Source organism: Scandinavium sp., assembly GCF_051650185.1.
In the GTDB taxonomy this organism is placed as follows: Bacteria; Pseudomonadota; Gammaproteobacteria; order Enterobacterales; family Enterobacteriaceae; genus Scandinavium.
Window position 1 is genome coordinate 1 of sequence record NZ_JBOFIN010000054.1, and the last position, 50,806, is coordinate 50,806.

Consider the following 50,806-nt stretch of genomic DNA (forward strand, 5'->3'; position numbering starts at 1 on the left):
AAGCGGGTTCGGCCCAGGTTTGGGTATCGTCGAGCCAGGAAGAAAGCATAAAAAAGCCCCATCAGAAAATTGATGAGGCTATTGTCGTCTACCCGCCGGATCGTTCAACCGATCATTCTGCTTAACCGATCGGTGTTACTCAGCAGAGGGGAATTTCTATTTCAGGCGTTCGGCCAGATAGCGCGGGTAGTCCGGGATTTGGATCTCAACCGGTGCGTTAAACGTCGGCGACTGGATGATGAAGTCCGCCGTGGCGACGTTAGTGGCAACAGGAATGTTCCAGACGGTTGCCAGGCGAAGCAACGCTTTGACATCCGGGTCGTGCGGTACGGCATTCAGCGGGTCCCAGAAGAAAATCAGCACATCAATTTTGCCTTCGGCAATCATTGCGCCGACCTGCTGATCGCCGCCCATCGGGCCGCTCAGCATGGCATTCACCTCCAGACAGGTGGCTCGCTGTACCAGATTGCCGGTGGTGCCAGTGCCATACAGAACATGCTGTGCCAGCAGCGGCTGATGGCGTTCGACCCAGGCTTTCAGCATCTGTTTGCAGTGATCGTGTGCGACCAGCGCAATGTGCTTGCGACCTGGTATTGTACGGGTAGTCAGTTCCATAATCAGTATCCCTTAATCAACATGCAGACAGATTACTGGAAGAGACTGAGGCTGCAAGAGACAACAGGCAAAAAGATCCTGCGCTATATCATGGCATCACGAAGAAGGCTGCGATTTTGCCCACTCCAGAAAGCGGTGGCGGGTTGCCGGGTCGGCCAGTTGAAACCAATATTTCAGACGCTGCTCGGTCAGGGTTTGCGACTGATAGGCCGGATTATCCAGTTCATTGGTTTTCGATAACAGCGTACTGTCGTCGGGCAAAGGCATGCTGAACTGAGTATCGGAGGCCTGTTTGTTGGCGAGGTTATAGGCCTCAACGGCCTTTTCGTAATCAATATTATCGCCCACCTGGGTGATCGCCAGAATATCGAGTTTGACCGGGATCGGCATTGCATTGCCATCCAGCAGACTGACATGCGGCGTCGAGGTAAATGCCTGGGTTTCTTGCAGCGTTTCAAGCCGCGGCAGGCTGAAGTTCACCTGGCCTATCAGCTGTGAATTGAAATTGGCGATAAGGGGAGGGGAAACATAAAGCTGGCGATTCTGATCGGGCAAGATCACCATCTTTTCCACGCGGAATACGACCTGATGAGGGCCATTATCCAGTTCAATACTTTCAGCGCCGCGCAGCAGCAGGCTGGACACTTTTTTTCCGTCGAGCACCAGCAAATTGATATCGCCTGAAAGCCGCAGCGTTGTGGCATGCGCGCTGACAGGAAGCATAAGCAGTAGCCAGAGTATGGCAATTCCCGTTCTCATCGGACTCTCCTGAAAAATAGCGCACCTTTAGAGTGTATCAAAATTTTACGAAAGTGATTTTTATTAACATATAGACACGATCCACGATTCCGCCCTCATACTCTGGTATGACTGAATGGCTGGCGTTTAAGGATTGTCGTACACTTGGCATAATTGCCCGGAGGACAGAATGAAAGAGAACGATATTGCAGGCATCCTGAAACAGACTCACACCATTGCGCTGGTGGGCGCGAGCGATAAACCTGATCGCCCGAGCTATCGCGTGATGAAGTATCTGCTGGATCAGGGATATCACGTTATCCCGGTGTCACCGAAGGTGGCAGGCAAAACGCTGTTAGGCCAACAGGGATATGGCACGCTAGCGGAAGTGCCGGAAAAAGTGGATATGGTGGATGTATTCCGCAATTCAGAAGCGGCATGGGGTGTGGCTCAGGAAGCGATTGCCATCGGCGCGAAAACGCTGTGGATGCAGCTTGGTGTGATTAATGAACAAGCTGCGGTGCTGGCGCAGGATGCCGGGCTGAATGTGGTGATGGATAAGTGCCCGGCGATTGAAATCCCTCGATTAGGGCTCGCCAGATAAAGAAAACCCCGCTGAACTGAGCGGGGTTTTTTGCTAGTTGCGCAGTCGGGGCGCCTGAAGCTGTTGGCGGATGGTTCGCGCCAGTTCGTCCATCGTCGGCTGTTCCGGATGCTCATCGCTGGCTTCGCTTTTCAGCTGGGCTTCCGCAAGATAGGTATGCACGGGCTGGCCCTCGTCATCTTCCATCACCACGTGATACCACGGCGAAGCGCGAAGCTCATCGTTCACTGCGACCTCATCTTCAGAGGGCTCATCAAGTGAATATTCCGGGTCGATATCGACAATCACGCCCAGATAGCCCAACAGCGAATGCCGGACCTGCTGGCCGATACCGAATTTGCTGGCAATCATCATAGTCACCTCCCGGGAAACATTACTCATAATGAATATGTGGGCAATGTTTCACTTTTCAACTTACATGACGCGACAGGCAAACCCTTTCAGATACAGCCCTTCCGGGTAGGTTGCGATCACCGGGTGATCGGCTGCCTGACGGAACTGCTCTATAAATTGTACATCACGCCCGGCATCCACAGCGGCGTCGGCGACGATTTTCTGAAATAAATCTGTGGTCATCAGGCCGGAACAGGAGAACGTCAGCAGCACGCCACCAGGGTTCAGCAACTGGATAGCCAGCATGTTGATGTCTTTATACCCGCGGCAGGCGCCCATCAGCTGGTTCTTGTTTTCGACGAATTTCGGCGGGTCCATCACGATCACGTCAAATTTCTCGCCTTCATCGCGGTATTTGCGCAGCAGCTTAAACACGTCGTCACGGACAAACTTCGCTTTGCTCAGGTCGAGTTTGTTCAGCTCAACGTTTTGCTTTGCAATATCCAGCGCTTCCTGAGAGGTATCGACGCTCGTGACTTCGCGGCAACCTCCCATCAGCGCAGACACGGCAAATCCGCCCGTGTAGGAGAAGCAGTTCAAAACGCGCTTGTCCTCGACGTAGCGACGCGTCGCCAGGCGGCTGTCACGCTGATCGAGGTAGTAACCGGTTTTGTGGCCGCCCTGAATATCAACCAGCAGTTTCATGCCGTGTTCTTCAATAGGCAGCAGGGCAGGCGGCAATTCGCCAGTGACCGGGCCCTGAGTCAGTTCCATGCCTTCTTTTTTACGTACGGCAACATCGCTGCGGTCGTAAATAGCGCATTCCGGGAACTGGGTTTGCAGGGCGCTAATCAATGCTGCTCGCTGGTACTCAGCACCTGCGCTCAGCAGTTGCAGCACCAGGAAGTTGCCAAAGCGGTCGATAGTCACGCCAGGTAACCCGTCAGATTCGCCAGCAATCAGGCGATAGCTGTCGAGGCCATCTTTTTTCGCCAGCCACTCACGCCAGGTTTGTGCCTGTGCCAGACGGCGTTCGAAAAAGGCGATATCAATGGATTCGTTTTTGTCGAACGTCCAGACACGTGCACGAATCTGCGAAGCCGGGGAATAAGCGCCGCGTGCCAGCCATTTGCCCTGATGGTCAACAATATCAATGGTCTCGCCGAGGGAGGCTTTGCCTTCCATGCGCGCAACCGCGCCGGAGAAGACCCATGGGTGACGGCGAAGTAAGGACTTTTCGCGGCCTTTGGCTAACACTAAACGTACGCTCATAATTTGCTATTCTGTTGGTTCAAAGAGATGGGAGACTGATGACAAAGTGTTGCCATCGCAGAACTGATACTGGATGTCAAAAAAATAAGGAAAATCAATTTATTGATTTTCGACTGCTAACCACAAGGAAGGAAAACCACGTTTTTTCCTTCCTTGTCAGACATCTAATGGGTGCCATTTTCCCATGTCAGGTGGGAAAAGCAATGAATAACGGGGATTGCCCTCGGCTGTTACGCAGGCTACTCTATTTTGCTCGCTGTATGTATCAACCGAAGCTGGCCGTTTTCCATATGAAAAACCCGGTCCGCCGACGCGAGGGTTTCTGGCCTGTGGGCGATAAGCAGGACAGGTATGCCTGTCTGACGCAGGGTCTGGCTGATAACAATTTCGCTTTCGACATCCAGATGACTGGTTGCTTCATCAAGAAGCAAAAACCCAGGGCTTTTATACAAAGCCCTCGCCAGGAGAATACGTTGCTTTTGCCCTCCGGATAAGCCTCCGCCCGTTTCACCGAGCAAAGTCTGGTATCCCATCGGCATTGCCATTATTTCAGGATCAATAAGCGCTAATTTCGCGCACCGCACCATTCGTTCATGATTACGCTCATCGTTGAAAAAAATAATATTATCGGCGATGGATCCTCGAAATAAATGATCGTCCTGAAGTACCGTGCCAATTCTCTGGCGGACCTGAAAATAGTCGGGGTGAGAATGGGGGATGCCAAATGCCGTAATTGCGCCTTGCTCAGGAGCGCTAATGCCCAAAATAAGCTTAACCAGTGTTGACTTTCCACAACCTGATTTACCTGTAATAGCAACGACTTCACCAGGATGGAGGGTAAGGCTCACATTTTCTATTACCCGGATATTGCTGCCCTTGTGGCTGAAGGCTATTTGTTGAAGAGATAAGGGCGGGTAGCCCCCTGCCGGAAATTGCCCTGGCATTATCACAACGCTCTTTTCTGCTATGTCATCTGACCAGGGATCGGCATGAATGTGATGGCCTTCGGTGGGATTAAGGACGATATCAGCCAGGCGCTCATTGTAGATATCTAACATCCGCCATGAAAAAAATTTGTCTGTCAGGCTGCTGATGCTGGACGAAAATCGCCCCTGATAAGACAGAAAGGCTATCAGCATTCCGACGGTGAAGGTGCCGTTAAGGACTTCGCCTGCCCCTTTCCACAACACGACGGCAGAGACAACGCTGCCGGTCAACGTATGTGCGATGTCGTAGCACATGAGCAGCCGGCTCTGGCGTAATTCTGTATTTCGCCGAATGACATTCAGGTTTAACCAGGCCGCCTCGCGATGGGTGGAAACACCGTTAATCCTGAGACTCAGCATTCCATTCAGCGTTTCCAGAAAATGCCCGGATTCTCTGGTACCTGCGTCCCACGCATCTTCTGCCGATTGACGCAGTGACGGATACCATACTGCACGCAGTACGCCATAAATAACGGCAGCAAGCACAGCGATAAGCGCCATATCTGGGCTGTAGAGCAACATCATCCCGAAAGAAGTGATGACCAGAAGGACGTCAAGAATGCCTTCGAGCACCTGGGTGGTTAAGGCTTCCTGAATAGTATCGATGGCGCTAAATCGGGCGTTAATGCTTCCTTTGCTCCTCGCGTCGTACCATGAGAGCGGAAGCCGGATAAGATGGTGGAACACCCGTGCAGTCCACTGCATATTAAAATTGACGGATAACGTAATACTTGCCCACTGGCGGGCCAGCGATAACAGCATTTGCGTCAAAGATAAAAGCAAGAGGGCAATAATAATGATGGTCAACAGGCTTTGATCTGCGGCGACCAGAACTTCATCAATGACTATTTGATTCAGCAACGGGCTTCCCAGAGCCAGAATTTCTAGCGCCAGTGCAAAAATAATAATTTTTAGCATGGCGGAGAAAAGCCCCGGCGTTTTGCCGGTTAGCTGGCGTAGCCTGATTTTCTTTCTCTCATCTCTTTGAATAAAGTCACTCGCAGGGGATAGCTCCAGCGCGATGCCGGTAAAATACTTGTTGGCCTCTTTTAGCGAAATAAGGACTTTTCCTCTGCCCGGATCATGAATAATCAGACTGCTACTCCGAACCTTATGCAGGACGACAAAATGATTCATATTCCAGTGAAGAATGCAGGGGAGAGTCAGGGATTTTAGTTCGTTAAGTTCTAACCTGAGCGCTCTTGAGGAGAGCTGTAGTCCAGCAGCACATTCGATGAGTCTTTTAAGCGTCATCCCCTGAGTGCTTATTGCAAAGCGCTCCCGCAGGGTGGGGAGATCGGTTCGGAGGCCATGCCAACAGCTTATCATCGCAAGGCAGGCTAGCCCGCATTCCGCGGATTCGGTTTGGCGAATTGCAGGAAGGTGCTTTCTGCAGGTCCATTTGAGTGATTCCATCACAATTTTCCTTTGAGGCTCCAGAGAGGTTCGGTTAACCATTCCCACAAATGCCGGGTATCAAGACTGACGTCTCCTTCAAGGGTCATTCCCGGGCGTAAGGGCTCATTTCTGCCATAGGCCACGATAAAGGTATGGTCGGGATCGACGATCACGCGGTAGTGGCCCTCATTTTCTTTCCAGGCTACCGGCGAGATTGAAAGTAAATCTGCGGGGGTGAGAGTCGTACGGCTGATTTCACGAATTTTTCCATACTGCACGCCAAATTTCTGATAAGGAAAGGCGGCAAACCTGAGCGCGACTTTTTGGCCTGGCTGAATAAAACCTGCGTTCTGGCTTGCCGCATAGAGTTCAATCTGTAAGCGGGCATTATCCGGCACCAGCGTCATCACAGGCTCTGCTGCTTTTACGGATTGCCCTTGTCGGATAAGAACAGCGGCAACCGTGCCAGGCACAGGGGATGTCAGCGTGAAATTTTCCTGTCCTTCAAGCTCAACGAGCTGGTGGCTGATACCCTGAAGCTGCCTGTCCAGCTCGGTTTTTCGGCTGCCGCCCAGCGCAATAAGATGGTTAAGTTCATCCTGTGCCGTCTCCAGCGCGGTACGAAGCTGGAGCAAGATCTGCCGCTTATCTTCGACGTTTTCTTCGGCGGAAGAGACCTCTATTTGTTTCTGCTGGAATTCGATAGCGGAAACGTAATGGCTGGCAACGAGTTTGCGATAGCGGTTCATCACCGAGGCTGACAGCTCCGCCTGATGCTCTGCCAGCTTCAGGCGTTGTTCAGCACTTTTCATCTGGGGCTGTAATGAATCAATCCGCTGTCGGGCCGCAAGCTGTTGCTGATTATTATCGCGTGATTCCTGCGCTTGCTGAGAGGCAAGCATGGCGTATTGGGTTTTTAGCGACATGCTCATGGCTGCAAGGGTGCCTGCGCCTTGACCGTTGTAGCGTTCTCCGCTTATTCGATAGAGGGTTTCTCCGGCATTGACGTGTTGACCTTCCGTAACGGTTAATGCCGTGACATAGCCTGAATAGTGGGGAGTGATTTTTATTAGCCCTGATGAGGGCATGACAATGCCGGACAGGTGAGCTTTTCGCGTATATTCACCTGAATAAATGAAAGCAAAAATTAAAAAGAGCAGAGCGAGAGTGGAGATGGCACTAAAAAACAGGCCAAATGATGAAGGAATAATAATCTCTCCATACTCTGTTTCAGTCTGATGGTTTACAGCTTCCTTTCTGAATAAATTCATTTATCTTAAAATGCTTTCTCTATTTAGAATAAGTGTGAATGCTTTGCCTGAAAAGAGTATTCCCTGATTGATCTCTTACTTTTGGGCCTGACTCTGCCATATGAATTAACTACTCGACTTATTATAGCGATTACTTTCATCAGCACCCACGGGGGATCTGCCGGGGTAACCCATATTCCGCCACTGACTAACACGATCTCATAAAAACGTAATCCGCTGAGGGCTGGCATACAATCTCTTTATAAGAACTTATTTGAACTTCTCGACTGTTACACAGTGAAACTATTTATGCAATGTGAACAGATAAAAATATTGGTAATAACCTAAAACGAACTAAGCTGATAGTGCTTTCCCGCATCAGTGGGATAGGGCAAAGAATAACGGGGGAACAGCTATGGCACAGGTGTGCACAATCGCATGGGTTCACGGTCTGGTTCAGGGCGTAGGATTTCGTTACAGCACCCAGCGCGAGGCATTAAAACTGGGTCTTACAGGTTACGCGCGTAATCTGGATGATGGCAGCGTGGAAGTGTTAGCGTGTGGCGAAGCAAGTCATGTGGAACAACTTGTCGCCTGGCTCAAGGCTGGTGGACCGCGCAGTGCCCGGGTGGACAAGGTTCTGACCGAACCTCATCAGCCCGGGAAAGAATGGCATGATTTCGGGATTCGCTATTAAATGCACTTCACCGGTTTTGGCAGGCCAGCAATTTTCGTAGCCTGCTTAGCCGGGCCTTTCGGGAACAGGCGATACAGATAGCGACTGTTACCTTTTTCTTCGCCGAACTTTTTCGCCATTGCCTTAACCAGCATGCGGATCGCGGGAGAAGTATTAAACTCCAGGTAAAACTCACGAACGAAGCGCACGACTTCCCAGTGCTCAGGCGTGAGCGCTATCTCTTCTTTCTGAGCAATCACTTCGGCAAGCCCTTCGCTCCACAGATTGCTTTCTTTCAGATAACCATCGCTGTCTGTCTCGATTTCCTGGCCTTCAAAATTCAACATAATCACTCTAACCGTTTGCAGAAAACCGCCGCAGTGTAGCAAAAAACAAAACCCCGCATAAGCGGGGTTTGGGGTGAAGCTCAGGTTCAGTCTTAGTCGCGGCTGGCGAAACCAAGGATGCTCAACAGGCTCACGAAGATGTTGTACAGCGATACATACAGGCTGACGGTAGCGCGAATATAGTTCGTTTCACCGCCGCGGATGATGTTGCTGGTCTCAAACAGGATGGCGCCAGAAGAGATCAGAATAAACACCGCACTGATAGCCAGATGCAGGGCCGGCAGCTGAAGGAAGATGTTCGCAACCATCCCAATCAGCACTACCACGATCCCGGCCATCAGCATGCCGCCGAGGAAGGACATATCTTTGCGAGTGGTCAGCACATAAGCCGAGCAGGCGAAGAACACCAGCGCTGTACCGCCGAGCGCCATACCGATGACATCACCCATGCCCGCAGAGATATAGGCATTCAGCATTGGGCCGAGGATGTAACCCAGGAAGCCGGTAAAGGCAAACGCAGACAAAATGCCGACCGGTTTATCAGCCGTTTTATAAGTCAGGAACATCAGGCCGTACATGCCGACCAGCGTCAGGATCAGACCCGGGGACGGCAGCATCAGCACGGTACTTGCCGTCGCTGTAATGGCCGAAAACGCCAGCGTCAGGCTCAGCAGAAAATAGGTATTACGCAGGACTTTGTGTGTGCTCAGAAGCGATGAACGATCGCGCGACGAGGTAATAATACGATCCATAGTGTCACTCTCTTTTAAAGACAGTTGTAATAACTGCTGAGAATATGGAAACAAAGTCCAAAGCTCTAGTGGTTTTACCCATCTTTACTGACCCGTTAGCCCCTTAAATCAGAGCATTATGCCAGCAACGCATACCCCGGCAGAATGTTTGGTGTTTTTCCGATTTCAATCAGATCGACCTCTTATAGGTTGCTGAAAAATATTGCGTTATTGCCAAAGCACCGCTAACACTGAAGGCGGAACAGGCAAAAATGAAATCAATAAGGCAAAGGATATGAAACCACAAAAACACAATTATATTACGCTGGCATTCATGGCTGCAGGACTGCTGAGTACAGCCTCAATGAGTTGGGCGGCGCAGGTCCCAGCCGGAACGCAGTTAGCAGAGAAGCAGGAACTGGTCAGAAATAACGGCAATGAGCCTGCCACGCTTGACCCGCACAGAGTAGAAAGTGACGTTGAAGGCAATATTATCAGGGATATCTTCGAGGGATTGGTTTCGGTTAATCAGGATGGTTCGATTGCTCCTCGGCTGGCGGATAAGTGGGAGCAGAAGGACAACACGGTCTGGACATTCCATTTGCGTCCTGGCATCACCTGGTCTGACGGCACAGCGATCACTGCACACGATGTGGTCTGGAGCTGGCAGCGTCTGGTTGATCCCAAAACATCGTCACCGTACGCCAGTTACCCGGGCAGTATGCATATTGTGAATGCTGAAGAGATTGCCTCGGGTAAAAAATCACCAGACACGTTGGGGGTTAAAGCGCTGGATGATAATACCCTGCAGGTGACGCTGACTCAGCCCAACGCGGTGTTTCTCTCCATGCTTGATCACTATGTGATGGTGCCGGTTGACCCGGTGCTGGTTAAGCGTTTTGGCGATAAGTGGACCCAACCGCAGCATATCGTTACCAGTGGGGCCTATACGCCGACGGAATGGGTGGTAAATGAACGCATCGTTGCAAAGCGAAATCCCAAATATTGGGATAACGAACATACCGTCATCAACAAAGTGACCTATCTGCCGATTAATTCAGAAGCATCCGACGTCAACCGTTATAAGGCGGGTGAGATCGACATCGTTTATACCCTGCCAATCAACCAGTTTACCCAGCTGAAGAAAACTCTGGGCAGCGAGGTGAATGTCGCCCCTCAACTGGCAACGGCTTACTATCAGTTCAACACCACTAAAGCCCCTTTTAACGATCCGCGCGTTCGTCTGGCGCTGAATATGGGGCTCGACAAAGACATCATCGCCGAGAAAGTGTTAGGGCAGGGGCAACGCGCGGCATGGCTTGTCAGTCAGCCCGAAATTGGTGGCGTCACGCTGAAAAATCCGGATTACGCGAGCTGGCCGCGTGAAAAGCGAATTGCCGAGGCGAAAAAACTGCTGGCAGAAGCTGGATTCGGTGAAAACCATCCGCTGTCCTTCAACTTGCTGTACAACACCAGTGAGTCGCTGCAACGTCTTGCGATTGCGGCAAGCTCGATGTGGAAGAAAAATCTCGGCGTTGAGGCGAAATTGCAAAACCAGGAATGGAAAACGATGCTGGACGCCATGCATACCGGCAGTTATGACGTTGTACGCTACGCCTGGATTGCGGATTACGACGATGCCTCTTCTTTCCTCAATAACTTCCGCACGGGCGACAGTCAGAACACGACTAAATACAGCAACGCGGACTTTGATCAGGCGCTGACAGAAGCCTCTAAAGCGACCGATGTGGCAAAACGCCGTGACTACTATCAAAAGGCAGAAGATATTCTGGCGAAAGACGTGCCAGCCATCCCGGTTTACCACTATGTCCGCACACATTTGATGAAACCGTGGGTAGGTGGGTTCACGCCGGATAAGCTGGGCTTCTACTTCACCAAAGATATGTACATCATTAAGCACTAAAAAAAGCGGGAAAAGATGCTGATAATCTGCACGATATGCCGATATTTCAGGCGATTAAATGCATTTTGACTGTTTTTCAGGCAAACGAACAAAGTGGGGGTTTACAGGATGCCTTCTGATGTTTAAAGTACGCCTCACTTAGGAAGCGTGGCCGAGCGGTTGAAGGCACCGGTCTTGAAAACCGGCGACCCGAAAGGGTTCTAGAGTTCGAATCTCTACGCTTCCGCCAAATTAAACAAGGGGTTACCGAAAGGTAACCCCTTGTTTAATTTGGCTGTTGGTATATTCACTTGGTCTATTTTCACTACCGATCACTTCCTATGAACAACATTTTGGCTTTAGGCTGGCGCAGCCAGGCTTTTTTGGCATTGTTCCACCATGTATTAAACGTCTTTTTGTTCATCCTCCCGCCGGTCGGTGAAGGGATCACATATCCTACCGCTGACTTGTGGGCAAAATGTTTGCTTGCAAGGGCGATGGCGGTCTTCAGTTTTGGCGTCCATTTTTTGAACTGCTTTTTGCCAGTTTTATTCTGCTCAATGAAAATGCCACCTGCTCGCAGATCTGGAACCTGCAAATCGAAGATGTCACCCTCTCGCGCCGCGCACAGATAAGATACTTCCATCACCACTTGTAGCTCTGGTTGTTGTGGTCTGAAGCTTACGTAACCTGTCACAGGCACCCATTCGTTCTTCAGACTCCGGAAGAAGCTTTCCATTGGGCTATTATCCCAACAGTTTCCACGCCCACTCATACTCTGCCGGCTTGTACTGCTCTGAGCGCTGTGGAACATCACTCCCGCGGGCTTGTCGCGCGTATCCCATGCCATTCCCTGCGCTTCAAATGGTGTAAGAATGAACTGAATATCGCTCGGAGCCAGTTTCCGCTGACATGTAGATCGAGAACAGCCGGTTTCTGCCTTAATCCATGTTTGGTGCAAGAATTTTCCGGTTAATATGCTTGTAGCTCAACCTTTTGTTAGCTGTCAGTCACTGATGTCACTTGTCTGAGGTGCCCCAGAAAATTCGAGATTAGTGGTTTTTGGATTAGGCATGCATATAATTCATTGTGATTATTGTTTTTATTTAAATTTATAACAAATTGTTTACCCATTCGTTATCAGATGGACTGATTTGACGTTTTTTATTCTGTTAAAACTTAATGGCCAAAGCAATGAAGTAGTTATGTTTGAGGCAATTGGAATGAGAAATTTTACTATGTGAATGATAAACAAAAAAATAAAAGGTGTTGGTTATGAATTTAAAATCTACAATCTCTTGCTGTATTACAGCGGCTTTGCTTCCCGTATTCTCTGCACACGCAGTCGTTGTGGCCCGTGGACAGGAAGGTATTCCCCTTGAAGAAGGGCGGACAGCACCTCCCTCGATTTTCCCGGATGAGCATGTTATAACTGCGCAGCCATCCCCCTCTGAAATTAATCCTTCTTTTCTTGGGCCGGTGTTATTGATGAAATCAGGGCAAGTGGATTTAGTTAAAGGCACGGTCACGCTCCCTTTATATGAAGGTAAACTGGAATCTGGGGAAACGGTATGGTCAATTATTACCGATGTTTCCGATCAGCAACTGGCGCAGCTTCATGGTGCTGTATTTTCGGCGAAAATGGCTTACGGTATCACAGACGACAACGCCCGAATGGCGAGAGTTGAACAGTCTGGTGCATTTATTTTTAATAAAGGCAAAGTCGATTTCTCACCAGGATTAAGTATCACGCCAGGAAATAAGCCTGATTACTTTCCTCCTAAACATGCGCAAGCAGGTTCTGTGGGTGATGCCGATTATACTCCAATGGTGAAAATTGCAGGCGGCAGTGCGGTATATAATATGCCAACCGTTGCTGAGAATGTGTCAGCAGAAAAGCTGAATACGATGTGCGATGGTAACGTCGATCATACGCTCGTGCACGATAAAGTGGTACGTATTTGCCCGAAAACGAAATCAGTGACGCTGAATATGACGCTTGGTTATACTTTTGGCAAACCTGTTTTTTATATCTCAACGGATTCGAATGATAAAACCATCGCTGCCCTTGAAACTTCTACTTATACCCCTGCGTTAAGCAAATTACCATTTTCACTTGAAGATGCTTCGCCAGGCGAGTTTGCAGAACGTATTTATGCGTTTGCCAACGGCCCGGTCGGTATTAACAACCCGTTTCGTCAGGGTGTCAACAGCGCGCTTTCTGATAAAGGCTCCCATGGACCTTTAAATGTGCTGGGGGGTATTCCAACCATTAACCTTGATTACTCCCCAATGTGGCGTCTGTTCCCGGTTAAATGGACTAAAGAAGCCATTGCAAAAGGCTATCGAACAAAACTGACTAACGCATTTGATATCGAGAATGCCGCAGAGAAAGGATTGGTGGTGAGCCTGGTTGATGGTAAAGCACCAAAAGCCGCGGGGATCATCATCAACTGCCCGGTCGTTTATCGCATCAACTGATAACGAATGAATGTCGTCGTACCCAGAGCAGTTTGATTCTGTTCAGCGTAAATCCTGGTGATTTACGCTGCGCGTTTTTTCACGTCAGCAATAAAGAAAAACACCCCAGCAGCTTATTTCCAAATGAGAGCTGTTGTCGAGATATCGCCAGTCGTTACATTGCATATCGCTTAGGGAAACTATTATGACTGATAATACATCTGTGCCATCACTTTCCAAAGACACGCAACCCCTCAAAGGATCGCTCAGTTTTATTGAAGGAGTGGCGATGATCGTAGGCACCAATGTGGGGGCCGGGGTGTTGTCGATTGCCTATGCCTCTCGAAAAGCCGGCTTCTTTCCTTTGTTATTCTGGTTAACTGTGGTGGGCATTCTGACCACCATCACAATGCTGTATGTGGCGGAGGCCACGTTACGAACCAATTCGCATCTTCAGTTAAGTGGTTTGGCGCAGCGCTATGTCGGGAAAACCGGCTCGTGGTTGATATTTTTATCTGTTTGTATCAACAGCGTTGGCGCGTTAACGGCGTATATGACGGGGAGTGGGAAATTAATCAATGCACTGTTGGGTGTGTCACCGGCCATTGGCAGTATTTTATTTTTTATTCCTGCCACCGGGGTGTTATATCTTGGGCTAAAAGCCATTGGTCGGGGGGAGAAGTTCATCAGCATCGGGATGCTGGTGATGATAGCCCTGTTGATTAGCGGAACTTTTCTCAGTCACTCCACCCACCTGAGTTATTTGACCGAAGGGGACTGGCGTTATATGGTGCCCATTTTTAATGTCGTGGTTTTTTCATTCTCTGCACAATATATCGTCCCGGAAATGGCCAGAGGTTTTGGCGATAAAGCGGATCAGCTACCAAAGGCTATTATCGTCGGGATGAGTATTACCTTTCTGTTATTAGCTTTCGTTCCGCTGTCGGTCATCGTGCTGAACGGTCTGAGTAATATTACGGATGTGGCCACGATTGCATGGGGAAAAGCCCTGGGCGAATGGGCATTTTTTGCTGCCAACCTCTTTGCGCTGTGCGCGATGCTGACATCCTATTGGGGGTTGGGTGGCAGTTTCTTGAGCAACATCTTTGATAAGTTTCGGCTTGGGGACGATGGCATTGGCTTTCGTCGTTTTGTCGTGCTGCTTATTGTTGTACTGCCTCCGTTTATTCTCGCCTACAGCGGGTTCGTTTCCTTTGTTAACGCACTCTATTTCGCCGGGGTATTTAGCGGATTAGTCCTGTCAATTATGCCGATACTGATCCTCGCCGGGGCAAGGAAAAAGGGAGATGTGACTCCCCTCTGGGTGTGCAATATGCGAATAACCTCGCTTTTGATGTACACAATCATTGTTGCGCTGTATGCCGCAAGTGCCGTTTACGCCGTGCTGGCTTTGTTGGGCTATCTTCCCGCAGGATGGTGAGCCGTAAAACCCTCTCCGAACGAACTCCGGGGAGGGTATTTACAGCTCAGAGCATATTCTGGTTAAAGACGATCATCTTACTTTCTGTCATCTCTTCCATCGTTAAGGGTATTCCTCCGCAGCGATAACCTGATTGCTGCCTTCCACTAAAGGGCATCCAGTCGGCACGAAAAGCGCTGTGATCGTTGATGAGCACCGTTGAGGCATTGAGCCTTTCTGCGCAGGCCAGGGCAAGGCTGAGATCTTCGGTGAAAATACTTCCCTGAAACGCAACGGGAAGGGCATTCGCGGAGTGAATGGCCTGATAAACATCCTGGTAGCTGTAAATGCAGGTCACCGGACCAAATACTTCCTGGGCGGAAACTTTACTGTGCGATGTGGGGTTAAGCAGAATGGCGGGTAACAACGTGGTCTGGCTAAGGCGGCCGCCGCCCAACAGCGTTGCGCCGGTATCTACCGCCTCCTGAATCCAGGTTTCTACGCGCGCTGTTTCTTTTGGCGTAATCAGCGGCCCGACTTCGGTTTCGGGGCGTTCAGGATCGCCCACTTTCAATGCCTGCACGCGTTGGCTAAATCGTTCAACAAACTCGGCCTGAATGGCGGAATGGACGAAAATACGTTGGACAGACACGCAGACTTGCCCGGCATGATAGTAACCTCCCTTCACCAGGCGCTCCACCGCGATATCCAGATTGGCCGTTTTATCGACAATCACCGGCGCGGCACCGCCATGCTCCAGCGCACAGCGTGTTCCCGCTGGCAGGCGTGAGCGCAGGTACCAGCCGACTTTTGCCGATCCGATAAAGCTCAAAAACGCCACACGGTTGTCGGTTGCAAGCGCTTCGGCCCCCTCATTGCTCGCCGGTAAAAAGCTTTGCACCCATCCCTCCGGCATCCCCGCTTCCGCCAGCAGTTCCAGTAACCGGAGACAGGACAGCGGGGTGACAAGTGCGGGTTTAACGATAACCGGGCACCCCACGGCGATGGCCGGGATCACCTGATGCACCACCAGGTTTAAGGGGTGATTGAAGGCGGAGATCGCCGCCACGACGCCAATAGGCTCTTTGACGGTAAACGCCCTGCGTTGCGAGGTCGCCTGGGTGAGCCCCATTGGGATCTCTTTGCCAGCGAAATTCAACATGCTGTCGATGGCGTTGTTGACGCCATCGATGGCTCGCATCGTTTCTGTCATCGCATCGGCATAAGGCTTTCCGCCTTCACGAGCAATCAGCATGGCAAAGGCTTCACGTTCAGCCAGCATCAACGACGCCAGTTTGCGCAAGATCTGAATACGCTGATACGGAAGAAGCCAGTTCTCTCGTTGTCGGAACCTGTTGTGGGCGATCTCCAGTTTGAGGTTGAGATCGTCGGATGAGTCGGGCGTCAGGATTTTTAATGGGGTACGATCATAAGCATGAACAACTTCTATCATAATGGCTCTAAAAGCTTTCCCGCATCGTTGCCGGAGCACGCTGCTTTCCGCTTTTTCCTTAGATGTGTGAATTCGTTGGGACTGGGTAACCGTTCTGCATCTTTCGCCGATCATGCGATGCGGCGTTATTGCCTGTCCGCTAACGTGGTCGGAAAGTGGTGAATATCCGAGGGGCGCTGGTAAATTTTTAGATGGAAGTAATGAGAGACGGACACGACAAACTCAAAAATCTCTGCCTGAGTTTCTTCGTAGGCCTCCCATCCCACCTGCGAGGTAAAACAGTAAATTTCGACCGGTAATCCTTCGGGGCCTGCGGGCATTTGCCGGATCATGCAGAGCATATCCATGCGGATATCCCCTCTGCTCATCAGGTAATGTTTAATGTATTTGCGGAACAGGGCCAGGTTGCTGTTCAGTGATTCCTCTGCCCGTGGCAAAAGCAGGGGCTGGGCTATCTCTGTCATCACGGGCAATTTTTTCAGCGAGGCAACAATCTCATCATTAATAAAACGAATGGTTTTCTGGTCGATATAAAAAGCCCGTTTGATGCGCCGCCCTCCTGAAGAGAACATTGGCTGCCAGTTGGTGTAATGCTCAGTGATAAAGTACTTTGTTGGCAGTCGTGACAGGGTGTTATCCCAGTTTTTAATCGTGGTCGTGTGTAAGGCTAAATCGGTGACGACACCATTAATGTCCAGATGGGGAATTTCAACCCAGTCACCGAGCTGGATGGCATCAGAAGAAGAGACCTGAATATTTGCGACCAGCGATATGAGCGTATGCTGAAATAATAACAGAATGACCGCCGCGGCCGCACCCAGGCTTGAGAGAATAATCAGTGGTGATTTATCGGCGAGGGTGGCGACAATCAGAATCAGCGCAGCGAGGAAAACAATAATCTTACCTATCTGCACGTAGCCTTTGATCGAGTGGTTGCCATTTTCCTGACGAGTGTTGTAGCGGTTGTTGAGTAAATCAAGCAGATCAGAACAAAACCAGGAGACAAACGCGATGAGCAGGCTCGTGGAACTTAGCACGCTGACTTTCGAGATTAGCGGTGGAATATTGGGCAAATAAAGGGCGAGGAGAATTATCACCAATAAGGAAAAGATCAGCGCAATTTTGTAATAGGCGCGGGTTTTTTTATTGATGTCATCGCTCTGACAGTCTTCGCATCCCACCAGTCGCCGGATAATGATTCGGGAGATAAAGAAATTAAACCCCAGGAAGGTCAGGCCACCGCCAATAATCATTCCTGCCACCGCCATGCCTTCGGCGACGCCCATGCTGTGGCTTAACCATTCCTGTAGCATAGTAACACTCCGTAACGTTATGCTCTTATCCCGTTTTGCGCAGAACCACCTTCACCCGCTAGTCAAAGGTGTTCAGGGGCCTGCACGACGTTTTTGGCCGACACGGGGATTACTGCACCACTTCCCTGCCGGTGATTTGGGCGATGAGCTGGTCACCCCGCTCAACGGTCACAAGGTCCGCGACCTGGCCTGCGTCATCAAAGGTGAAAATCTCGATCCCCTCAACTTTGATTTTTTGCCCCTTAGCCTTTACGACGCCGTCAGGGGTGGAGAAATCTCCTTTTTGGGTACCGGTGATGACGAAGCGCACCACGGTAGTGTTACCGTCGGCATAGCTGGCAAAGTCATTGATCGCCACATCCGGGAAATAATTCGTGAAGCGCCCAATCCGGTCGACAAACTTATCCCGGCCAAAGAATTCAACACCATTGGAGCGGACATGAATATTTTTAGCCACCAGAGGGCCGTTTTTTTCAAAGTTATGGGCAGAAAAATTCTGGTGAAACGCTGCGGTCGTTTTTAGATTGGCCTGCTCTGTAGCGCTGTACTGATGGGCCTTCAGGACCGGCAGATTGGGGTAAACAGGCTCTGCAGCGAAAGCAGGGACGGCATAAGCCGTGAAAGCTAATGTCAGCACGCTGAGGGTCTTACGTGAAATTTTGACCATACTATTTCCCTGTTTTTGTCTTCAGTAAAAGGAGAGTGTTTGGGAAATTACGCCTTTTGAGCAGCAGTTTGTCGGAAGCTCAGTTCATGTCTCAGCAGCACCACGGAAGTGGCAAGCAGCACGGCATCTTTGAGCAAAAACTGCGCCGTGCTGCTCAATGCCGGAAAGCCACCGGCCTCATGAACGACGCTGCCAGGTGTCGTAAACAGAAAGGTCAGGGTGACACCAAATGTAGCTGTTGACCCTGCGGCTCCCAAAAGCCCGGCTAGAGGCACCCGAAATCCTATGAGCAACAGCGCACAGATGGCCAATTCAACGGCACCCAGAAAATTACTGGTTCCTCGTAGCCCCAACACCGCGTGCATCCACGACATTAGCGGGCTATTCGCGACGAACAGGGCGATGCCATTCGCTTCGTATTCAAACCATTTTGCATAGCCAAAGAAAAAGAAGATCAGCACCAGGCTGAAGCGCAGAATGTGAACATCCCGTGATTTCATTTCATTTTTCTGAGATTTCATAATGTCGTCCTCTATTATTTAAAAACAAAAAGAAGTCCATTTAATATAATGGCTTGAAGTGCTGCGAAACCAGATAACCACGCAGGGTGAGGATTTTCAAGATAAAATATATAACAAAAATGTTATACATTTAAAATTAAATGCATATAGAGTTGCACGATGGTTTGTGTCAGTTTAACTGTATTTTTAAGGTGTGAATTATTTAGCCGGACAGAAGATGGCGTAGCAAAAGACGCTGACTAAAATGGAGAGTTTCTGGTACTGGAGGTAATATGTTGGTATTCATTATTCCTGCATTTTTTCATCCTCATTTTTGTTGTTTTGCTATATAGGGGTTGCTCTGATGGATGCATTATTCCCTGGTGTCTATCATCACGCGTTTAATGGTCATGGTGGCATAAATAATATTCTGATGGTCTGTCTGGATTTTACATTCTCTGGTGTTTTTTCATTTATGCTCACGCTGTCGGTGATTTGCATGGCAATGAAAATTAAATCGTCCAGAAAAACAAGCACAGGAGCCAGACAACCCACGAACTCTGTATCAGTAAAAGTGCTTCCGCCGTCAGGGATTAAACACCGTACTTTGCCAACAGCGAGATAATGTGGGGCATAACCCATCCTGGACTTATTTATGATGAGAAAACAGAAAATAGAATTTCCCAATAAAGACGGTATTTTGCTGAGCGGACTGCTTGAATCCCCGGCGGATCCTGTAGGCTACGCTTTATTTGCCCACTGTTTTACCTGCGGGAAAACGCTGACCGCGGCCACACAAATCAGTCACGTGCTGGTAAATAAAGGAATAGCGGTCTTTCGTTTTGACTTTATCGGCCTGGGCAGTAGCGAAGGGGAATTTGCCAGCAGTAATTTTTCGTCTAACGTTGAAGACCTGCTGGCGGCGGCAGACTACCTCTCTCAGTATCATCAGCCACCGCAGCTCCTGCTGGGGCATAGCCTGGGAGGGACCGCGGTGCTGGCTGCTGCGGCCCGGCTTGAGAGCGTCACCTGTGTCGCCACGCTGGGTGCGCCCGCAGATCCGTCACATGTCCTGAAACAGTTTAAGGGGAAACTGCACGAAATCCGCGAACAAGGGACGGCCAGGGTGCAGTTAGCGGGCCGGGAATTCACCATCAGAAAGCAATTTCTGGATGATGTTGAAGCGGTTAACATCAGTCAGCCATTGAGTCAACTCAACAAAGCACTGCTCATTCTGCACTCACCCCGGGACACCACCGTTTCCCTCGAGCAAGCTGAATTACTCTATAAGGCAGCACGCCATCCAAAGAGTTTTATTTCGCTCGACACCGCCGACCATCTCCTGACCAACAAAGCCGATGCCCGCTATGCCGCGAGCTGTATCGCGGCGTGGGCCGAGCGCTATTTACCGGAACGCGCCTCTCCTGTAGAGCCAGCGCGGCCGACGGAAGGCGAGGTGGTGGTCTCCATGCTTGATAGTGCGTTTTTGTGTGATATCCAGACAGCTCATCATCATTGGCAGGCTGATGAGCAGGTGAGCTCTGGCGGGGCAGGTGTCGGTCCCACGCCCTATGAACATTTATTATCGGCACTCGGGACCTGCACTTCAATGACACTGCGCCTGTATGCGCGCCACAAAAAGCTGGCCCTCACGCGTCTGGTTGTCACTCTGCGACACTCCCGCGAGCATCTCATTGATTGCACGGACTGTATTGACGGTAAGAATTTGGCCGATCGTATCTCGTGCGACATTGAGGTCGAAGGGGATCTCACTGCAGAAGAAACGGCCAGGTTGCTGGAGATAGCCGGGCGCTGCCCCGTTCATAAAACGCTGCAGAACCACATTAATATTGTCACACGACTTACCTGATGCGTCGTTGATTAGGGGGAGAGCACCGTGCCGTCTGACGTCGGACTTATCCTGTTGCTCATGATTTCGGGCTGGATGGTACAGAGAGGCGGATTTTGCCTGGTCGCCGCGGTAAGCCTGTTGATGGAGAAGCGCCCGGAGCGTCTGCTGCTGATCCTTGGGGTCGCCCTGGTCGCCGCTCTGTTGAGCCTTCATTTTCAGTCATTTCGGCTGTTTTCCCCGAGCGGGATGACTTTCTGGTGCGCACTGAGTGGAGCTGCACTTTTCGGGGTGGGGGCTGCGTTAAACCGTGGTTGCTTCTTTGGCACCCTGTCAAAATTGGCCAAAGGTGACGGGCATATGCTGCTGACGTTAGGGGGAATGATGGGCATCGCCGCCGTTTTGCCACCTTACCCTGCTGCGGCGTCCTCTTTCAAACAAGGGCATCCGCCGATACTGCTTTGCCTGATGTTACTCGTCCTCTGTGCAACTGGCTGGCTGCAACGTCGTCGAAAAGATCGCCTGCGTAGCCTGGTCCGGTTGCTGATCCCCGGCCTGACCTTCGGGCTTATTTATTCCGCCAATATAGGGTGGTCGCTCAGTCGTCTTATTACGGATGTCTGGTATGTTGTCCGCTATGACGAAATCCTCAATAAAATGCGGATGGCTGGTTTTATCGCTTTTTTGATGGGAATGCTGCTATACCATCTCTATTATAAAGATTTTGTGTTCATCCGTTTATCTGCCGCCAAAGGGGTTAGGCATTTTTGTGGCGGAACAATCATGATGATCGGTTCAAGAATGATGGGGGGGGGCAATGACAATTTTCTGTTCAGTAAATTACCCTCACTGACACCGGCGATTTTTATTTTGTTGCTGGCTATGTTGACGAGCATTTTAATCACGACATCTCTGCTTTACGGGTTAGTGAAGAATAAATGCGGGTAGGATCACCTGAGGGCGAGTACTGGCTTGTGGACAGGCATCACCTCACTCGCACCTTGTGGCAGATGGGCATTAAAAAGACCACGGTGAAAGTCATTGCTCACCTGCAGGATAAGGCTACGTTCTGGTCGCAGATGGAGAAAAACCACTGGGTGTGGCTGAAAAATGAAAAAGGGCAGTCGATAACACCGCAGCAGTTGCCGAAGCATATTGCTGATTTGCCGGATTATCCTTATCGCTCTCTTGCAGACCAGTTGCAGGATGAAGGGTATTTCGACAAGAAAAAGCAGGTCTATTTTGTTGAATTTGCGTGGGCGAGCTGGTGGGGGATCACATGGGCTGGCAGCCCGTCAATGCGGGCAACCTAGATGAGCGCCTCACGCAGGCGAAGAAACTAGCCTGTCTGCCGGAGGCGAAAACACTGCCGGGATATCCGGGCGAAAGCTGTGTTTCAACGTCGCGCTGAGGGAGTTGACTCCCTCAGTAAACGCTGCGCAGATGCAGCTTGCGGTACATCGGCGGCGTCATGCCCATTTGTCTGATAAAGGCCCGGCGCAGGCTGTCTGCGCTGCTGTAGCCGACCGCGCTAGCGATGGTTTTCAGTGGGATATCTTCCTTCTCCAGCATCTCTTTAACCCGGCTGATGCGGCAGGCTTCCAGCCACTCACCGGGGCGAACGTTAAGCTGCTGCTGAAAAAGCCGGTTGAGGTGGCGGGTGCTGAGGCCGATATGGTCGGCCATGTCTGAAAGCGAATGAATGCGGTCAAGATGGGTGAGGGTCCAGCGTTGCAATTCCTGCAAGGCTTCCCGACCGTTGAGCGAAAGTGCCTGCCTTCTGACGTAATGACTCTGGTTTGCCGGGCGGCGGAAAAACATCACCAGATTGCCCGCGATATCCATTGCCAGCTCCCGACCCAAATCTTCCTCAACCAGCCTTAACGCAAGATCCATCCCCGAGGTGACGCCAGCAGCCGTTCTGACCGGGCCGTCAGCCACGTACAGCGCGTCTTTGTCCACGCGGATATCAGGGTAGCTATTTTCAAGCCGATCGGCTGATTGCCAGTGAGTCGTCACGGTGCGATGGGTCAACACGCCCGACTGAGCCAGCAGAAACGCACCGGTGCAGATGGAGCCATACCGACGGCTGTTATCACAAAGCAGTTTGATGCTATGACTTGCGGCTGTACTCAACTGAGTGTGGGGGGCATCGGGCATACCTGCCACCAGAAAGGTATCTGGTCGGAAGGTGTCGCAGGCATCCAGGCTGCAATGACCCACCAGTTCGATGCCTGACGAGGCGCGCACATGGCCTGCATCGAGGGTCACAATCTTCAGGTCATACACTTCGCGACGCAGTAAGGTATTGGCTTCGGCAAACACATCCAGCGGGCCTGAGACATCCAGCAGCTGCACGCCAGGCATGGCCAGAATGGCGATCGTGCGTTTCATCTTTCTGTATGTCTCCTTTGGTGTGAATGTCTTTATTTGTCGTTATGTGGCTAATGATGACATTCAGATTGCCCGATACACTGTCCGAACTCAACTGAAGGAGACAAAAAAATGCACTCAACGATGAAAGACATTGCCATTCCCGATAGCCAGCTGGCCCGTGCGACAACAGAATTTGTGCGGGACACAGAAAACGATCTGCTGTTTCACCACTCCAGCCGTGTCTATTACTGGGGCGCGCTTGCCGGGCAGCATCGCGGCCTGAAGGTGGACAAAGAGTTGCTCTACGTAGGATGTATGTTCCACGACGTTGGCCTGACGCACGAGCATTGCAGCTGTGACAAGCGGTTTGAGGTTGATGGCGCTAACGCAGCACGCGACTTTCTTCGCAGCTATGGCGTCACCGAGCAGGACATTACGACCGTCTGGACAGCCATCGCGTTACATACCACACCGGGCATCCCTGAATTTATGGCCCCTGAAATCGCGCTGCTGACCGCCGGTGTGGAAATGGATGTGCTTGGTATGGGCTACGAGCATTTCAGCGAAAGCGACAGGGAAGCGGTGACGGCAAAACATCCGCGCTCAGCCAATTTCAAAGAGGAAATCATCTCGGCGTTTTACAACGGGATCAAGCACAAGCCACAGACCACCTTTGGTAACGTCAAAGCGGATGTTATCAAGGATAAAGAACGTGATTTCCAGCCGCTGAACTTCTGCTCCATCATCAGGAATTCAGCCTGGAGAGGATGAGTACAGGCCGCAGTCTGGCGAACGAAAGGGGAGAGATAAACTCTCCCTTTTCGGCGTTTTTGGCTTTCATACTATCCTCTCCCTCAGACAGACCTCCTGATTTAATTAAGATTTTTTACCTTGTTGGCGAAGCGGGGCATGAATAGAGTTGTCCACGGACTCTGATAAAAGGAAATTCAAATGAAAAAGACAATCATCGCTATGTCCCTTCTGTTTGTTGCCACTGGCGCGATGGCGCAGGGCGAAATGCAGCATGCCACAGATGAAACCGTTCAGGCCGCACATGCCGGCGCTGACACAGCAAAAGAGAAGTTACACAAAACTGAGCACCGTACTCAGGAGCACATCACCAAAGCGCAAAGCGACGGTTCCATCACCGACAACATGAAGCAAGACGGTGAGAAAGCCTGGAATCGCACCAAAGAGGGCAGCGAGAAGGCGTGGGATAAAACCAAACAGGGCTCTGAAAAAGCCTGGAACAGCACCAAAGAAGGCAGTCAGAAAGCCTGGGATGCCACCAAAGAGGGCAGCAGCAAAGCGTGGGATAAAACCAAAGCGGGCGCTGAAGATCTGAAGAAAAGCGTTTCTGAGTAAACGTTCCGCCTGAATAAAGCCCGCACTGGTTGCGGGCTTTATTCTGTCTGCATCACACCGTTTTGTCTTTTATCTCGGTCGTGCCTGCGTTTTTTTGCACTGAAGCAATGCCTTTTTGCGCCGCTGCCTTGGTTGAGTACATTTCGCTGCGGGCAATCACTTCATGGTTCGCGGCTTTCAGTACAAAGTAGTACGGCTCTTTGGTGTCCTTATCGGATTTCTTGATTTCGTAATATCCCATGGCTTTCTCCTCGGTTGTGTCTGCAATTGACCTGTTAAGCATAGAGTCTGACACAAACCTTGCCACCGCGGATTAAAGAGCGAATTCAAGGATTTTGAAGCGGATTAATGCCCGTGCTGCCTGACCTTCAGCTCCCCGAGTACGTGACTCAACACTTCTGTAAGCGCTGCTGCGGCGGCATGATGAGAGTTTTTGCGGGTCAGCACGACTCCGGTACGCCCGGAAAGTGGGGGCGACAATTCAAGCGTGCAGAGAGCATCGTGCGCCTGCGCCAGCGTATCCGGCAGAATGCTTGCCAGCGGTGCGCGCTGCACCAGCGCCAGAATGGCACCCAGCGTATTGGTCTCCATCACAAGATTGAGGCTTACATTTTGTGTGCGACATTGCTGGTCGATTTCAACGCGGGTGGAAAAACTTCGGTCCAGCAACACCAGTGGCTGTCCGGCGAGCGCCGTCAGCGCCAGCTGCTCTTGCCCGGCGAGGGGGTGATCTTTACTGACGACCAGCACCAGCCCTTCCTGCATCAGAGCGGTGGCGGAGAGTTCTGCGGCGTGATCGCCTGCAAACCCAAGGCCGATATCCAGCTCATCGTTGACCAGCTGCTGCTCAATCTGCCCTTGAGTGCCTTCGCTGACGGCAAGCGTGATGCCGGGATAACGCTGCCAGAAGGCGGCCAGCAGTGGGCCTGCCAGCCACGGCGTATAGGTCGGCGTCAGGCCCAGACGCACATGCCCTCGGCTTAAATCTTCCACGTCCAGCACCGCACGGGCTCCGGCTTCCAGTTCGTTTATCGCCTGACGGGCGTGGCGCTGAAACACTTTCCCGGCATCGGTCAGACGAACCGTTCGGCCCGTCCGGTCAAAAAGCTGCACTTCCAGCGTTTGTTCCAGCAGCTTGATTTGCTGTGAAAGCGCAGGCTGCGAGACATACAGCGCAGCGGCGGCGCGAGTGAAGCTTCCGTGCTCGGCGACAGCAAGGAAGTAGTGGACATAGCGCAGGATCATCGCATCACCTATAAGAAATACTGATAGCTACAATAATAATTGAGTCTTTTATCTTATCAATCAAAGCCTCTACTCTTTTGTTATGCATCAGCGCAAACCAAAGGAGCGAGAGATGGATTTTGTAAAACGTACGATTGAGCTGGCGATGAAAAATGTGGAAGAGGGCGGTCGACCGTTTGCCACGGTAATTGTGCGCGGGGAAGAGATTGTCGCTGAAAGCCCGAATCAGGTGGCTCAGACTAACGATCCCACGGCGCATGCGGAGATCCTCGCAGTGCGCGAAGCCTGCCGTAAACTGGGCACCGAAAATCTCAGTGACTGTGATATCTACATTCTGGCGAGCCCTTGCCCGATGTGCCTCGGGGCGCTCTATTATTGCAGCCCGCGCAAGGTTATCTACATCACCACCCGCGAGGAATACGTGCCGTATTACCGAGACGACCGCAAATATTTTGAACTGGAAACCTTCTACGGTGAGTTCGCCAAACCGATTGCCCAGCGTCGGTTGCCGATGGTGCATCAGCCCAGCCCCGAGGCCATCAGGGTGTATCAGCGCTGGCAGGTTCTGAATGCGAAATAGTGGCGTGAGAGTGCGTTAATGAAAAAGCCCGCAAGCGCTGCGGGCTTTTTGACGTCTGAGGTTAATGCCCATCCTGGAACAGCAAATCCATCAGGTTGCCAGTGTCCATTTGCTCGCCGCTTAATTTACGCAGCAGCAGTTCGCTGGCGAGGGTTTGCAGCGAGAAAACAATATCGGGCTGAACCCGCTTAATTTTGCTCAGGTTTTTATCTGAGTTCACCAGGGCGAGAATTTTTCCTTCCGACGACACCACTTCTTTCGCCGCCAGCACGATAAACGCATTATCGGAATCGTCATTGCGCAGCACCAGAATGTACTTCGCTTTATCCGCGCCCGCTTCGCGCAGGGCTTTATCGGACGACGGGTCATCAATCAGCACGTCGGCCTCCGGCGGGAAATCGTGCGGCACACCTGGCGGAATTATCACGGTGATGGTTTCGTCACGAGCCTTCAGACCGTTGTAAACGCTCAGCGCCAGCGGCGTGGCCCCGATAATAATCATGTGGTTTTTACGCATAGCGTGTGAAATTCTCCCTTTGATCATGCGTTTCAGGTTGCCACCGATGACCGGGCCAATGATGGCGCTGATAGACGTGGCGAAGACGGTAATGCCCAGAATGATAATCGACACCGTGAATAACCGCGCGGAGGCGGTAACCGGCACGATGTCGCCGAAACCAACGGTCGACATGCTCACCGTTGAGAAATAAAGCGCCGTTGAGAGCTCATCAATGGCGGGATGGAACTCATCGCCTAAATACAGTGAGCCACACAGGGCATAGGTCAGCAGCGAACCAAAGCTGATCAGCGCAAACAGCGTACCGGCCGCGAGGCTTGACTGGCTGAACTCCCGCCAGAACCACAGCAGACACAGGCAGTCCAGCAGCGATAAATAGCCGATTCGATGCGCGCCGCCCGGCAGCAGGAAATTGAACAACGCCACGGCGATAAGCAGGATCAGCGAAAACGACCAGGCGACACGCGCGCGCAAAAACAGGCCGATGCTCATCAGCACAATGGCGATGCCGAGCACCACCTGCGGCAGGGTTAACAGGCCAAAGGTGGAAATCAGATCCTTCCAGCCGGTGAATTCGCCCATCGCCTGCGGCACGAAATGGTAGATTTGCATCAGCACCGGCTTGAGGAACACGCTGCCAATGAGGAGCGTCAGCAGGCCAATCCAGCGATGAGGGCGGAACAGCGGGTTGAGTACAGCGAGCTTTTTAATGAGGACTTTCATGACATCTCTTTTCCCGAAAACGGCGCGCGCCAGCGCAAAACGGCTGGCGCGCGTCGGGAAGATTAACTCTCCAGATTGAGGACGACGTTGCGTTTAAGCAGGACGCGCATCACGACATAATACACGATGCCCAGCGCCAGCCAGCTAAGGCCGAGGATTTTTGCTTCAACATCCATCTCGTAAATCACGAAGCTGATGATGCAAAAGCCGATCACCGGGAAGACCAGGTGCATCAGCAAATTGCGGGATTTTTGGCGCAGCATGTAATGGTTGATGACCGCAATGTGCAGCACAAGGAAGCCCATCAACGCGCCAAAGTTAACCAGGCGGCTGAGGTTATCAATATCACCGTAGAACCACAGGCCGGAAGCCAGTGAAATCAGCGCCACAAACAGCGTGCTGATATACGGCGTTTTCAGCCGCGGATGCACTTTTGCCAGCAGAGCAGGAAGCTGCTTATCGCGAGCCATGGCATACAGAATGCGTGAGACCGCAGCCTGAGCAACCAGCGCGTTGGCGATCCCCCAGGAAATCACCGTCGACCACATGGTCACATACTTCAGCCACTGACCGCCTGCCAGATTCGCCGTGTCGTAGAACGCCGTATCAAGGCTGGTGAAGGTCATGCCCTGAGACAAATCAGCGGCAATCCAGGTTTGCAGAATGAACAGCGAGCCGACCAGAATCAGCGCCACCAGCGACGCTTTGCCAACCGTGTCCACGCCGTCTTTGGTTTCTTCCGAAAGCGTCGAGATCCCGTCAAAACCGAGGAACGACAGTACTGCAATCGACACCGCGCCCATCACCAGCGGCAGGCTGAATTTCTCCGGATTGTACAGTGGGTTCAGGGTCAGATGGCCCGCCCCCTGGCCGGAGTAGAGCGCAATCAGCCCCAGTACCACGAAAATCGCCAGCACGACAATTTCAGCGATCAAAATGGTGTTATTGGCTTTGGCGGTGAAAGTGATGCCCTTCAGGTTAATCAGGCTGTTGATGGCGATAAAGCCGACAATCCACACCCAGCCCGGCACGCCGGGAACCATCGGCGCTAAGGCTGCCGCGCTGACGATATACAGCAGGGAAGGCACCAGAATGTAGTCGAGCAGAATGAGCCAACCGGCGAAGAAGCCGACGACCGGATGAATACCGCGCTGGGCGTAGGCATACACGGAGCCGGAAACCGGGAAGGCGCGAGACATTGACCAGTAGCTCATGGCGGTGAAGAACATCGCCACCATGCCGATGAAATAGGCCAGCGCCACCATGCCTTTTGCGCCGTCCCACACGTAACCAAAAACGCCAAACGGCGCGATGGGCACCATAAAAATCATGCCGTAAATCAGCAAGTCTTTGAAGGTCAGCGCCCGGTGCAGCTCTTGCTTGTAGCCAAATTGTTCAACGCTCATTTTTCACCGCCTGAAATGCTCAGGTTTAACTGGGCGGCAACGGTTTTCGGCAGCGCAAAGCGGCAGGTTTTCAACGGGTCAACGACCTGACAAACCTGCAGGTCTCCAGTGATGCTGAGAATGCTGATCGCCTGCGACAGCGGCAGGTCGGTGTTGTCGGCGATGAAATGTGCCATGTTGCGGGTCGCCATGCTGGCGGCTTCATCGAGCGTTAATGCCGAAGCGAGGGTATACAGCGTGTCGCTGTTTTCCAGCATCGGCAGCGGGAGCTTGCGATTCTTCACGACGGTCAGTTCCACGGTCACTTCACCGGGAATTTCAAGCCCGCACACCGAGACTTCACCATCGCCCATTGCAGCATGCAGGTCGCCCAGGGCAAACAGCGCGCCCGGCACGTTGACAGGCAGCCATAATGTACTGCCTTCGGTGATTTCTTTGCAGTCCATGTTGCCGCCGTGGCTGTCAGGCGTTCCGCAGGAGATGGCTTCCCCTGCCGGAGCCACGCCAATCACGCCAATCATCGGACGCAGCGCAACTTCCACGCCGCCAGGCAGCAGCGCTTTGCCGTTATCAATCGGGATAATGGAGACTTCCGGTGCCTGAAGCTCATCGCCGATCACGCCCAGATTTGGCGCAGTGACCATCACCGCGTTATCGCGGGTGAAGCGAATGCGTTTGATGTGAACCCGTAACGCGTCGCCAGGCTGGGCTTCTTCGATGTAAACCGGGCCAGTGGCCGGGTTGATGCGTTGCCAGTCGAGCGCCTGAAAGACGGTATCGGCGGCGGTGATTTGGTCGGAGAAACAATCGCAGGTGTCGAAGATAACGTCGCTGCCACTTTTGACGGTGGCGACGGGCTGATTATCGCGCGACATAGTGTACACAACGCGATCGTTGCTTATTTTGATCATGATGTTCCCTGTCTGGTGCTGTTTATGTTTTTTGTTGTCTCCTTGTAAAAGGAGTGGGTTCTAGATCTAACGGCAGGCAGGGCCAATTGCAAATGGCTTCGTGCCATTGGGCAGTTGAATTGTTTAATTCAGAATTTGAAATTGTAGAAATAACTCAGCGGGGTGTATCAGCCTGCAATAAGCCTGATACGGACTCTTCATTCACTGGTTTGCGGCCTGCGTCCAGGCAAATTGTCATGTTTCTGTCACAATTAAGCCGACTCTAAAAGCGTATGAGGGAATAAGGGATGAGAAAAAGCGTCATTGCGGCTGCCGTCATCGGCACACTTTTTATGGCTTCCGGAGCTCAGGCGGACACCACGCCTGAGGGATATCAACTTCAGCAGGTGCTGATCATGAGCCGGCACAACCTGCGCGCGCCTTTAGCGAACAACGGCAGCGTGCTGGAACAATCCACGCCGAACAAATGGCCTGAGTGGGATGTACCGGGTGGGCAACTCACCACCAAAGGGGGCATCCTTGAAGTGTACATGGGCCACTATATGCGCGAATGGCTGGCCGAACAGGGCATGGTCACCACTGGTGAATGCCCGCCTGAAAACGCGGTGTATGCCTATGCCAACAGCCTGCAAAGGACTGTCGCCACGGCGCAATTCTTCATCACCGGTGCGTTCCCGGGGTGTGATGTGCCGGTTCATCATCAGGCCGAAATGGGCAAAATGGACCCGACCTTTAACCCGGTTATCACTGACCAGTCTGAGGCTTTCAGCCAGCAGGCCGTAAAGGCCATGGCGGAAGAACGCCGGAGAATGAAACTCGACGACAGCTATAAGCTGCTGGAGAAAATCGTCGATTATCAAAACGCTCCGTCCTGTAAAGAGAAGAAAGAGTGTTCGCTGACCGAAGCGAAAGACACCTTCAGCGCGCTGTATGAAAAAGAGCCGGGCGTGTCCGGGCCGTTAAAAGTCGGCAATTCGCTGGTGGATGCGTTCACGCTTCAGTACTACGAGGGCTTCCCGCTGGATCAGGTTGCCTGGGGGCAGATCAAAACCGATCAGCAATGGCGCGTGTTGTCAGAGCTGAAAAACGGCTATCAGGACAGTTTGTTCACCTCACCGGAAGTGGCACGTAATGTTGCCGCTCCGTTGGTGAGGTACATCGATAAGGCACTGGTGACAGAGGTGGCGAAAGCGCCAAAAGTGACGTTGCTGGTCGGACACGACTCGAATATCGCCTCGCTGCTGATGGCGCTGGATTTCAAACCTTATCAACTTCACGACCAGCACGAGCGTACCCCGATCGGCGGCAAGATTGTGTTTGAGCGCTGGCAGGATACCAAAGGGAATCGTGAGTTGATGAAAATTGAGTATGTTTACCAAAGCACAGAGCAGCTGCGTAATGCGGATGTGCTGACGCTGGCTTCACCGCCGCAGCGCGTCACGCTGGAGCTGAAAGGCTGCCCGGTGGATGCAGAGGGGTTCTGTCCGACTGAGAAATTTAATGAGGTGCTGAATCACGCGGCGAAATAAGCGACAACTCCCCCGCGCCCGGCGGGGGAGTCTTTGTCAGACGTTTCTGCGTTCGATGGTTTGTTCGCCCCAGAACAGCGCGTCTTTATCCGTTTTGCCAAAAGCCAGGGACAGCACTTCATCGCTGCCTTCTTCCCAGATTTTCTCCGCCACTTTTTCATCGTATTTCGCGACTTCAAAAATGGCCTCAGCAATTTCAGGTGAGGTATTGCGCAAGCTGGCCCATTCGCCAACGCGATGCGCTTTAGATTCCTGTGTAGGCATAACGCTCCTCCTTACAGAAGATTAACCTTTGAGTTTAACGGCCAGACCGGCGACATGCTGGCCCTGATAACGGGCAATCGCGAGCTCTTCCTGGCTTGGCTGGCGTGAACCGTCGCCGCCTGCAATCGTGGTTGCGCCATACGGCGTTCCTCCACGAACCTGAGACACATCAAACAGTTCCTGCGCGGCGTAGCCAATTGGCACAATCACCATGCCGTGGTGGGCAAGGGTGGTCCAGAAAGAGGTGATGGTTTGCTCCTGGCCGCCGCCGGTACCTGTCGAGCTGAAGACGCTACCCAGCTTGCCGTAAAGCGCGCCAGAAGCCCAAAGGCCGCCGGTCTGATCGAGGAAGGTACGCATTTGCCCGGCCATGTTGCCAAAGCGGGTTGGGGTGCCAAAAATAATGGCATCGTAGTCGGCCAGTTCCTGCGGGGTTGCTACCGGGGCGGTGTGTGTTTTGCCGCCCGATTTGGCGAAGACTTCTGCCGACATGGTTTCCGGAACTCGCTTCACCGTCACTTCAGCACCGTCAACTTTATCGACGCCTTCCGCCACGGCCTTCGCGAGGGTTTCAATGTGTCCGTACATGGAATAGTAAAGAACCAGAATTTTTGCCTTTCCACTCATAGCGTTGTTCTCCGTAATGACACTGTGTTTAGCAAGAGACTCCTGAAAGTGTTGGTCACAGACCGGGGATGGTCAACTTTCTGGTCGCAATTAAACGCAGCCGGGAAAACGCCGAAGTGGCACGCAGAGTTGCCGCTTCGCTTCTGCGGCGATTTCCTCAAATTTCAGTCATTTCAGTGAATTGCATGATGCTGAAGGAACGTTTCCCTTTGTAGCAAAATGACACACTTTCCCGCGCCCGGTTTTCATAAGGCATAAGAGACGCTTATCAACCTCGTTACGCTTTTCTCACCCATTCCGCCTGGTGCATGTTGCAGGATATTACGGTGGGGTGGTGGAATAAGCACCTTCCACTAAGCTTAGTTCCACGCGGCAGAAAACACGGGGCAACTCGCAGCCGCGTAGTGGAATCTTCCACATTAACGTAATGCAATATGATGTCTGAACAACTGGAGGTCCGTAATGGCAAACCATCGTGGCGGTTCAGGGAATTTTGCTGAAGACCGCGAAAGAGCATCAGAAGCAGGTCGTAAAGGTGGCCAGCACAGCGGGGGGAACTTCAAGAACGATCCTCAGCGCGCCTCTGAAGCTGGCAAAAAAGGGGGAAAAAACAGCCACGGCAGTAATCGCAACAGCTAGTGGTTGACGCCGTAAGATGTGGCGAAAGTAGCCCCATCCCTCCCCGCCGCCGGGTTTTCCCGGCGGTTTTTCATTTAATGCCCGGCGGCGCTGATACTTGCCGGACCTGCACAACCGTGGGCCCGTGCAAACGACGTGCCGCCGGGCAATATGGGCAGAAGGACTTCGTCAGCAAGCTGGATTTTCATTTCTGGTGGTTGCGCCATCTGCCGGGAGTCTGCACACTAACGGGCTGAATGTCATTCCGGCGGCACTATGTCCTTTCTCTCTCGTTATCAATTCTCTGTCAAACCTCAGGAAGCGCTCCTGATCGTCATCACCATGTTCTGGGGCGGGACCTTCCTTGCCGTGCAATACGCCGTGACGCTGAGCGATCCGTTTTTCTTCGTCGGCCTGCGTTTTGCCACAGCGGCTCTGGCGGTTGGGGCTTTATCGTTCCGTTCACTGCGTGGCCTGACACGGCTTGAGCTGAAAGCCGGTGTGTCGATAGGCATTGCTATCGCCATGGGCTATAGCCTGCAAACCTGGGGCTTGCAGTCTATCTCCAGCAGTAAATCTGCTTTCATCACCGCCATGTATGTGCCGCTGGTTCCGCTACTGCAATGGCTTTGTCTGGGACGAGTTCCCGGATTGATGTCCTGTACCGGTATTTTGCTGGCCTTTATCGGGCTTATTTTGCTCGCCGGGCCGGAAGGCAACATGCTGGCGCTGGGGGCAGGGGAATTGATTACGCTGACTGGCGCGCTTGCCATCGCTGCGGAGATCATTTTGATCAGCGCCTGGGCCGGGAAAGTCGACGTTCGCCGGGTCACCGTTGTGCAACTTGCCACGGCTTCAATCGTGGCGTTTGCCGCGATGGTGCCCGCTGGCGAATCAGTACCTGATTTCTCCCCCGGCTTACTTGTTGTCGCGCTTGGATTAGGCATTTTCAGCGCCATTATTCAGGTAGTGATGAACTGGGCACAGCGGAGCGTCTCACCGACGCGCGCCACGGTGATTTATACCGGTGAACCCGTCTGGGCGGGTATTTTCGGAAGAATGGCTGGGGAACGTTTGCCGGTGCTGGCCTTACTGGGGGGGCTGTTTATCATCGCGGGCGTGCTGGTCAGCGAACTGAAGTTTAAAAAGAAAAAGGCCGTCGAGCCCGCCAGCGAAGATACCGCACCGCAAGAATAAGGAAAATTGAAATGACGCAAAACGGCAAGAAGAAAACCGGGAAGCGCACTCAGGCGGTCAGCGCGAAAAAAGAGGCGATTCTGGCTGCCGCGCTGACGACGTTTTCGCAGTTCGGTATCCATGGCACACGGCTGGAGCAGGTGGCGGAGCTGGCTGGTGTGTCGAAAACCAATCTGCTTTATTACTTTCCCTCAAAGGAAGCGCTGTATGTGGCGGTGATGCGCAACATTCTCGATATCTGGCTCGCGCCGCTGCGTGCGTTTCGGGAAGAGTTCACGCCGCTGGTGGCAATTGGCGAGTACATCCGGCTGAAGCTTGAGGTGTCGAGGGATTATCCGGAAGCGTCGCGGCTTTTTTGCCTTGAGATGTTGCAAGGCGCGCCGCTGCTGATGGCTGAATTGACGGGGGATTTAAAATCCCTGGTGGCAGAGAAGTCGGCGATTATTTCAGGATGGGTTGCTGAGGGAAAACTGGCGCCCGTTGACCCCAATCATCTGATCTTTATGATTTGGGCAGCGACCCAGCACTATGCGGATTTCGCCACCCAGGTTGAAGCGGTGACCGGAAAAACACTCCAGGATGAAGCCTTTTTCCAGCAAACCGTTGAAAACGTACAGCGGATGATTATCGAAGGCATTCGCCTGCGTTAATGTGGTGGCGGCAGTGGGCAACTCAGGTCGCCTTCCTCACAGTTCAGCAGTGATTCCAGCCACGCCGTGCGTTCCACCGTTTTGTCGGTAAGGCACTGGGCGTGGATCATCGGCTGGATGCTGCCACCTTCGGTGCCGGAGCTTATCAACGCACAGTCGGCATCGCGCAGGGCAATCCATTTTTGTTGCGCGGTTCTCAGTAACGTTTTGGTCGCTTCCGGCGCGCGTTTCATGGCAGTGCCGTAGGCGGCGTTTAGCTTGCTGTCAGCGGCTTTTAACTGATTGGCGGCGCAGGTGTTCATTTCAATCTGATTATTCGCATTGCCGCAGTCGTCGGCCAGCGCAGCGCTGCTCAGCAACAGGATGCCAGCCCCCAGTAATAATCGTTTCATTTTTCCTCCTGCGCGGGACCAGATTGCCCGGTGGCGGCGATGCCTTACCGGGCCTACGGTTGATGGTTTTATAGGCCCGGCAAACGCAGTGTCGCCGGGCAGTTTAGAGGCTTAATTAATCACACCTTTAGCCTATTGTCATCAGGCTGGCGTTACCCCCGGCCGCGGCAGTATTGACGCTCAGCGAGCGTTCAACATACAGGCGTTCCAGCAGCAGATTAGTTTCCCCGCGAGCAAAGCCCTGAACGGAGATAATCGCGCCATCGCGTGCTGCCACCTGCTGGCAAAGTTCGCGCAATTGGTCGGAATCTCCGTGGTAGATAACCGCGTCGAAATCGGCGTTGGCAATCTGCGCACTGGCCGCGAAACGGATGCGTTCGCTGACAGCTTTCGGCAGTTGCTTAGCCAAAGCACGTTGCAGGCTCTCTTCCGGCCACAGCACTTCGCTGCCGACAGCGGTGACGGCAGCCAGTTGTGCCAGCGCATCTTCTTCGTTATCGGCGAGACACAGCACGCGCTCGCGCGGCATCAGCGTCCAGGTATTACGTTCCCCGGTTGGGCCTGGAAGCAAACGCTGCGTCCCGGCCTGAGCCAGTTCGCCATAACGGTCGCACAAGGATTGAAGCGCAGGGCGATTGGCACCCCATTCACGCAGCGCACTCAGCGGCTGTTCCAGCAGCGTTTTCAGTTGGGCATCCACCGGGTGTTCTGCATCCTGGCGATTCAGCGTTGTCAGCAGAGCATCATCAGGACGGCTGGACAGCAGACGATAGAGATACATCGGGCCGCCAGCTTTCGGGCCGGTGCCGGACAAGCCTTCGCCGCCGAACGGCTGAACGCCAACCACCGCGCCGACCATATTGCGGTTCACGTACAGGTTGCCGACGTTCGCACTGCCCGTCACCTGCGCGATGGTCTCATCAATGCGGGTATGCACCCCAAGGGTCAGGCCGTAACCAGACGCATTGATTTGCCCGACTACTTTTTCCAGCTCGTTGCGGTTGTAGCGAACCACGTGCAGCACCGGCCCGAAGACTTCTTTTTGCAGTTCGTCGAAGCTCTCCAGCTCAATCAGCGTAGGCGGTACGAAGGTGCCGTGCGCCCACTCGCGGCGATCGTCGCTGTTATCACGAGCGCTCTGGAACACCGGGCGGCCTTTGGTACGTAAGGCCTGAATATGGCGCTCAATGTTGCCTTTGGCTTCAGCATCAATCACCGGACCAATGTCGGTTGTCATCCGGCCTGGGTTGCCCATACGGCATTCTGCCATCGCACCTTTGAGCATCGTCAGCGTGTGGTCGGCGATGTCTTCCTGCAAACATAGCACACGCAGGGCGGAGCAACGCTGTCCGGCGCTGTCGAAGGCCGACGCGAGTACGTCGATAACCACTTGTTCAGTCAGGGCTGAAGAATCGACGATCATCGCGTTCATCCCGCCTGTTTCCGCGATAAGCGGTGTCGGGCGGCCTTGAGGATCGAGACGCGTGGCGATATTACGCTGCAATAACGTGGCGACCTCGGTTGACCCTGTGAACATCACACCGCGCACGCGGTTGTCGGAAGTCAGCTGTGCGCCGACGGTTTCACCACGGCCAGGCAGCAACTGAACCACGCCCGCAGGTACGCCCGCTTCCAGCAGGATATTAATGCCCTGAGCGGCAATCAGCGGCGTTTGTTCGGCAGGTTTTGCCAGCACGCTGTTACCGGCAGCGAGCGCTGCGGCAATTTGTCCGGTGAAGATAGCCAGCGGGAAGTTCCACGGGCTGATACAAACCACCGGGCCCAGCGGACGGTGCGTTTCATTCGCGAAATCATTGCGAACCTGGCCCGCATAGTAGTGCAGGAAATCGACCGCCTCACGCACTTCGGCGATGGCATTCGAGAAGGTTTTCCCGGCTTCACGCACCAGAATGCCCATCAGCTGCTGCATCTGGCCTTCCATCAGCACGGCGGCGCGTTCAAGAATGGCGGCACGTTCCTGCGGTGGTGTGGCGAACCAGATAGGCGCGCTGTTCACGGCGTTTTCCAGCGCCTGCTCAACTTCCTGCTCAGTGGCATCCCGCGCATAACCGACGATATCTTTCGGCTCAGCCGGGTTAACTACCGGGCTCATGTCACCGTCGGCGGTCGGGTGTTCCAGAATCGGTTTGGCCTGCCACTTCTGCAACGCGCTGTTCAGCAGCGAAGAGGAGAGGGACGCCAGACGGTGTTCGTTCGCCAGATCCAGACCGGCAGAATTCGCACGGTCTTCGCCGTACAAATCACGCGGCAGAGGGATTTTCGGATGGGGTAATCCAGCCTGACCTTCCTGCTGCGCCATTTTCTCGACCGCAGAGACCGGGTCGGCGACCAGCTCATCCAGCGGCAGCGTGTTGTCGGCGATGCGGTTGACGAACGAAGTGTTCGCGCCGTTTTCCAGCAGGCGACGCACCAGGTACGCCAGCAGGGTTTCGTGCGTGCCGACCGGGGCATAGATGCGGCAAGGACGGTTCAGTTTGCCGTCGGCCACTTTGCCCACAACTTGCTCATACAGCGGTTCACCCATGCCGTGCAGGCACTGGAACTCGTACTGGCCCGGATAGTAGTTCTGGCCCGCCAGTTGATAAATTGCCGCCAGCGTGTGGGCGTTGTGCGTTGCGAACTGCGGGTAAATCAGGTTCGGCACGCCGAGCAGTTTTTTCGCACAGGCAAGGTAGGAGACGTCGGTGTACACCTTGCGGGTGTAGACCGGATAGCCTTCCAGGCCGTCCATTTGTGCGCGTTTGATTTCGCTGTCCCAGTAGGCGCCTTTCACCAGGCGGATCATCAGGCGGCGACGGCTGCGGGTGGCGAGATCGATAAGATAGTCGATCACGAACGGGCAGCGTTTCTGGTAGGCCTGAATCACGAAACCAATGCCGTTCCAGCCCGCCAGCTCTGGCTCGAAGCAGAGTTTTTCCAGCAGGTCGAGAGAGATTTCCAGACGGTCGGCTTCTTCGGCATCGATGTTAATGCCGATGTCGTACTGGCGGGCCAGCAGGGTCAGGGATTTCAGGCGTGGGTAAAGCTCTTCCATCACACGGTCGTACTGCGCGCGGCTGTAGCGCGGGTGTAGGGCGGAAAGTTTAATAGAGATGCCCGGGCCTTCATAAATGCCGCGGCCGTTGGAGGCTTTACCGATAGAATGGATCGCCTGCTGATAGGAAACCATGTACGCCTGCGCGTCGGCGGCGGTCAGCGCCGCTTCACCCAGCATGTCGTACGAGTAGCGGAAGCCTTTCTCTTCCAGTTTGCGGGCGTTGGCCAGCGCTTCGGAAATGGTTTCTCCGGTGACGAACTGCTCGCCCATCAGGCGCATCGCCATGTCCACACCTTTGCGGATCAGCGGTTCGCCGCTCTTACCGATAATGCGGTTCAGGGAGCGGGAGAGGCTGGCTTCGTTGTGGGTCGAGACCAGTTTACCGGTGAACAACAGGCCCCAGGTGGCGGCGTTGACGAACAGGGACGGGCTACGTCCAATGTGCGAATGCCAGTTGCCGTTGCTGATTTTGTCGCGGATCAGCGCATCACGCGTCGCTTTGTCCGGAATACGCAGCAGCGCTTCCGCCAGGCACATCAGCGCCACGCCTTCCTGAGAAGAAAGGGAAAACTCCTGCAACAGGCTTTGCACCATGCCGGCACGGCCGCTGGCGGTTTTCTGATTACGCAGTTTTTCAGCCAGTTGATAAGCCAGTTTGTGCGCCTGTTCGGCGATAGGCTGTGGCAGACGAGCCTGCTCCAGCAGCATCGGCACGGCATCGGTTTCGGCACGACGCCAGGCGGCGGTAATGGCTGAACGGGTGACGGACTGCGGCAGGATCTGCTCGGCGAAATCGAGGAATGGCTGGTGGTTTTCTTCCACCAGAACCGGGCCTTCATCGCTCTCATTGGCGGCCCCGGAAAGCAGCGCAGGCAGCTCCGGTAAGGCGTCTTCGTTTTCCAGTTTTTCCAGATAATTAAAAATGGCTTGTTTAATCAGCCAGTGTGGCGTGCGGTCGATGCGGGTGGCCGCGCTTTTAATACGTTCGCGCGTAGCGTCGTCAAGCTTAACACCCATAGTGGTGGTGCCCATGACAGAAACTCCTGTTGTGCGGTTGCTGCTTCGTTGGTTGCACAGAAATATCTACCATGTTGCAACTTTGTGCAACCGTGTTAAGTGTGACGCCGCCAGCAATCAGGAAAAGCGATGGCTTGTTAAAGGCTTTTAACAATAAAAAGCACGCTAAGAATAATGATTCTGCCCAGGTTTTATGCGGTGCTTAACACTTTTCGAAGGTGCAACCCGGAAAAGCGTGAGCGAGTGCAACCTATGGAAAATTGCTCTGTTTGCCGGGATGTAATATCTGTAAATGCAGTGTTAAATCGTTTGTGAATAAATTCCGCTTACGGCAGGATACCCCGCCCGTAATAAAGAACCTGATTCTTCGTTCCGGATTCAGGGTTAAAAAAGCGTTAACTGGAGAATGATTTATGGCTAGTACACCGATGGTGGTGACTTTTCTTATTTATATTTTAGGCATGATCCTGATTGGGTTTATTGCATGGCGTTCGACGAAAAACTTTGACGACTATATTCTCGGTGGCCGTAGCCTCGGGCCATTCGTCACCGCGTTGTCAGCGGGCGCATCGGATATGAGCGGCTGGCTGTTAATGGGTCTGCCGGGGGCCATTTTCATTTCTGGTATTTCCGAAAGCTGGATCGCCATTGGCCTGTGTGTTGGCGCATGGATTAACTGGAAACTGGTGGCCGGGCGTCTGCGTGTTCACACCGAAGCGAACAATAATGCGCTGACGCTGCCGGATTATTTCACTGGGCGTTTTGAAGATAACAGCCGCGTGCTGCGTATTATCTCCGCGCTGGTTATTCTGCTGTTCTTCACCATCTATTGTGCTTCCGGCATTGTGGCGGGAGCGCGTCTGTTTGAAAGCACTTTCGGCATGAGCTACGAAACTGCACTGTGGGCGGGCGCAGCGGCGACGATTCTGTACACCTTTATTGGTGGCTTCCTTGCGGTGAGCTGGACCGATACGGTTCAGGCGAGCCTGATGATTTTCGCCCTGATCCTGACGCCTGTGATTGTCATCTTGACCGTAGGCGGCTTCGGTGACTCCCTGGAAGTCATCAAGCAGAAAAGCATCGAAAACGTCGACATGCTGAAAGGCCTGAACTTCGTGGCGATCATCTCGCTGATGGGCTGGGGTCTGGGCTATTTCGGTCAGCCGCACATTCTGGCGCGTTTCATGGCGGCGGATTCCCACCACAGCATCGTGCATGCGCGTCGCATCAGCATGACCTGGATGATTTTGTGCCTGGCGGGGGCAGTGTCAGTGGGCTTCTTCGGGATTGCGTTCTTCACCAACAATCCGCAGCTGGCGGGCGCGGTGAACCAGAACAGCGAGCGAGTGTTTATCGAGCTGGCGCAAATTCTGTTTAACCCATGGGTCGCGGGTATTCTGCTGTCGGCGATTCTGGCGGCGGTCATGTCCACGCTGAGCTGCCAGCTGCTGGTCTGCTCAAGTGCAATTACCGAAGACCTGTACAAAGCCTTCCTGCGTAAAGGCGCGAGCCAAAAAGAACTGGTCTGGGTAGGGCGCCTGATGGTGCTGGCCGTGGCGCTGGTGGCGATTGCTCTGGCAGCCAACCCGGAAAACCGCGTACTGGGCCTGGTGAGCTACGCCTGGGCAGGCTTCGGTGCGGCATTTGGCCCGGTGGTGCTGTTCTCTGTGATGTGGTCACGCATGACACGCAACGGCGCACTGGCGGGCATGGTCATTGGTGCCGTAACGGTTATCGTCTGGAAACAGTTCGGCTGGCTTGGCCTGTATGAAATCATCCCAGGCTTCATCTTCGGCAGCATTGGGATTGTGGTGTTCAGCCTGCTGAGCAAAGCCCCGTCTGCGGCAATGCAGAAACGCTTTGCTGAAGCCGATGCGCATTATCATTCTGCGCCGCCGTCTAAGTTACAGGCAGAGTAATCTCACTAACCTCCTGAAGCCCGCTAACAAGCTGGCTTTTTTCTTGCTAATCGCCTGAAAATGCGCTGATATCTTTCGGCTTAAAAAAACAATGAGGATAGCAAACAATGAAATTCAACATGGGGTTCGCGGCCATCGCGCTGACAGTGGCATTGAGTGGGTGCACGGCTACCGCGCCGAAAACCACCGCTGACACGCAGAGCTGTAAAGCAGAAAACCAGATGCAGCAGACCACGCTCTATTTCGGCCTGAGCCGCCCGGCAGGGAAAGATATTACGTCTCAGGAGTGGCAGCAGTTTGTCGATCGTGACGTGACCCCGCGCTTTAAAGACGGCCTGACGGTGTTTGACGCGCGCGGGCAGTGGCTGGGCAATGACGGCACCGTCGCGCGTGAGCAGAGCAAAGCGCTGATGCTTGTTCACGGTAAAGATGCCCAGAGCGAAACGAATATTGAGGCGCTGAGAGGGATTTATAAATCCCGCTTTGCGCAGGAATCGGTGATGCGGGTCGATCAGCCGGTTTGCGTGCAGTTCTAAAAGAGAAAACGGCGGAGCACAATATCCGCCGTTTTATTTTGCAGGCCCGGTAAGGCGTTCGCCGCCACCGGGCAATCACAACCAGGTACGTCTCTTACAGAACCAGCCCCGCGAAACTCGCCGAAAGCAAGCTCACCAGCGTCGCGCCGTACACCAGGCGTAAACCAAAACGAGACACCGAATTACCCTGTTGCTCATTCAGGCCCTTGATTGCGCCCGCCACAATGCCGATTGAGGCGAAGTTGGCGAACGACACCAGGAACACCGACAGGATGCCCAGCCCGCGTGGCGTCATCTGCGCCGCAATTTTTTGCAGCTCGATCATGGCCACAAACTCGTTCGCAACGAGCTTCGTCGCCATGATGCTGCCCGCGTTCAGTGCATCGCTCAGAGGAATGCCAATCAGCCACGCCAGCGGGTAGAACACGTACCCGAGGATTTGCTGGAAGCTCAGGCCAAACACCAGTGAGAACAGCGCGTTCACGGCGCTAATCAGGGCAATAAAGCCAATCAGCATCGCCAGAATAATCATCGCCACTTTGAAGCCGGCAAGAATATATTCGCCCAGCATTTCAAAGAAGCTCTGTGATTCGTGCATCTTCTCAAGCTTAATTTCAGCCTCGGCATCCGGACGCGTGGGGTTAATAACAGACAGCACGATAAAGGTGCTGAACATATTAAGCACCAGCGCCGCCACGACATATTTCGCGTCGAGCATCGTCATATATGCGCCGACAATCGACAGGGAAACGGTCGACATCGCGGTAGCCGCCATCGTGAACAGGCGACGAGAGGAAAGGTCGCCCAGCACGCCCTTGTACGCGATGAAGTTTTCAGACTGACCGAGGATCAGCGAACTCACGGCGTTAAAGGATTCCAGCTTGCCCATGCCGTTAACTTTCGACAGCAGCGTGCCAATAATGCGGATAAAAATCGGCAGAATGCGCCAGTGCTGAAGAATACCAATCAGCGCGGAAATAAAAATAATCGGGCACAGCACGCCAAGGAAAATAAACGCCAGGCCTTTTTGGCTCATGCCACCAAACACAAAGTCGCTGCCTTCGGCTGAGAATTTCAGCAGAGATTCAAAGACCCCGGAGATGGCTTTAATCAGCGTTAAGCCGCTTTCCGCGTGCAGGAAAAAGAAGGCCAGAACGATTTCAATCACGATGAGTTGCAGGATGTAGCGAATACGAATGGTTTTGCGGTCAAAACTGACCAGCCAGGCGAGCGCGAGGATCACCACAAGCGCCAGCAGGAAGTGAAGAAAAGTAGCCATTTCATTTATTTTGCAGGTAAACGGGGCACATATTTAGCCACAGCGCGGCGGCAACGTAAAGATTACCTGTTAATGGCACGGGATTAAATGCTTCGCCTGATAACGATATCCGGCGCAACTTTTTACAACCTGACATCATTCTGCGCACATTTCACTTGTGTTTCTTTTCGTCGTAATGATAATCACTATCACTCACATTTACGAAACTTTGCATCGATTGACTGCGGTTCACACTGAAGGGTTTCAGGCATGTTTGTTCCATTTCTCATTATGTTACGCGAAGGGCTGGAGGCGGCGCTGATTGTCAGCCTGATTGCCAGCTATCTGAAACGCACGCAGCGGGGCCGCTGGATCGGTGTGATGTGGATTGGCGTGTTCCTCGCCGCCGTGCTGTGCCTGGGTCTGGGCATTTTCATCAACGAAACCACCGGCGAATTTCCGCAGAAAGAGCAGGAGATGTTCGAGGGGATCGTGGCGGTTATCGCGGTCTTTATCCTCACCTGGATGGTGTTCTGGATGCGCAAAGTGTCGCGCAACGTGAAGAAACAGCTGGAAGAGGCGGTGGATAACGCGTTGCAGAAGGGCAATAACCACGGCTGGGCGCTGATCCTGATGGTCTTTTTCGCCGTCGCGCGTGAAGGGCTGGAGTCTGTGTTTTTCCTGCTGGCGGCATTCCAGCAAGATCTCGGGATCTGGCCTCCGCTTGGCGCGATGCTGGGCCTCGCCACTGCCGTGGTACTGGGCTTTATGATCTACTGGGGCGGCATTCGCCTGAACCTGGGCGCGTTCTTCAAATGGACCAGCTTGTTTATTTTGCTGGTGGCTGCCGGGCTTGCGGCGGGTGCCATTCGCGCATTCCATGAAGCAGGCCTGTGGAACCACTTCCAGGATGTGGCGTTCGACCTCAGCAACACCTTGTCGACACACACGCTGTTCGGGACGCTGCTCGAAGGTATCTTCGGCTACCAGGAAGCGCCAAGCGTCAGCGAAGTGGCGGTCTACTTTATCTATCTGATTCCGGCGTTGGTGCTGTTTGCGCTCCCGCCGCGTGTGGCTTCGGCACCTTCGCGTAGCGCACCATAATTGCTTAATAAGTTACAACTTACTTTTTGAAAGGGATGGGTCATGACGATTAATTTCCGCCGTAGTGCGCTGCAGCTGGGTATCGCTGCGCTGTTCTCTTCTGCTTTTTATGCTCAGGCTGCCGACGTTCCGCAGGTGAAAGTCACGGTCAACGACAAACAGTGTGAGCCAATGAGCATCACCGTGAACGCGGGCAAAACCCAGTTCATCATCCAGAACCACAGCCAGAAAGCGCTGGAGTGGGAGATTCTCAAAGGCGTGATGGTGGTGGAAGAGCGCGAAAACATCGCGCCAGGCTTCACCCAGAAACTGACCGCAAATTTGCAGCCGGGCGAGTATGAAATGACCTGCGGCCTGCTGACCAATCCGAAAGGCAAGCTGACGGTGAAGGGTGAAGCGACTGCCGATGCCGCTAAAGCGAATGCGGTGTTGAGCCTGGGCGAAGCGATCACCGCTTACAAAGCCTACGTGACGGCAGAAACCGCCGGGCTGGTCAAAGGGACTCAGGCCTTTACCGATGCGGTGAAAGCCGGGGACATCGAAAAAGCGAAAGCCCTGTACGCGCCAACCCGTCAGCACTACGAGCGTATCGAACCTATCGCTGAACTGTTCTCCGATCTCGACGGCAGCATTGATGCCCGTGAAGACGACTACGAGAAGAAAGCCGAAGATCCGAAATTCACCGGTTTCCACCGTCTGGAGAAAGCGCTGTTTGGCGATAACTCCACGAAAGGGATGGAAAACTACGCCACCCAGTTGAACAGCGACGTGCTGGAGCTGCAAAAACGCATCAGCGAGCTGGCCTTCCCACCGTCAAAAGTGGTGGGTGGCGCTGCAGGGCTTATCGAAGAAGTCGCGGCCAGTAAGATCAGCGGTGAAGAAGACCGTTACAGCCACACCGATCTGTGGGACTTCCAGGCCAACGTCGATGGCGCCCAGAAAATTGTCGACCTGCTGCGTCCTCAGTTGCAGAAAGAAAACAGCGCGCTGCTGGCAAAAGTGGACGCCAACTTTAAGAAGGTCGACACCATTCTGGCGAAGTACAAGACCAAAGACGGCTATGAGACTTACGACAAGCTGACCGACGCCGATCGCAATGCACTGAAAGGGCCGATCACTACGCTTGCAGAAGATCTGGCGCAGCTTCGCGGAATTCTCGGACTGGACTAAGAGTCATGGCAGACAGCAAACAGCGCGACGTGACCGAGCCGTCCCGTCGTCGCTTACTGAAAAATATTGGCGCGCTGGGAGGCGCGCTGGCGCTGACCGGGGGTTGCCCGGTCGCCCATGCGGCAAAACCGCAAAGTGCGCCGGGGACACTGTCTCCGGACGCGCGCATGGAGACGCAGCCGTTTCATGGTCTGCATCAGGCGGGCGTGCTGACCCCACAGCAGGCTTCCATGATGATTGTCGCTTTCGATGTGCTTGCGAGCGATAAAGAGGACTTACAGCGCCTGTTTAAGCTGCTGACCGACAGAATAACGTTTCTGACCACGGGAGGCCCGGCTCCGGACACGCCCAACCCACGTCTTCCGCCGATGGATTCAGGTATTCTCGGGCCGTATATCGCCCCGGATAATCTGACTATCACTGTTTCGGTCGGACATTCGCTGTTTGATGAGCGTTTTGGCCTGGCTGATAAAGCCCCTAAAAAGCTCCAGCGCATGACGCGTTTCCCCAATGACTCGCTGGATGCCGCGCTTTGCCACGGTGACCTGTTGCTGCAAATTTGCGCCAATACTCAGGACACCGTGATTCACGCGCTGCGCGATATTATCAAGCACTCGCCGGATTTGCTCAGCGTGCGCTGGAAGCGGGAAGGGTTTATCTCTGACCACGCTGCGCGCAGCAAAGGCAAAGAAACTCCGGTCAATCTGCTGGGCTTTAAAGATGGCACGGCAAACCCTGACAGCAGCAATGCCAATCTGATGGACAACATCGTCTGGGTGACTGAAGGGCAGGGTGAACCCGCCTGGAGCGTCGGCGGCTCTTATCAGGCCGTGCGTATCATTCAGTTTCATGTGGAGTTCTGGGATCGCACGCCGCTCCAAGAGCAGCAGACGATTTTCGGTCGCGATAAGCACTCAGGTGCGCCGCTCGGCATGAAGCATGAACACGATGTGCCGGATTACGCCAAAGACCCGAACGGAGACGTTATCGCGCTGGATAGCCATATTCGTCTGGCCAACCCGCGGACCCCGGAAACGGAGTCCAGCCTGATGATGCGCCGTGGCTACAGCTACTCACTGGGGGTGACCAACTCCGGGCAGCTGGAAATGGGGTTGCTGTTTGTCTGCTATCAGCATGACCTGGAGAAAGGCTTCCTGACCGTGCAAAAACGGCTGAATGGCGAAGCGCTTGAGGAGTACATCAAGCCTATCGGCGGCGGCTACTTCTTTGTTTTACCGGGTGTAAAAGACGCTAAAGGTTATCTCGCGCAGTCTCTGCTGGAAGCCTGAATCATCTTAATGATGCCCGGTGGCGCTAGCGCTTACCGGGCCTACAACCCCTTACCCGTCAACATTGTAGGCCCGTGCAAACGCAGTGCCGCCGGGCAAAATACAACCTGAGGTCAATAATTTCCTGCCTTATTGTTTCATCCGGTCACAATTTTCCCTTCGCAGTATTATCATTTTTTCCTCTTTGCAGGTCTTTGAAATATTTGTGTAATATTTCTGTCAGATGCTGGTTGTGGCTGTAATGGGAATCACCAGTTATCTTTAAGTAAAAAATATGTTGCATTAATGCTAATTGTTGATGTACTTATTAGAAAAGCGGTAGTTCCCGGCAGTGATGGTTCACTTAGGAGATCGCTAATGACAGGGTCCTGTACTGGACAGAAAAGCAAACATAACCGCACGACCCAGCGCGGAGGCGACACCTCCGGCAGCGATTTCCTCACCACTAAATTCTCCTCTCCAGCAATAACTCATGAGTTTACCGATGTGATGCGCGGTGCGCGTAGTCGCGTCATCACGTCAAATCAACCGGCAAGCAATGGCTTACAAGGAAGCCAAACCTCAGACGTTCGTGCGCATAATCGTGCCGACAGGGGCACGTGTAATGTTGACCAACAACTCAAGGTGCTATCCATGGGAAGACAAAAAGCAGTGATCAAAGCTCGTCGCGAAGCAAAACGTGTGCTGAGACGGGATTCACGGAGCCATAAACAACGTGAAGAAGAATCGGTCACCTCGCTTGTGCAGATGAGTGGCGTAGAAGCAATTGGCATGGCGCGGGACAGCCGTGATCATTCTCCAATTGAAGCTCGCAATGAAGCTCAGGCGCACTACCTGAATGCTATCGAGAGTAAACAATTGATTTTCGCCACCGGTGAAGCAGGGTGTGGGAAGACCTGGATCAGCGCGGCGAAAGCGGCAGAAGCCCTGATTCATAAGGATGTGGACAGGATAATCGTGACCCGTCCGGTTCTGCAGGCCGATGAAGATCTTGGCTTCTTACCCGGAGACATATCCGAGAAGTTTGCACCTTATTTCCGCCCGGTATACGACGTGCTGGTGAGAAGATTGGGGGCATCCTTCATGCAATACTGCCTGCGCCCGGAGATTGGCAAGGTGGAGATCGCGCCGTTCGCCTATATGCGCGGACGTACATTTGAAAATGCAGTCGTGATTCTGGACGAGGCCCAGAACGTGACCGCCGCGCAAATGAAGATGTTCCTGACGCGCCTCGGGGAGAACGTGACCGTCATCGTCAATGGCGACATTACCCAGTGTGATCTTCCACGGGGTGTCCAGTCCGGCCTGAGCGATGCGCTGGCACGTTTTGAAGAGGACGAGATGATCGGTATCGTCCGCTTTACCTCTGATGACTGCGTGCGATCCGCGCTCTGCCAGCGTACGTTACACGCCTACAACTGAGTGTTGCATTCCTTGATAACAAAGCCCGGGAAACCGGGCTTTGCTGTAGTTGCAATTCGGGAAGATTGCCTGATGATCAGGCCTGCACCAGACTGGGGATTCTGTAGGTCAGGCAAGCGTAGCGCCACCTGACAAATCGGAGGGAGGATGACTCGGCCCATCCACAGGCGAAAAGAAGAGCTCGTACTTTCGTACGAGCTCTTCTTCAAATATGGCGGTGAGGGGGACTGCAACGAATGCATCCTATATAGTCCCACTATGTAGTTCAATGCCATGATTCATAATCTATTTTTTCAAAATGCGATCCTGGTTTATCCATAACTATCCTGGTAAAGCGTGTTATTCATGGCATACCGAAATGGTCTGCGTTGTCGGGAGGATGCGTGATCTGATCCTTCAACTCAGCAAAAGTTCGATTTATTCAACAAAGCCGATGCAACACCCCGGCACGACAGGATTTCCCCTGCGCCGGGGTTCTTTTTTTACAGGTAATTAAAGGCGCGTGAAGCCCTGAGCTATTCCGGCAACTGCCAGTCCGGCCGGGCAAAATGGCAGGTGTAACCATTCGGATTACGCTGCAGATAGTTCTGGTGTTCCGCTTCTGCGGACCAGAATGCTGATGCTTTTTCCACCTCCGTCACAATCACGCCAGGCCAGATGCCGGATTCATCCATCTCGTGGATAAGCTGGTTGGCCTCAACCCTCTGCTCTTCGGTTGTCCAAAATACGGCCGAACGGTAGCTGGAGCCGATATCATTGCCCTGACGACGCACGGTGGTCGGGTCATGGATTTGAAAAAAGAACTTCAGCAGCTCCCGGTAGCTCAGTTGGTCAGGTGTAAAGATGACCCTGATGGCTTCGGCATGGCCGGGATGATACTGATACGTGGGATTGTCATTCCGTCCACCGGTGTAACCCACTTCGGTGCTGATAACCCCATCGAGGTTGCGAATAAGCTCCTGGACACCCCAGAAGCAGCCGCCAGCAAGGATCGCCGTGTTAGTTTTCATGTTGACCTCCGGTTTCAAATAAGGACAGGAATTCTCCGTATCCTTCTGTGGCTAAAGATATTTTTGGGATAAAGCGTAAGGCGGCGGAATTGATGCAGTAGCGAAGCCCGCCGCTTTCCTGTGGCCCGTCCGGGAATACATGCCCCAGATGGCTGTCGCCGTGGCGGGAGCGCACTTCGGTGCGCACCATGCCGTGGCTGACGTCGCTCAGATTACGGACGTTATTGTCCACCGGGCGAGTGAATGCAGGCCAGCCGCAGCCGGAATTAAACTTATCTTTTGAGGTAAACAGCGGTTCGCCGGAAACAATGTCCACGTACAGCCCATCCTCAAAATGGTCGTCGTATTCCCCGGTAAACGGGCGTTCGGTAGCGTTTTTCTGCGTGACGTTAAACTGCAACTCTGCCAGTGCCTGAAGAGCTTGCGGGTCTTTTTTATACTGTCTGCTCATTGTGTTCTCCTTGCGAATGTCATTCCTCGGGACGGATCCTGCTCATGAGATACCCTCCGCAAAATCAGCATGCGTCGCAGGTCATGTCGCAGAAGCACCAGTCCGGCACCAATCAACAGAACATCCTTGATGATGAAGCTGTCGATACGACCCAGCTGTGGCAACAGGCTCAGGGTGACAATGCCGGTCGCCATCACCATGACCGCGCCCACAGCACCGGCGAGAGGACGGAAGAAACCGGTAATCAGCGCCAGCAGGGTGATATTTTCCACCACGCCGAGCCCGTAGCTGAGTCCCTGAACGCCCACCGCCGGATACAGCGCCCCGAGCCAGGTGCCCGGTAGCAGGTGGTGCAGAGCGTCGGCTTCAAACGCGAACCATTTATAGGTGCCAAACAGGGCGAAGATGAAGATGACCGACAGGCGCAGGGCAGTGATATCGAGGCCTGCCGTCTGGCGAAGTACCCGGTGCAGCAATGTGTTGAAGGTGGCGTTTTTCATGGTGTGCATCCTGTTATTTTTCGTTTTTTTCACGCGAACAGTGTGGCGCGGGCATGGATGAAGCGGGCCTGCTGAAGGTCTGAAATCAGATAACCGGCGGCACCGTGTTCGAGGGCTTCGCGGATGACCTCTTTTTCCAGCTCGTCGACGGAAGATACCCAGCCGATGGAGAGTGTGTGAACCGGCACCAGGTCGGCTTTTTGTTCTTCAGTCAGGTCAGATTTGATGATGACCGGGCCATGAGGTTTACGGGTAAAGATGGCGATAACGTCGTTGATAAGTGCTTTCATGGTGATTACCCCTGTAGGTCGGTTATGTTTTGTTTTTGTGTTGCCGTGTTGTTAATGTTAAATCTACCTACCAGTAGATAGATTGGCAAGGATAAATTTCACGCATCGGTAAAAATGTGACGAATGTCACTTTATCGTCGTGAGGGAAACAAAAAGCCCGCATCTGCGGGCCGGGGGATTAAGGCGGGAAAGACTACGGACGGCAGAGCAGTTGCATAAGGGCATTCATAGTGCGGCTACAGGCATCATGAGGCGGGATGCGGTTGAGCATCAGGGCCCCTTTAATCGCACTGCCAATGATGATGGCCACATCTGTCGGCGCGGAGCTGAACACAAGTTCGCCGCTCTCGCGGCCTGAAATCAGCACGTCCGTCAGAATTCGCAGGTCGGTTTGTGCCAGTCGTGTGGTGGCGTCCTGAAGTGAGGTTTCGAAGGCCGCGCTGTCGGAGAGCATGGCATGGATACCGCACATCTGCCCCTGGTCGGCACATTTCAGGAAGGCGTCCATATACCCCTGCAGGCGGGCTTTTCCGGCCGGAAGCTGCTGCAACGCCGCTTCCAGACTCAGCAAGCCTGCCTCTTTAAATTCACAGTAGGCAATGCCGAGGTCTGTTTTGGTCTGGAAATGATAATGAATACTGGCCTTGCGTATCCCCAGCCCTTCGGCGAGGTCAGCATAGCTGAAACCCTGATAACCATTTTTCTGAATAAGGGTGTCAGTCAGCGCGATCAGACTGTCTTGCGTGGACATGGTGTTTCTCCTGGCATGTGAGTGCCGTCGTCTCAGTCAATGCAATAAAGCCCGGAGGCGGCGGCATCCGGGCAAAGTGTTTCAGTGGAATTTTACAGGCACAGCCGTCGGTTACT

The 50,806-nt window shown here is 53.1% G+C and carries 49 protein-coding genes, 1 tRNA gene and 1 pseudogene; 22 read left to right on the forward strand and 29 right to left on the reverse strand.

The features are described 5' to 3' along the window. Positions 1–156: 156 nt before the first annotated feature. Both mgsA and csgI read right to left on the reverse strand, forming a co-directional pair. Positions 157–615 carry a methylglyoxal synthase gene (mgsA, locus tag ACRCWW_RS06165; RefSeq protein WP_438681619.1) on the reverse strand — a complete coding sequence of 153 codons (459 nt, stop codon included), beginning with the start codon at positions 613–615 and terminating at the stop codon, positions 157–159. A 96-nt stretch (positions 616–711) separates the two neighbouring features. Next, positions 712–1,374, reverse strand: coding sequence for a curli synthesis inhibitor (csgI, locus tag ACRCWW_RS06170; RefSeq protein ID WP_438681620.1), 663 nt, complete (start codon positions 1,372–1,374; stop codon positions 712–714). Between the two features lie 169 nt (positions 1,375–1,543). Between csgI and ACRCWW_RS06175 the strand changes: the two genes are divergently transcribed. Continuing rightward, a complete protein-coding gene (locus tag ACRCWW_RS06175; RefSeq protein WP_438681621.1) occupies positions 1,544–1,957 on the forward strand; it encodes a CoA-binding protein in 414 nt (137 codons plus the stop codon). Positions 1,958–1,990: 33 nt separating this feature from the next. Here ACRCWW_RS06175 and hspQ read toward each other — a convergent pair whose 3' ends face one another. The 4 genes from hspQ to ACRCWW_RS06195 all read right to left on the reverse strand — a co-directional run bounded on the left by hspQ (position 1,991) and on the right by ACRCWW_RS06195 (position 7,217). Beyond that, a complete protein-coding gene (gene hspQ, locus ACRCWW_RS06180; protein ID WP_438681664.1) occupies positions 1,991–2,308 on the reverse strand; it encodes a heat shock protein HspQ in 318 nt (105 codons plus the stop codon). A gap of 63 nt (positions 2,309–2,371) precedes the next feature. Next, a complete protein-coding gene (gene rlmI, locus ACRCWW_RS06185; RefSeq protein WP_438681622.1) occupies positions 2,372–3,562 on the reverse strand; it encodes a 23S rRNA (cytosine(1962)-C(5))-methyltransferase RlmI in 1,191 nt (396 codons plus the stop codon). Positions 3,563–3,801: 239 nt separating this feature from the next. After that, positions 3,802–5,964 (reverse strand): peptidase domain-containing ABC transporter, encoded by a 2,163-nt coding sequence (locus tag ACRCWW_RS06190; protein WP_438681623.1) that lies wholly within the window; start codon positions 5,962–5,964, stop codon positions 3,802–3,804. Further along, positions 5,964–7,217, reverse strand: a complete 1,254-nt coding sequence (locus ACRCWW_RS06195; RefSeq protein WP_438681624.1) for an HlyD family secretion protein — start codon at positions 7,215–7,217, stop codon at positions 5,964–5,966. The genes ACRCWW_RS06190 and ACRCWW_RS06195 overlap by 1 nt, the downstream gene beginning before the upstream one ends. Positions 7,218–7,611: 394 nt before the next feature. Between ACRCWW_RS06195 and yccX the strand changes: the two genes are divergently transcribed. Beyond that, the gene (yccX, locus tag ACRCWW_RS06200) at positions 7,612–7,893 is read left to right on the forward strand and encodes an acylphosphatase (RefSeq protein WP_438681625.1); all 282 of its coding nucleotides are present in this window, start codon (positions 7,612–7,614) and stop codon (positions 7,891–7,893) included. Here the strand turns inward: yccX and tusE are convergent. Continuing rightward, complete coding sequence (gene tusE / locus ACRCWW_RS06205; RefSeq protein WP_438681626.1) at positions 7,890–8,219, reverse strand: sulfurtransferase TusE; 330 nt, start codon at positions 8,217–8,219, stop codon at positions 7,890–7,892. The genes yccX and tusE overlap by 4 nt on opposite strands. Positions 8,220–8,311: 92 nt before the next feature. Then, on the reverse strand, positions 8,312–8,971 hold the full coding sequence (yccA, locus tag ACRCWW_RS06210) for an FtsH protease modulator YccA (RefSeq protein WP_438681627.1): 660 nt from the start codon (positions 8,969–8,971) through the stop codon (positions 8,312–8,314). 274 nt (positions 8,972–9,245) lie between these two features. On the opposite strand from yccA, the gene ACRCWW_RS06215 reads away from it, so the two are divergent. Both ACRCWW_RS06215 and ACRCWW_RS06220 read left to right on the forward strand, forming a co-directional pair. Next, complete coding sequence (locus tag ACRCWW_RS06215; RefSeq protein WP_438681628.1) at positions 9,246–10,874, forward strand: ABC transporter substrate-binding protein; 1,629 nt, start codon at positions 9,246–9,248, stop codon at positions 10,872–10,874. A 141-nt stretch (positions 10,875–11,015) separates the two neighbouring features. After that, a tRNA-Ser gene (locus ACRCWW_RS06220) sits at positions 11,016–11,103 on the forward strand. 75 nt (positions 11,104–11,178) lie between these two features. Here ACRCWW_RS06220 and ACRCWW_RS06225 read toward each other — a convergent pair. Next, a pseudogene (locus ACRCWW_RS06225) lies at positions 11,179–11,715 on the reverse strand (hypothetical protein); the annotation flags it as partial. A 413-nt stretch (positions 11,716–12,128) separates the two neighbouring features. Between ACRCWW_RS06225 and ACRCWW_RS06230 the strand changes: the two are divergent. Then, entirely contained in the window at positions 12,129–13,334 is a 1,206-nt protein-coding gene (locus ACRCWW_RS06230; RefSeq protein WP_438681629.1) for a DUF7482 domain-containing protein, read from the forward strand. Between the two features lie 184 nt (positions 13,335–13,518). Continuing rightward, positions 13,519–14,754: an aromatic amino acid transport family protein gene (locus tag ACRCWW_RS06235; protein WP_438681630.1), complete on the forward strand. Its 1,236-nt coding sequence runs from the start codon at positions 13,519–13,521 to the stop codon at positions 14,752–14,754. Between the two features lie 46 nt (positions 14,755–14,800). Here ACRCWW_RS06235 and ACRCWW_RS06240 read toward each other — a convergent pair whose 3' ends face one another. The 4 genes from ACRCWW_RS06240 to ACRCWW_RS06255 all read right to left on the reverse strand — a co-directional run bounded on the left by ACRCWW_RS06240 (position 14,801) and on the right by ACRCWW_RS06255 (position 18,687). Continuing rightward, positions 14,801–16,186 (reverse strand): aldehyde dehydrogenase family protein, encoded by a 1,386-nt coding sequence (locus ACRCWW_RS06240; protein ID WP_438681631.1) that lies wholly within the window; start codon positions 16,184–16,186, stop codon positions 14,801–14,803. A gap of 125 nt (positions 16,187–16,311) precedes the next feature. Further along, complete coding sequence (locus ACRCWW_RS06245) at positions 16,312–17,499, reverse strand: mechanosensitive ion channel family protein (protein ID WP_438681632.1); 1,188 nt, start codon at positions 17,497–17,499, stop codon at positions 16,312–16,314. A gap of 109 nt (positions 17,500–17,608) precedes the next feature. Continuing rightward, complete coding sequence (locus ACRCWW_RS06250) at positions 17,609–18,166, reverse strand: ester cyclase (RefSeq protein ID WP_438681633.1); 558 nt, start codon at positions 18,164–18,166, stop codon at positions 17,609–17,611. Positions 18,167–18,213: 47 nt separating this feature from the next. After that, on the reverse strand, positions 18,214–18,687 hold the full coding sequence (locus ACRCWW_RS06255) for a YkgB family protein (RefSeq protein ID WP_438681634.1): 474 nt from the start codon (positions 18,685–18,687) through the stop codon (positions 18,214–18,216). A 634-nt stretch (positions 18,688–19,321) separates the two neighbouring features. On the opposite strand from ACRCWW_RS06255, the gene ACRCWW_RS06260 reads away from it, so the two are divergent. The 3 genes from ACRCWW_RS06260 to ACRCWW_RS06270 are packed head-to-tail and all read left to right on the forward strand — an operon-like array spanning position 19,322 to position 21,828. Then, positions 19,322–20,536, forward strand: coding sequence for a bifunctional alpha/beta hydrolase/OsmC family protein (locus ACRCWW_RS06260; protein WP_438681635.1), 1,215 nt, complete (start codon positions 19,322–19,324; stop codon positions 20,534–20,536). A 27-nt stretch (positions 20,537–20,563) separates the two neighbouring features. Further along, positions 20,564–21,463: a YeeE/YedE thiosulfate transporter family protein gene (locus ACRCWW_RS06265; protein ID WP_438681636.1), complete on the forward strand. Its 900-nt coding sequence runs from the start codon at positions 20,564–20,566 to the stop codon at positions 21,461–21,463. Continuing rightward, complete coding sequence (locus ACRCWW_RS06270; protein ID WP_438681637.1) at positions 21,454–21,828, forward strand: ParB-like protein; 375 nt, start codon at positions 21,454–21,456, stop codon at positions 21,826–21,828. Before ACRCWW_RS06265 ends, ACRCWW_RS06270 begins: the two co-directional genes overlap by 10 nt. 112 nt (positions 21,829–21,940) lie before the next feature. Here ACRCWW_RS06270 and ACRCWW_RS06275 read toward each other — a convergent pair whose 3' ends face one another. Further along, a complete protein-coding gene (locus tag ACRCWW_RS06275; RefSeq protein WP_438681638.1) occupies positions 21,941–22,909 on the reverse strand; it encodes a GlxA family transcriptional regulator in 969 nt (322 codons plus the stop codon). A 111-nt stretch (positions 22,910–23,020) separates the two neighbouring features. Between ACRCWW_RS06275 and ACRCWW_RS06280 the strand changes: the two genes are divergently transcribed. Both ACRCWW_RS06280 and ACRCWW_RS06285 read left to right on the forward strand, forming a co-directional pair. After that, the gene (locus ACRCWW_RS06280; protein WP_438681639.1) at positions 23,021–23,662 is read left to right on the forward strand and encodes an HD domain-containing protein; all 642 of its coding nucleotides are present in this window, start codon (positions 23,021–23,023) and stop codon (positions 23,660–23,662) included. A gap of 180 nt (positions 23,663–23,842) precedes the next feature. Then, positions 23,843–24,256, forward strand: coding sequence for a hypothetical protein (locus tag ACRCWW_RS06285; protein WP_438681640.1), 414 nt, complete (start codon positions 23,843–23,845; stop codon positions 24,254–24,256). A gap of 52 nt (positions 24,257–24,308) precedes the next feature. Here the strand turns inward: ACRCWW_RS06285 and ACRCWW_RS06290 are convergent, their stop codons facing one another. Both ACRCWW_RS06290 and cynR read right to left on the reverse strand, forming a co-directional pair. Next, a complete protein-coding gene (locus ACRCWW_RS06290) occupies positions 24,309–24,497 on the reverse strand; it encodes a YegP family protein (protein WP_438681641.1) in 189 nt (62 codons plus the stop codon). A 104-nt stretch (positions 24,498–24,601) separates the two neighbouring features. Continuing rightward, a complete protein-coding gene (cynR, locus tag ACRCWW_RS06295; RefSeq protein WP_438681642.1) occupies positions 24,602–25,501 on the reverse strand; it encodes a transcriptional regulator CynR in 900 nt (299 codons plus the stop codon). Between the two features lie 112 nt (positions 25,502–25,613). Here cynR and ACRCWW_RS06300 point away from each other — a divergent pair, with 112 nt between their 5' ends. Continuing rightward, positions 25,614–26,081: a nucleoside deaminase gene (locus ACRCWW_RS06300; RefSeq protein WP_438681643.1), complete on the forward strand. Its 468-nt coding sequence runs from the start codon at positions 25,614–25,616 to the stop codon at positions 26,079–26,081. Positions 26,082–26,142: 61 nt separating this feature from the next. Here the strand turns inward: ACRCWW_RS06300 and kch are convergent, their stop codons facing one another. The 3 genes from kch to ACRCWW_RS06315 all read right to left on the reverse strand — a co-directional run bounded on the left by kch (position 26,143) and on the right by ACRCWW_RS06315 (position 29,635). Further along, a complete protein-coding gene (kch, locus tag ACRCWW_RS06305; protein ID WP_438681644.1) occupies positions 26,143–27,321 on the reverse strand; it encodes a voltage-gated potassium channel protein in 1,179 nt (392 codons plus the stop codon). A gap of 62 nt (positions 27,322–27,383) precedes the next feature. After that, the gene (locus ACRCWW_RS06310) at positions 27,384–28,727 is read right to left on the reverse strand and encodes an APC family permease (RefSeq protein WP_438681645.1); all 1,344 of its coding nucleotides are present in this window, start codon (positions 28,725–28,727) and stop codon (positions 27,384–27,386) included. Continuing rightward, entirely contained in the window at positions 28,724–29,635 is a 912-nt protein-coding gene (locus ACRCWW_RS06315) for an acetamidase/formamidase family protein (protein WP_438681665.1), read from the reverse strand. The genes ACRCWW_RS06310 and ACRCWW_RS06315 overlap by 4 nt, the downstream gene beginning before the upstream one ends. 290 nt (positions 29,636–29,925) lie before the next feature. Between ACRCWW_RS06315 and agp the strand changes: the two genes are divergently transcribed. Continuing rightward, positions 29,926–31,167, forward strand: coding sequence for a bifunctional glucose-1-phosphatase/inositol phosphatase (agp, locus tag ACRCWW_RS06320; protein WP_438681646.1), 1,242 nt, complete (start codon positions 29,926–29,928; stop codon positions 31,165–31,167). Between the two features lie 36 nt (positions 31,168–31,203). On the opposite strand, the gene ACRCWW_RS06325 is transcribed toward agp, so the two are convergent. Both ACRCWW_RS06325 and wrbA read right to left on the reverse strand, forming a co-directional pair. Then, complete coding sequence (locus ACRCWW_RS06325) at positions 31,204–31,431, reverse strand: YccJ family protein (protein ID WP_438681647.1); 228 nt, start codon at positions 31,429–31,431, stop codon at positions 31,204–31,206. A gap of 21 nt (positions 31,432–31,452) precedes the next feature. Then, on the reverse strand, positions 31,453–32,058 hold the full coding sequence (wrbA, locus tag ACRCWW_RS06330; RefSeq protein ID WP_438681648.1) for an NAD(P)H:quinone oxidoreductase: 606 nt from the start codon (positions 32,056–32,058) through the stop codon (positions 31,453–31,455). Positions 32,059–32,520: 462 nt separating this feature from the next. On the opposite strand from wrbA, the gene ACRCWW_RS06335 reads away from it, so the two are divergent. From ACRCWW_RS06335 to rutR, 3 genes are all read left to right on the forward strand, one after another. Next, positions 32,521–32,697 carry a general stress protein gene (locus tag ACRCWW_RS06335; RefSeq protein WP_097164821.1) on the forward strand — a complete coding sequence of 59 codons (177 nt, stop codon included), beginning with the start codon at positions 32,521–32,523 and terminating at the stop codon, positions 32,695–32,697. Between the two features lie 255 nt (positions 32,698–32,952). Next, entirely contained in the window at positions 32,953–33,873 is a 921-nt protein-coding gene (locus tag ACRCWW_RS06340; protein ID WP_438681649.1) for a DMT family transporter, read from the forward strand. Between the two features lie 11 nt (positions 33,874–33,884). Continuing rightward, a complete protein-coding gene (gene rutR / locus ACRCWW_RS06345; protein WP_438681650.1) occupies positions 33,885–34,523 on the forward strand; it encodes an HTH-type transcriptional regulator RutR in 639 nt (212 codons plus the stop codon). Here the strand turns inward: rutR and ACRCWW_RS06350 are convergent. Continuing rightward, the gene (locus ACRCWW_RS06350) at positions 34,520–34,915 is read right to left on the reverse strand and encodes a lysozyme inhibitor LprI family protein (RefSeq protein ID WP_438681651.1); all 396 of its coding nucleotides are present in this window, start codon (positions 34,913–34,915) and stop codon (positions 34,520–34,522) included. The genes rutR and ACRCWW_RS06350 overlap by 4 nt on opposite strands. A gap of 127 nt (positions 34,916–35,042) precedes the next feature. Continuing rightward, complete coding sequence (gene putA, locus ACRCWW_RS06355; RefSeq protein ID WP_438681652.1) at positions 35,043–39,005, reverse strand: trifunctional transcriptional regulator/proline dehydrogenase/L-glutamate gamma-semialdehyde dehydrogenase; 3,963 nt, start codon at positions 39,003–39,005, stop codon at positions 35,043–35,045. 398 nt (positions 39,006–39,403) lie between these two features. Here putA and putP point away from each other — a divergent pair, with 398 nt between their 5' ends. Together putP and ACRCWW_RS06365 are read left to right on the forward strand one after the other, a co-directional pair. Then, positions 39,404–40,909 (forward strand): sodium/proline symporter PutP, encoded by a 1,506-nt coding sequence (putP, locus tag ACRCWW_RS06360; protein WP_438681653.1) that lies wholly within the window; start codon positions 39,404–39,406, stop codon positions 40,907–40,909. A 107-nt stretch (positions 40,910–41,016) separates the two neighbouring features. Beyond that, entirely contained in the window at positions 41,017–41,445 is a 429-nt protein-coding gene (locus ACRCWW_RS06365) for a DUF3574 domain-containing protein (protein WP_438681654.1), read from the forward strand. Between the two features lie 94 nt (positions 41,446–41,539). Here the strand turns inward: ACRCWW_RS06365 and ACRCWW_RS06370 are convergent, their stop codons facing one another. Further along, entirely contained in the window at positions 41,540–42,724 is a 1,185-nt protein-coding gene (locus ACRCWW_RS06370) for a NupC/NupG family nucleoside CNT transporter (protein WP_438681655.1), read from the reverse strand. A gap of 249 nt (positions 42,725–42,973) precedes the next feature. Here ACRCWW_RS06370 and efeU point away from each other — a divergent pair, with 249 nt between their 5' ends. The 4 genes from efeU to phoH all read left to right on the forward strand — a co-directional run bounded on the left by efeU (position 42,974) and on the right by phoH (position 47,688). Continuing rightward, the gene (gene efeU / locus ACRCWW_RS06375; RefSeq protein WP_438681656.1) at positions 42,974–43,807 is read left to right on the forward strand and encodes an iron uptake transporter permease EfeU; all 834 of its coding nucleotides are present in this window, start codon (positions 42,974–42,976) and stop codon (positions 43,805–43,807) included. A gap of 42 nt (positions 43,808–43,849) precedes the next feature. Continuing rightward, a complete protein-coding gene (gene efeO, locus ACRCWW_RS06380) occupies positions 43,850–44,977 on the forward strand; it encodes an iron uptake system protein EfeO (RefSeq protein ID WP_438681657.1) in 1,128 nt (375 codons plus the stop codon). A gap of 5 nt (positions 44,978–44,982) precedes the next feature. Beyond that, complete coding sequence (gene efeB / locus ACRCWW_RS06385) at positions 44,983–46,266, forward strand: iron uptake transporter deferrochelatase/peroxidase subunit (protein WP_438681658.1); 1,284 nt, start codon at positions 44,983–44,985, stop codon at positions 46,264–46,266. 633 nt (positions 46,267–46,899) lie between these two features. Continuing rightward, positions 46,900–47,688: a phosphate starvation-inducible protein PhoH gene (gene phoH / locus ACRCWW_RS06390; RefSeq protein WP_438681666.1), complete on the forward strand. Its 789-nt coding sequence runs from the start codon at positions 46,900–46,902 to the stop codon at positions 47,686–47,688. Positions 47,689–48,203: 515 nt separating this feature from the next. Here phoH and msrA read toward each other — a convergent pair. The 5 genes from msrA to ACRCWW_RS06415 form a co-directional block, all read right to left on the reverse strand. Further along, the gene (gene msrA / locus ACRCWW_RS06395) at positions 48,204–48,698 is read right to left on the reverse strand and encodes a peptide-methionine (S)-S-oxide reductase MsrA (protein ID WP_438681659.1); all 495 of its coding nucleotides are present in this window, start codon (positions 48,696–48,698) and stop codon (positions 48,204–48,206) included. Beyond that, positions 48,688–49,149 carry a peptide-methionine (R)-S-oxide reductase MsrB gene (gene msrB / locus ACRCWW_RS06400; protein WP_438681660.1) on the reverse strand — a complete coding sequence of 154 codons (462 nt, stop codon included), beginning with the start codon at positions 49,147–49,149 and terminating at the stop codon, positions 48,688–48,690. Before msrB ends, msrA begins: the two co-directional genes overlap by 11 nt. Then, the gene (locus ACRCWW_RS06405) at positions 49,146–49,649 is read right to left on the reverse strand and encodes a DUF417 family protein (RefSeq protein ID WP_438681661.1); all 504 of its coding nucleotides are present in this window, start codon (positions 49,647–49,649) and stop codon (positions 49,146–49,148) included. The genes msrB and ACRCWW_RS06405 overlap by 4 nt, the downstream gene beginning before the upstream one ends. A gap of 29 nt (positions 49,650–49,678) precedes the next feature. Next, positions 49,679–49,939 (reverse strand): DUF1471 domain-containing protein, encoded by a 261-nt coding sequence (locus ACRCWW_RS06410; RefSeq protein ID WP_438681662.1) that lies wholly within the window; start codon positions 49,937–49,939, stop codon positions 49,679–49,681. Between the two features lie 193 nt (positions 49,940–50,132). Further along, entirely contained in the window at positions 50,133–50,690 is a 558-nt protein-coding gene (locus ACRCWW_RS06415) for a TetR/AcrR family transcriptional regulator (RefSeq protein WP_438681663.1), read from the reverse strand. Positions 50,691–50,806 lie beyond the last annotated feature (116 nt).

Bases quoted from the DNA above. Each gene is read 5' to 3' on its own strand.
- rutR (WP_438681650.1), top strand. From the start codon at position 33,885: ATGACGCAAAACGGCAAGAAGAAAACCGGGAAGCGCACTCAGGCGGTC.
- efeO (WP_438681657.1), top strand. From the start codon at position 43,850: ATGACGATTAATTTCCGCCGTAGTGCGCTGCAGCTGGGTATCGCTGCG.
- ACRCWW_RS06335 (WP_097164821.1), top strand. From the start codon at position 32,521: ATGGCAAACCATCGTGGCGGTTCAGGGAATTTTGCTGAAGACCGCGAA.
- ACRCWW_RS06290 (WP_438681641.1), bottom strand. From the start codon at position 24,497: ATGGGATATTACGAAATCAAGAAATCCGATAAGGACACCAAAGAGCCG.
- efeU (WP_438681656.1), top strand. From the start codon at position 42,974: ATGTTTGTTCCATTTCTCATTATGTTACGCGAAGGGCTGGAGGCGGCG.
- ACRCWW_RS06340 (WP_438681649.1), top strand. From the start codon at position 32,953: ATGTCCTTTCTCTCTCGTTATCAATTCTCTGTCAAACCTCAGGAAGCG.
- yccA (WP_438681627.1), bottom strand. From the start codon at position 8,971: ATGGATCGTATTATTACCTCGTCGCGCGATCGTTCATCGCTTCTGAGC.
- ACRCWW_RS06415 (WP_438681663.1), bottom strand. From the start codon at position 50,690: ATGTCCACGCAAGACAGTCTGATCGCGCTGACTGACACCCTTATTCAG.
- ACRCWW_RS06270 (WP_438681637.1), top strand. From the start codon at position 21,454: ATGCGGGTAGGATCACCTGAGGGCGAGTACTGGCTTGTGGACAGGCAT.
- ACRCWW_RS06260 (WP_438681635.1), top strand. From the start codon at position 19,322: ATGATGAGAAAACAGAAAATAGAATTTCCCAATAAAGACGGTATTTTG.
- rlmI (WP_438681622.1), bottom strand. From the start codon at position 3,562: ATGAGCGTACGTTTAGTGTTAGCCAAAGGCCGCGAAAAGTCCTTACTT.
- ACRCWW_RS06410 (WP_438681662.1), bottom strand. From the start codon at position 49,939: ATGAAAGCACTTATCAACGACGTTATCGCCATCTTTACCCGTAAACCT.
- ACRCWW_RS06240 (WP_438681631.1), bottom strand. From the start codon at position 16,186: ATGATAGAAGTTGTTCATGCTTATGATCGTACCCCATTAAAAATCCTG.
- efeB (WP_438681658.1), top strand. From the start codon at position 44,983: ATGGCAGACAGCAAACAGCGCGACGTGACCGAGCCGTCCCGTCGTCGC.
- hspQ (WP_438681664.1), bottom strand. From the start codon at position 2,308: ATGATTGCCAGCAAATTCGGTATCGGCCAGCAGGTCCGGCATTCGCTG.
- kch (WP_438681644.1), bottom strand. From the start codon at position 27,321: ATGAAAGTCCTCATTAAAAAGCTCGCTGTACTCAACCCGCTGTTCCGC.
- ACRCWW_RS06195 (WP_438681624.1), bottom strand. From the start codon at position 7,217: ATGAATTTATTCAGAAAGGAAGCTGTAAACCATCAGACTGAAACAGAG.
- csgI (WP_438681620.1), bottom strand. From the start codon at position 1,374: ATGAGAACGGGAATTGCCATACTCTGGCTACTGCTTATGCTTCCTGTC.
- putA (WP_438681652.1), bottom strand. From the start codon at position 39,005: ATGGGCACCACCACTATGGGTGTTAAGCTTGACGACGCTACGCGCGAA.
- msrB (WP_438681660.1), bottom strand. From the start codon at position 49,149: ATGAGCAGACAGTATAAAAAAGACCCGCAAGCTCTTCAGGCACTGGCA.
- ACRCWW_RS06245 (WP_438681632.1), bottom strand. From the start codon at position 17,499: ATGCTACAGGAATGGTTAAGCCACAGCATGGGCGTCGCCGAAGGCATG.
- tusE (WP_438681626.1), bottom strand. From the start codon at position 8,219: ATGTTGAATTTTGAAGGCCAGGAAATCGAGACAGACAGCGATGGTTAT.
- ACRCWW_RS06235 (WP_438681630.1), top strand. From the start codon at position 13,519: ATGACTGATAATACATCTGTGCCATCACTTTCCAAAGACACGCAACCC.
- ACRCWW_RS06250 (WP_438681633.1), bottom strand. From the start codon at position 18,166: ATGGTCAAAATTTCACGTAAGACCCTCAGCGTGCTGACATTAGCTTTC.
- ACRCWW_RS06405 (WP_438681661.1), bottom strand. From the start codon at position 49,649: ATGAAAAACGCCACCTTCAACACATTGCTGCACCGGGTACTTCGCCAG.
- ACRCWW_RS06365 (WP_438681654.1), top strand. From the start codon at position 41,017: ATGAAATTCAACATGGGGTTCGCGGCCATCGCGCTGACAGTGGCATTG.
- ACRCWW_RS06175 (WP_438681621.1), top strand. From the start codon at position 1,544: ATGAAAGAGAACGATATTGCAGGCATCCTGAAACAGACTCACACCATT.
- ACRCWW_RS06285 (WP_438681640.1), top strand. From the start codon at position 23,843: ATGAAAAAGACAATCATCGCTATGTCCCTTCTGTTTGTTGCCACTGGC.
- ACRCWW_RS06280 (WP_438681639.1), top strand. From the start codon at position 23,021: ATGCACTCAACGATGAAAGACATTGCCATTCCCGATAGCCAGCTGGCC.
- ACRCWW_RS06370 (WP_438681655.1), bottom strand. From the start codon at position 42,724: ATGGCTACTTTTCTTCACTTCCTGCTGGCGCTTGTGGTGATCCTCGCG.
- ACRCWW_RS06230 (WP_438681629.1), top strand. From the start codon at position 12,129: ATGAATTTAAAATCTACAATCTCTTGCTGTATTACAGCGGCTTTGCTT.
- ACRCWW_RS06255 (WP_438681634.1), bottom strand. From the start codon at position 18,687: ATGAAATCTCAGAAAAATGAAATGAAATCACGGGATGTTCACATTCTG.
- putP (WP_438681653.1), top strand. From the start codon at position 39,404: ATGGCTAGTACACCGATGGTGGTGACTTTTCTTATTTATATTTTAGGC.
- ACRCWW_RS06215 (WP_438681628.1), top strand. From the start codon at position 9,246: ATGAAACCACAAAAACACAATTATATTACGCTGGCATTCATGGCTGCA.
- ACRCWW_RS06300 (WP_438681643.1), top strand. From the start codon at position 25,614: ATGGATTTTGTAAAACGTACGATTGAGCTGGCGATGAAAAATGTGGAA.
- msrA (WP_438681659.1), bottom strand. From the start codon at position 48,698: ATGAAAACTAACACGGCGATCCTTGCTGGCGGCTGCTTCTGGGGTGTC.
- cynR (WP_438681642.1), bottom strand. From the start codon at position 25,501: ATGATCCTGCGCTATGTCCACTACTTCCTTGCTGTCGCCGAGCACGGA.
- mgsA (WP_438681619.1), bottom strand. From the start codon at position 615: ATGGAACTGACTACCCGTACAATACCAGGTCGCAAGCACATTGCGCTG.
- yccX (WP_438681625.1), top strand. From the start codon at position 7,612: ATGGCACAGGTGTGCACAATCGCATGGGTTCACGGTCTGGTTCAGGGC.
- ACRCWW_RS06325 (WP_438681647.1), bottom strand. From the start codon at position 31,431: ATGCCTACACAGGAATCTAAAGCGCATCGCGTTGGCGAATGGGCCAGC.
- phoH (WP_438681666.1), top strand. From the start codon at position 46,900: ATGGGAAGACAAAAAGCAGTGATCAAAGCTCGTCGCGAAGCAAAACGT.
- ACRCWW_RS06275 (WP_438681638.1), bottom strand. From the start codon at position 22,909: ATGAAACGCACGATCGCCATTCTGGCCATGCCTGGCGTGCAGCTGCTG.
- agp (WP_438681646.1), top strand. From the start codon at position 29,926: ATGAGAAAAAGCGTCATTGCGGCTGCCGTCATCGGCACACTTTTTATG.
- wrbA (WP_438681648.1), bottom strand. From the start codon at position 32,058: ATGAGTGGAAAGGCAAAAATTCTGGTTCTTTACTATTCCATGTACGGA.
- ACRCWW_RS06310 (WP_438681645.1), bottom strand. From the start codon at position 28,727: ATGAGCGTTGAACAATTTGGCTACAAGCAAGAGCTGCACCGGGCGCTG.
- ACRCWW_RS06190 (WP_438681623.1), bottom strand. From the start codon at position 5,964: ATGGAATCACTCAAATGGACCTGCAGAAAGCACCTTCCTGCAATTCGC.
- ACRCWW_RS06350 (WP_438681651.1), bottom strand. From the start codon at position 34,915: ATGAAACGATTATTACTGGGGGCTGGCATCCTGTTGCTGAGCAGCGCT.